The organism is Pseudomonas sp. FW305-28 (assembly GCF_017351395.1).
GTDB lineage: Bacteria > Pseudomonadota > Gammaproteobacteria > Pseudomonadales > Pseudomonadaceae > Aquipseudomonas > Aquipseudomonas fluorescens_AA.
Genome location: NZ_JACNDD010000014.1, coordinates 1 through 57,671 on the forward strand (window position 1 = coordinate 1; position 57,671 = coordinate 57,671).

The following is a 57,671-nucleotide window of genomic DNA, read 5'->3' on the forward strand; positions in this document are numbered from 1 at the left end:
CGGCGTCGGCCCGGTAGACGCCGTTGAGGATGTTCAGCAGCGAACTCTTGCCCGCGCCGTTCGGCCCGATCAGCGCGCAGATCTCGCCAAGCTTGACGCTGAACGAAAGGTCGGAAATCGCTTTCACGCCCTGGAACGACAGCGACACGTTGCGCACCTCCAGCAGTGCACTCATGCCGCTCGCTCCAGGTACTCCTGCAACCACGATTGGCGTGCAGGGCCTTGCAGCACCGCGTCTGCGGGCGCGCTCGGCACTTCGATCCGGCGCAGCCGCTGGAAGCCGAGCAGGTGCCGCACCCGCGCCTTGAGCCAGCGGCGCAGGCCACGCCGCGGATCGTCCAGGGTCCATTCGCACAGGCGTCGGCGCCAACTGCCTGGAAGTGGCAGGCGGGCTTCGATTTCCGCCGCCAGGGATTCGACTCGCACGGCGGACAGCAGCAAGGCTGTGGGGGCGATCTCGCGACGATCGCGACTGGCTGACTCGCGCGTTTCCGGAAACGCCAAGCCTTCACCACCCTCCAGCCAGCGACTGAACAAGTGGACCAGGCCATCGCGCCACTCGGTGCCTTCATCGACCCACACCACCGCGTCCTCGGCGACCTGGGCCCAGCCCTGGCGTTGCGCAGTCGGCGCCTCGGTGACAAACAGCACCGACAGCGACTGCACCTGCCACAGACCACGATTCGCTACGTTGACCTGGGCCGAATACAACCGCAGCGGCCACTCCTTGTCCAGGCCGCACTGCAGCCAGTGCGACACGCTTTCGCGGCGCTGGACAAAGGCGAACGCCGGACGGGTCAGGCGTAACTGACGTTGTAGATCCTCACCCCGGCTGTCGCGGTCGATCACCACGCTGTGCCCACCCAGTTGGCGTGCGGCCAGTGCCAGGATCAGCAAGCTCGGCTCGAAGGCACCACTGAGTGCCAGCCGCGCGCCAGGGGCAAAGCCTTGCTGGCGCAAGCCATCGCACACACGCTCGACCTCGCGCTGCACATCGATCCAACGCCAGGCCTTCCAGAGACCGAGGCGCCGATGGCGCAGGGCGATCTGCGTCGGTCGTTCCCTGGCCCAGCGTTGCAACGCCGCCAGGGCGCTGTCCGTGACTCGGTCGGGCAGTGGCGAATTGAGTTCGTAGACACTCATGCGCTTACTCCTCAGCGGCCAAGGCCGGTTCAGCGAGGTGGCTGCGCGGGGCGAGGCGCTTCAAGTCCCGATAGCCGGCGCCAGGGTGGTTAGCGGGCAGTCGCGGACCGTCGCCGAACAGCTTGTCGCGCAAGGTGCCGGGGCGGTATTCGGTCTTGTACGCACCGCGCTGTTGCAACTCGGGCACCAGCAGCTCAACCACATCGCGGAAGGTTTCATGGGCCAAGGCGTAGGCCAGGTTGAAACCGTCCACATCGGTGTCCTCGACCCAGGCCTGCAGCTCGTCGGCCACGGTTTGCGCACTGCCGACAATCAACGGGCCGAAGCCGCCGATACCGACCCAGTCGGCCAGCTCCTGGACGGTCCACTGCTTGTCCGGGTCAGCGGTAGAGAAGGTTTCCACGGCCGACTGGATGGCGTTGGTATGGATGTGCTTGAGCACCTGGTCGGGCCGGTACTGACCGAAATCGATACCGGTCCAACCGGAGATCAGCGCCAGCGCGCCCTCGTAGCTGCTGTAGGATTTCAGTTCCCGCCACTTGGCCTGGGCCTTGGCGTCGGTCTCGTCGACGATCACCGTCTGCAAGTTGAAGATCAGCACCTTGCGCGGATCGCGTCCGGCTTCGGCAGCACGCCGGCGTATATCGGCCACGGTCTTCTTCAGGATCACCTTGGACGGCGCGGCAACGAACACACATTCCGCGTGCCCGGCGGCGAAGTCCTTGCCACGACTCGATGCTCCCGCTTGATAGAGCACCGGCGTGCGCTGCGGCGACGGCTCGCAGAGGTGGATGCCCGGCACCTGGAAGTGCTTGCCCTGATGGCGGATCTCGTGGACCTTGCTCGGGTCGCTGAAGATGCCGCGCTCACGGTCGCGCACCACCGCGCCCTCCTCCCAACTGCCTTCGAACAACTTGTAGAGCACCTCCAGGTATTCGTCGGCGTAGTCGTAGCGCGCATCGTGATCGCTCAGGGCCTTCTGCCCGAGGTTGCGCGCCCCGCTGTCGAGGTAAGAGGTGACGATGTTCCAACCGATGCGCCCCTTGGTCAGGTGGTCCAGCGTGGACAGGCGACGGGCGAAGGGATAAGGGTGCTCGAAGGTCAACGAGGCGGTGAGGCCAAAGCCCAGGTGTTCGGTCACCAGGGCCATCGGCGTGATCAACGCCAAGGGATCGTTGACCGGCACCTGCGTCGCCTGGCGGATGGCCGCATCGCCATTGCCACCGAGCACATCGTAGATACCAATCACATCGGCGATGAAGATGCCGTCGAACTTGCCGCGCTCCAACAGCTTGGCCAGGTCGGTCCAGTAATCCAGGTCCTTGTACTGCCAGGCGCGATCCTTGGGATGCCTCCAGAGACCGGGCGACTGGTGACCGACACAGTTCATCTCAAAGGCATTCAATCGAATTTCACGTGGCATGGGAACTCCTGCTCGATAGATTCAGCACCCCTTCCGAGTGCTTCTCACTGCTCTATCAACACAATTCGTGCCAAGTAATAATTCTTTTATTTACAACAAGTTAGATGTGCATTCGATCAACAGGAATGCCTGCATGGTGACAACCGTGTTGATCAACTGTCCGGTGGCAGACAGTGCGCAGGTGATTCCTGTGACGAAACTCGAACCGCCAATATTTATCTTGACGCCTGAGATGATGATCATCATATTTGGCCAGAATATTATGACCATCATGTGAACCACCACGGGCCGCAGACTCAGGTTGAGGCACGCCCTCCACCCGCGCAGGAGATGACGTATGGAAGCCAGAACTTCATTGGCGATTACCGCTAGCCAACCGCACGCCTCCACACAACCATTGACCGGCAAAGTCGTGGCGCTGCTTGCAGGCCTGGCGGCGATCAGCATGCTCTCTACCAACATCATCCTCCCGGCGTTTGCGGCTATCGGTGAAGACTTGGGCGTGACCGCTCGCGAACTCGGCCTGACGCTGTCCAGTTTCTTCATCACCTTCGCCTTGGGCCAACTGGTGGTCGGGCCACTGGCCGACCGCTACGGGCGCCAGAAACTGGTATTGGGCGGCTTGTCGGTGTTCGTGGTCGGCACCGTCATTGCCGGCCTTGCCAGCACCCTCGATGTGCTGATCGCCGGGCGCGTCGTGCAGGCGCTGGGCGTGTGTGCGGCCTCGGTGCTGTCGCGCGCCATCGCGCGGGATCTGTTCGAAGGCGAGACGCTCGCCCGCGCCCTGTCGCTGACGATGATCGCCACTGCCGCGGCACCGGGGTTTTCGCCGTTGGCCGGCAGCGTACTGGCCGTCACGCTCGGCTGGCGTGCCATCTTTATCCTGGTGGGACTGGCCGCCGTGGTACTGGCGTTTTTCTACGTGCGCGACCTCGGAGAAACCCATCCCGCCGATCGCCGGGCGCCCCACTCGGCCAAGAGCGTAGTGCTCGCCTATCGCCGATTGGTACTGGATAAGCGCTTCATCCTTCCTGCCCTCTCAATGAGCCTGCTGATGAGCGGCCTGTTCGCCTCGTTCGCGGCGGCGCCCGCCATCCTGATGCAAGGTATCGGCCTGACGTCGGTGCAGACCGGCCTGTATTTCGCCTCTACGGTATTCGTCGTGTTCGCAGCCGGCATGGCGGCCCCGCGCCTGGCCCATCGTCATGGCACTCGAGTCATCACGCTCCTGGGCATCGCCTGCGCCATGATCGGCGGAGGCCTGCTTCTGGTAGGTCCGGCCGTGCCTGGGCTGTGGTGGTATGCCCTTTCGATGGTCACCTTCCTTTGGGGCATGGGTTTGGCTAACCCACTGGGCACGGCAATCACTATGGGCCCTTTCGGCAAAGAAGCCGGGATGGCCTCCGCACTGCTGGGTTTTCTCTCCATGGGCGCGGCTGCGCTGACCACCTGGCTGGCCTCGGTCTTGAGCTTCGCACCGGTCACGACGCTGGGTGGGATTCAGGCGACGGCCTGCCTGCTCGCGCTGGTGCTGTTTCTGTTGCGGGGCAAGCTTTGAGCAAACCGCTTTGCCGGCCAAGCATGATGGAGGGTTGCGCCGGTGAATCGCCAGTCAATACACCGGCCAGGTTTCGACAATCTTTCCCCCGCGCACGGCCAGCAAGTCGCCAAACTGCAGCAGCACGGACTCAGTCTGAGTCGGCCGTAAAAACACCTGGTCCTCCACGTTCAGCCCCACGGCCGGTGAGCCGTTGACCATTTCCTGGTTGGAACTGCGGCCATAGAGTTCGTTACTTTGCAGCCCCGAAGGGGACTCGAACTCAGCCATCCAGTTGCCGCCATAGATGAAGAAGGTTCCACGCTGATTCGGGTTCCACCAGGAGAACAATCGGGACTTGTCATCCAAAGCGGGAAAATTGACGGTGCCGGTGCTCTTCAACACCGGCGTTGCGATAAAGGCCGCCGGCACATGCTCGGCCAGCGATGGCAAGTCGTAATGCGTCGGCTTGAGAAACGCCGTCCCCACCGAGACCTCGCTGCTCAAGCGCTCCTGTTCATGTATGCGATAGCTGGGGCTGCCGGCGGTATTGAGCGTGAGCCCGTCGTGCCAAAGCGCCGGAAAATGCTCACGTACGTAGTTCACATGGCCGTTGTAAATGACCATCACCTGGTCGAACAACGCCTGGGACGAACCGAGGACCCGGGGCACGCCCATGCCGACAAACGGGTCATAACCCATGAAGCCTGAGAATTCGAGATGCTGAGGATGGGCACTGATCAGCCTCAGCATCTCGCCGAGCACCGCATGGTCAGCGACTCCGCCGCGATGCAGGCCGACATCCAGCTCGATATTGACCCGCATCCGGATGCCCAGCCCCTGCGCCAACACCAGGTAATCCATCAGCCGCTGCGGGGTGTCGAGCAGCCATTGCAATTGCCTGGAAGGGTCAAAGGTGCCCTTGTGGGTTTGGTAGAACAGCTCGGCCGAGCGCACCGGCAAAGGCTTGCCGAGCAAGAGGTCGGCCTCGGGAAAGGTCACTGCATCTTGATTGAGGAACGGCTGGTGAAACGACATCAGCCGCTGGCTATCGGTTCGTTTGGCGATATACGCCAACAACCCCGGTGACGGCAGGGACTTCTCCACCAGGCGCAAGTGCTTGCCGGCACGTTTGACCGATTGCATGACCACATCGATGTTGTGATCGAGCCCATCGAGGTCGATCAGCATCACCGGCCGCATCGGCCCATGGACCTTCAGTTCCTGATTCAGCGCGTGGAAGTACTCGGTGTAGGGACTGCCCCGGTCGCTCGGACGCAACAGCGCCCCCGCCCCGACCATCAATGCACCCACTCCTGCGGTGCCGAGCATAAAGGTTCTACGGTTCATCAGGACGCTCCTTCGCGCGCAGTCAGGTGCACGTTACGGCAACGCTACTCCAGCGTTGAGGTTATGGGAGGCCAGAAAGGGGGCTTTGGCGGCCATGCTTTGCCGATGTCCAGAAGACCTGCCCTACAGGGTGAGTGGCTGCAACTGGCTCGATCCGTCCATGGCCTGCTCTTAGCGCCAGTTTTTCCAAAATATCCTGATGACATATTCACGTCCGCGATGGCAAGCTTGCGACCGCAGCCCAGCCCCGTATGCAGCCGGGCAAGTCGTCCCTATCCGATGCCCGTTGCCATTCACCTCGGGCACTCATCACCTGTTATCCAACTGAACAAGGATGTCCTCATGAAAATCTCTCTTGGTGTCGTCGCCCTGGCTGGCTGCCTGGCCAGCGTCCCTGTCTTGGCTGCCGGCCCGAGCCACAGCGATCTGTTCAAGGCCCTGGCGCAGTGCCAGGCCAGTGCGCAACAGGTGAGCGAGTTCAACGGCCTGGTTGACGCGCAGCAAGTGTCGCTAGCCAAGGATGAAGCGCACACCCCGTGGGGCGGTGGCGCCTGGCAAGCTTCCCCGGCGCTGACGGTGCACGGCGTGTCATCGACCACTCTGGTGATGACCGACCGCTTCAGCTTCTTTCTCCAGGCCAAAAGCAGCAACCCGAAGGCCGACGCAGAGAAACTCGCCAACGCCCTGAAACTGGAAAAGACGCTGGATACCGACGGCTACGTGGATTACCAACGCAACCTCGACAACGGCGCGACCCTGCGCGTGGCCTCCACCGAAAACAAGGACAGCGATCTCTACGTGGGTTGCACCTATCAGCAGGACGCGTCCTGAGACCAGGCGACCTCGACAAAGCCTTCACCCAGTCGCAAGGCCGGGCCGTGCCCAACCCCATGTGGGAGCGAGCTTGCTCGCGATGAGGCCCGCCCTGCCGACATTTCATCGCCTGACCCACCGCCTTCGCGAGCAAGCTCGCTCCCACAGGGGATCTGTGACTATCCGAGCCCGGCCGACACGTCTTTCACCCGTGCCAACAAAACCTGCAGGGGATGAAGCACTGCGACACCCTCTTGCCGCTTCACCTGGCTGCGGCAAGAGTACCCATCGGCGACCACCCTGCCTGACCGGTTGAGTTTCTGCAGGAGCGGCTTCCAGGACTGCCCGTAGATCGTGTCGGACGTTCCAGCATTTCGCGTTTCATGCCCGTAGGTGCCCGACATCCCGCAACAGCCGCTGGCCTGCACTTGAAGCGTCAGGCCCATGCGCTGGAAAATCTTCTGCCATTGCCCGATGCTACCCGGCTCATTGGTCTTTTCCGTGCAATGGGGCAGGAAGTGGTAAGGCTCTCGCTCTTCCACTGCTGCATCTTCCGGCAGCGCATCCATCAGCCACTCCTGCGCGAGCAACACCTGGGGAGCGTTGCCGGCATCCAGTGTCTTGGCATATTCCTGTCGATAGACCAGGGTCATCGCCGGATCGAGCCCCACCAATGGCACTCGATACTGCTGGAGGCTGAGCAAGGTCTGGCCGTTGGAGCTGGCGGCCTTCTCGAACGCTTTCAGGAAACCCTGCACCTGAAGCGGTTTGCCGTTGGGCGCGTACGGGGCCAGGAAGACTCGGTAGCCCAGCCTCGAGATCAGCTCCACCCAATCAACGAGCAATGGCGTTTCAAAAAACCGGGTAAAAGCGTCCTGAACGAGGATGACACTTTTCTCACGCTGCTCAGCGCTAAGTGCTTCCAGGCGCTCCGGAGTTGCCAGCTCCACGTTCCAGCGCCGGCACACGGCGGCAAAATCCACCAGGCTGAGCAGCGGGCTATCGACCATCCCGGCGACTCGTTCGAGCCCCCAGCGGATCGGCCGGGCACTCATCACGAAGTTGTACAGCCGCGGCATCTTGGCGAGATACGGAACCGTGTATTCCAATGAGCCAATCAGGTAGTCCTTGAGGGGACGCAGGTAGCGACTGTGGTAAAGCTCAAGGAAACGCGAGCGGAACTCCGGCACATTCACTTTGACAGGGCATTGGCCCGCGCAGGATTTGCAAGCCAGGCAACCACTCATCGCCTCATAGACCTCATGGGAAAAGTCCGGCTGCCCCATCTTCCGGGCCAGGCTATTCACGGCCCGGCGCGCAACGCCCGGCGCCCCGCCAGCCCCTCGAACCCGCTCGCTGGCCGCCAGTACATCGACACCCTGCTCGCCCTGCAACCTCAGCCATTCCCGGATCAACGAGGCCCGCCCCTTGGGCGAGTGAATGCGATTGCGCGTCGCCTTCCAGGACGGGCACATGGCGTCGTCCGGGTCGAAGTTGTAGCACGCGCCATTGCCATTGCAATGAACCGCCGTGTCATAGCTTTGCCAGACACGTTCATCGATGGTGCGATCCAGGGCACCGCGCATTTGCACTTCATCGACGCGGGTCAATCGAGCGCCGGGCAGCGTGTTCGGGGTGGCGATCTTGCCGGGGTTGAGTTGGTTGAATGGATCGAAAGCCGCCTTGAGCGCTTGCAGCGCGGGGTACAGATCCCCGAAGTAATCGGGCACGTACTGCGACCTCAAGCCCTTGCCATGTTCGCCCCACAACAGTCCGCCGTACTGTTGCGTCAAGGCCGCGACCGCATCGGAAATCGGCCGGATCAAGGCGGCCTGGGTCGGGTCCTTCATGTCGAGGATCGGCCGCACATGCAAGACCCCGGCGTCGACGTGACCGAACATGCCGTACTGCAGGTCATGGCGATCGAGCAGCGCACGGAACGCCTGGATGAAGTCCGCCAGGTGTTCGGGTGGAACAGCGGTGTCTTCGACAAACGGCTGGGGCCTGGCCTCGCCCTTGACGTTACCCAACAACCCCACGGCGCGCTTGCGCATCGCATAGACACGCTTGAGCGCATCGGCGCCGATGGCCAGTGTGTGGCCCAAGCGGACCACAGAAGTATCGCGCTGCAGGTGCAGGACGAACTCATGAACCTGCTGCTGAACCGCCGCTTCGTCATCCCCACTGAACTCGATGAGATTGATCCCGAGCGTCGGCCTATCAGGGTCTTCAGGGAAATACTCGGCGACGCCGTGCCAGACAATGTCCTTCATCGCCAGCATCAGCACTTTCGAGTCCACGGTCTCGATCGACAACGGCTTCATTGCCATCAACGCCTTCGCGTCACGCAAGGCCTCCATGAACCCGGCGTAACGCACGTTTACCAGGATGGAGTATGTCGGGATAGGCAGGACGTTCAGTTTGGCTTCGACGATGAAGCCCAGGGACCCTTCGGAGCCGCAAAGAACGCTGTTCAGATTGAAGCGCCCATCGGGTTCACGCAAATGGGCCAAGTCATAACCGGTCAGGCAACGGTTGAGTTTCGGGAAGGTGTCCCTGATCAGCTCGGCGTGGGTATCGGCAATGTCCAACGCACACTGGTAGACCTCCCCCACCCGATCCTGGCGTTCGACCAGCGCCGATAACAGCGCGGCGTCGACGGCTGAACTGGTGAGACGAGCACCGCCCAGCAACACCGTCGAAAGTTCGAGCACGTGATCGCGCGTCTTGCCGTAGGTGCAGCTCCCCTGGCCACTCGCGTCCGTATTGATCATGCCGCCAATAGTCGCGCGGTTAGACGTCGAGAGCTCGGGGGCAAAGAACAAACCGTAGGGTTTGAGCGCTGCGTTCAACTGATCCTTGACCACACCGCTCTGTACCCTGGCCCAGCGTTCCTCGACGTTGATTTCCAGGATGTTGTTCAGATGGCGGGAAAGGTCGACCACCACACCATCGGTGAGCGATTGCCCGTTGGTGCCGGTGCCGCCACCGCGCGGCGTGAGCACGACCGCACGGTGCGCGGGTTCGGCGGCCAGGCGTGACAGGATCATAACGTCCTGTTCATCCAGGGGGAATACCGCCGCTTGAGGCAGGCGCTGGTAGATGGAATTGTCGGTGGCCAATACCGTCCGGTCGCCATGGTCGCGGGCAATCTCGCCTTGGAACCCCGCCACTTGGAGCGCATTCAGAAAAGCGTCATAGGTCGCTTTCTGGGGGTCAGGAGGCGATAACCGGGCAATCATGATGTATTCCTACAGGCTGAAAAGCTAATCTATGCATTCACATTACGTATGCTCAGTACAGGACGTATCGAGCAGCTGCATAAGGTTTTCATGATTCTTGCCTGCCTATACGGTCGGAGCAAACGTAATTCCTGCTGTTTTTGCATGAGCTTTATGAATGAACCCTAGACGACTGACGCCCTCGATGTCGCTGCTGGTTGCCTTTGAGGCCGCCGCACGCCATTGCAGCTTCACCAAGGCCGCGGAAGAGTTGGCACTGACCCAAAGCGCCGTCAGCCGACAGGTGCAGACCCTGGAGGCGCAACTTGAAATCGAACTCTTCCGCCGCGAAGGGCGAAAGATTGAACTGACCGCCGCCGGCGCGCTGTATCAGCACGAGCTGGCGGCCGCGTTGGGGCGTATTCGAAGCGCAACGTTGCAGGCCATCGCCTACAAGAGCGACAGCGGCCCATTGAACCTGGCCGTGCTGCCAACCCTCGGTTCCAAATGGCTGCTGCCGCGGATGCATGAATTCTATGCCAGGCACCCGGACCTGCTGGTGCACATACATTCGAGGATCATCCGCGAAGACGTTCAATCCTCCACCCACGACATGAATGCAATCATCTGCGCAGGCTCGGGGGAATGGCCTGGCTACATTGCACATCAGTTGCTCACGGAAAAACTGGTGGTGATCGCCAGCCCTACCGCATTGCCCGAGTACCGGGCAATGTCGCCGGCGAACGTTACCGAGCATGCCTTGTTGAACGTCGTATCAAGGCCGGGTGCCTGGTCGGACTGGTTCGATAAGCACAACGTCGACCACCGCAACATGCGATCCGGCCCGAGCTTCGAACTCACGGCCCACCTTATCCAAGCCGTGTCAGCGGGGATCGGGATTGGGCTGGTTCCACAAATCCTGGTCCAGGATGAACTGAAGAGCGGCGACCTGGTTGCGCTGTTTGAACCGATGGAAAGTGGACGCAGCTATTACCTTGTCTACGCGAGCCGATACCAACACCTGCCGGCGCTGAAGGCCTTCAGTGCCTGGCTTCTGTCGTTGCCGTTTCCTGACAACTGAGGCCTGGGAGGTCCTTCGCCGGACCGAGGGAACGTGAGCTCTGCACTGCGCAGACGATGTGGCTGACCGGAAACAGCCTCGTGGTCTGTGGGCCCCCGTCAAGCATGTTTTTGCGCGATACCTGCCAGCAGAAACACTGATTGGTTTCGAGGGCGGTCTTGGTCTTATCTTTTATTTCTAAAAAATTACGGTGAGTGCAGCCCGCCAAAAACCGTATTCGATGTGATCAACCCCGACCAGACGCGAGTGACCTCATGATTAAAATGCTAGCTGCCGTACGCCGGAAACCCGGCATGACTCATGCCGAGTTCTTGAGCTATATAGAACACCAGCATGGAGAAATCGCCCGGGGCAAACCTCTAGGTGTCAAACGATACGTGCAGAACCATGTCATCGACTCGGCGTTCGGGGTGGACTCCGATAGCGCCTACACACAAACATTCCACCGAGACTCCGTCACGGAATTATTTTTTGACGATATGTCAGGCTTGATCCACACCTTCAGCGATCCTTATACCCAACAAACCGTCGGACCCGATGCAAAAAACTTCGCCGACCTGTCCAAACAGGCCGCTCAGTTGATGGATGAAGTAGAGATCTCCAATACCGGTTCAGCCCCCCACACATGGAAAGCGATCGTCTTCCTGAAAAAGAACCCAACGGTGCAACTGGATACCTTCTTCACCGCTTGGGATTCAGCTCACGACGCTGTTGCCAATCGATACCCGGATTTCCAGAAAGCGCTGCGCAGGCACGTTCGCGCCAGATACCTGCCCGAGGGTGACCGAGTGACGTCTTATTTCGGGCCGGAGATAGCGGTATACGAAGGCACTTCCAGCCTGTGGTTTGAACATGAAGCCGATCTTTCTGTTTTTCGTCAGTATCAGCGATCGCTGTTCCAACAGCTTTCAGACGAGGGCGTCGTGCTGTCGTCTGAATCTTTTTTCGTCTATGTCAATGAAGTCGTCATCCTGGATTTGTGCCAATAGAGGTCAATGACCTCACTCCCTCTTCGAACTGGATGCTGAAGCGATTCAAGGTCGCTCTCTACACCTTCTTTTGCAGGGTGCATCCAGCCGAAGAGTCCCGATGACTCAGATAGGCTCGGCCAACGTCGCAGTGGACTCGCGCATGATCTGGGCATGCTCTTCCTTGTCACCCCCACTCTTTTCTATCTCGCACAGACGCGCGGAGTTCTCCACCACCAGTTGGCAGCGCGCCCAACGCCGCGCTTCGAACCGCGTCAGGGCAGCCTGTAGATCGCTATCGGCGAGCAGTTCTTCGGCCAGCACGATGGCGCTCTCGATGCCAATGCCAGCCCCGGACGCCAGATGTGGCGTGGTGGCATGCACCGTGTCTCCAATCAGCACGATGCGACCTTTATGCCACGGCAACGGCACCAACAAATTGGCCAGCGGACGATAGTCGATATTGGCGCCCGCCTCGTACAGTTGCGGCACCAGCCCTTGCAGGACCGGCGCGGGGAACTCACCCAGCAGACGCGCCATTTCACCTGGCCAACTGGCCGGATCGATCCACTCGGAAAATTCGCGGTTTTCCATGAGGAACATGTACATATGCGTTTCGGAGATGGGATTGACGCCGACCTTAGTGCGTCCCAGCCAATGCGTGGGGCGTACGATTTCCGGCGGACGCTTCAGCACCGCGCGCCAGACACTCTGGTGAATGGGCTTTGGCGAGGGCGCCTCCGGGAAAAACTCCTTGCGCATCCGCGAGTGCACGCCATCGGCAGCGATGACCAGGTCATAGCGCCCAGCGGTGCCGTCGGTGAAAGACACCTCAACGCCACTCTCGTGCTCGATGATGCTGTCGAACGTGATGCCGAGGCGCACATGAGTGCCCACCTCCCGCGTCTTGTCGGCAAAGATCCGAGCCAGCACCGGGCGCAGGATGCCGCCGCCACAGGGTATCGGCTTATCGCTGACCGGAGGTCGAAGCGCCAACTGCACGATCAGGTCGCCTGCCGGTGAAAACACATCGAAATTGGTCGACAGATACCCTTCCCCAGCCACCCGCTCAAGAATCCCGACCGTATCCAGCGCCCGCAACGTGGGCCCACTGAGCGTAATACCCGCCCCCAGGGGACACCACAGAGGGTCTATCTCCACCAGGTCCACTTCGACGCCCTGAGAGGCGAGCTGGATAGCTGCGGTCATACCGGAAAACCCGCCTCCGATCACCAGGACCTTACTGACTGCTGCAATCATCACGCTCTCCTAATTATTCTTATTTCAATCGGGCTGACATTGCATGGCGCACCGACAAGCTCTGCAGCGCTATCGACTCAATGCCGCAAACTCATGAAGTTCCGACTGAAAATGCCGGATCGACAACGAGACTATCGAATCGGCTATCAGCGCTGAAATCGCTTTCCACAATCAGAGGTATCGCAGGAGGTGATGGGTGTCGGAGGGAAGGCTTGTTCGATTGCTGAGTACCCACAGGGGCAGCGCATGTTCACGGTATCTGGACACAACACAAAAACCTGTGGGAGCGAGCTTGCTCGCGATGGCGGTGGGCAGTTTGCAGTGAGGTTGACTTGCCTCGCGCATATGAAGCGAACTGCGGTTCATATGAACCGCAGACGTGGGTTTACACGTTTTCCAAGCCATCCCAGCAGAGGTATTTCACCTCAAGGAACTCATCGATCCCAAGGTGAGATCCCTCTCGCCCAAGACCGCTCTGCTTGACCCCACCGAAGGGTGCGACCTCATTTGAAATCAAGCCACAGTTGATGCCCACCATGCCCGATTCGATGCGGGCGGCGTTGCGCCAGATACGGGCCGCGTCGCGGCTGAACAGATATGCAGCCAAGCCGAACTCGCTGTCGTTGGCCATCGCAATAGCTTCGTCGTCCCTGTCGAAACGCACCAGTGGCATGACCGGGCCGAAGATCTCTTCGCGGGCGACCCGCATCCCATGAGTCACATCGGCCAACAAGGTGGGTTGGAAGAAACACCCGCCCAGGGCATGGGGCTTGCCGCCGGACAGCAGTCGAGCGCCTTGCGCCAGTGCATCATCGACAAGCGCCTGGGATTTTCGTACCGCCGCGTCATCGATCAACGGCCCAACCTGTACACCCGGCTCCAGGCCATTGCCCACTTTCAGGCGTGCCATGCGCTCGACGATGCGCTCGGCCAATGCGTCATAGACCCCTGACTGCACCAGCACCCGATTCGCGCCGATACAGGACTGTCCACCATTGCGAAACTTGGCCAACATCACACCGTCAGCCGCCGCATCAAGATCAGCATCGTCGAAGACAATGAACGGGGCATTGCCGCCCAGTTCCATGGAGCATTTCTTGACCGTCTGTGCCGCTTGCGCCAGCAGCAGCCGGCCCACTTCCGTGGACCCGGTGAAGGTGAGTTTGCGCACCAGCGGGTTGGCCGTGAGTTCACCGGCAATGTCACGGGTGTCATTGCCGGTGATCACACTGAAAACACCGGCCGGCACACCCGCACGCAGGGCGAGTTCAGCCAGCGCCAGGGCGGTCAGGGGTGTCTGGCTGGCCGGTTTCACGACCATCGTGCAACCGGCCGCGAGCGCTGGAGCGGCCTTGCGCGTGATCATGGCTGCGGGGAAATTCCAGGGTGTTATCGCCGCGCAAACCCCGATGGGCTCGCGCAGTACCACAATGCGCTGTGTATCCTTTACGCCTGGAATCAGATCACCGCGCACCCGTGTGGCTTCCTCGCCAAACCAGCGTACGAAAGACGCCGCGTAATCGACTTCACCCCGCGCCTCCTCCAGTGGCTTGCCCTCCTCCAGGGTAATCAACGTGGCAATGTCCTCACGATGTTCAACCATCAACTCGTACCAACGGCGCAATACCTCGCCACGGCGTTTAGCCGTCAGGCGGCGCCACGGACCGAAGGCGTCATGCGCCGCGTCGATGGCGTGCCTAACCTCAGCTTCACCGCAGCGTGGCAACTCGGCCAACACCGTTTGATCCGCCGGATTACGCAGCGTGTACTGGCCGTGCGGCGTCTCGGTCAGCCACTCTCCAGCGATGTAGGCTCCGGTACGCCACAGCGTGGGATCCTTAAGTAAATGCTTCACTTTTCAATCCTCTCAATCAGCACGGGTGACGTCCGATCATGAAGGCGCTGTCAGGGTCAGCAGTCACCGGCAGCCCCGCCGCAACCAACCCTTGACGCAGGGACTTCATGAGGCGATCCGGCACGCGCATCGCCGGGGCTCGCAGTGGGCCACCGTTGAAGCCGGCGAGCCAATCCTGGTATTTCCACATCGTGCGGTTGAGTACCCCGGTGCCGCCGGCATAGCTTTGCGCGGCGGCGCCGTTGGCGCTGCGGGCCGGATTGACCTTCCAATACAGCTCCATCGCCTCCTCGAAGCGGCCCGTGCGGGCCAGTTCGAAAGCTTTCGGGTAGTAGTCGCTCATCCAGGCCGTGTTGCTGGTGCCGGAAAACTGCAGTTTCATCAGGCTCATCAGGGGGATCGCGTCAGCTTCAATCGGGCAACTGATCACCACCTGATCACGAAAGTGGTAGTACATCTCGCAAATGCCCGCCGGCAGCGGGAACCCTTGCTCCGACTTGATGGCCGCGATGTTCGGGCAATCGGCCAACAGCCGACGAACCAATTCCAACGACATCCCTGCCGGATGCACGCGCTCAAAGCCCCAGAGCGGAATCGGGAACAGCATGACGGCGAGGTCCGTCGCGTCGCAGAACGACTTGGTGTAGTCGTAGATTTCCTGCTCGCTGGTCGGCCAGAACTGCGGCGGATAGGAGAGCAGAACGATGTCTGCGCCGGCATTCTCGGCGAGCTTCACCGCCTCGATGTTCTCCGCCAGCGTGCCAAAAGCCGCATGGAAGAACAGGATCAGGTTTTTCCCCGACTCACGGGCCCAGGCCGTGAACTGGGCGTTTTCCTGGGCAGAGATCGCCAGTTCGCTGCACAGCAACGTGCTGCTGTAGCCCAGTCCTGCCGCCTGTTCGATGTCGTGGCGTATGCCCCGTTCATTGAGACGCTTCAGGTCGGCGCTAAAACTCGGGATGGTGACCGCCGAGCAGCCCACCAGGTATTCCCGCGTCCAGGCACGGGCATCCGCTTTCTTGTAAGTAGCCATGGTGATTTCCTTTGAACAGTGAGGGGTTATTTCGAGACAGGGACAATGCTGGCAGGCAACTCGATGCCGAGGCCCTGTTGCCTGGCGCGCTCGTACAGCGCTTGTGCGATGACGACATCCTGCAGCGCCGAGCCCACCGATTTGTAGAGGACGATGTCGTTGGCGTTCTGGCGCGGGTTGACACGACCCGCCACCAGGTCCGACAGCGCGACCAACTTGTCGGCGACATAAACGCCGGCACTGATCGCAGCAATGGCGTCACCCGTATCGTGAAGCACCTCTTGCGGCATATCCGCGACGATGCAGACGGCTCGCTCCATCGTGACCGGGTCAACCTCCCGTTGCTCAGGCAAGGTGGACCCCAGCGACACGACCGTAGCGCCCGGGCAAAGCCAGGCGCCTTGCAGTACCGGAGACTCGTCACGGCTGCGTGCGGCACAAATCACCACGTCACAATCCCGTACGGCCTCTTGCGCGCTGCTCACCGCTTGGATATCCAGCCCGGGCCTGAAACTTTCGGCAAACCGCTCGCGGCTCGCGGGTGTCGGACTGAAGACCCGGACATGGGCCACATCGCGCACGGACTTAAGGCAGTCCAACGCGCCACGGGCCTCAAATCCCGAGCCAATCACACCCACCCGCAGCGCGCGCTTGGGCGCCAGCAAATCGACCGCCAACGCAGCGGTTGCCGCGGTGCGCAACCCCGTCACCCGATTGCCATCGATCAAGGCGCTGAGCGCCATGGTTTGCTGGTTGAACAATGCGATCAGGTAGCTGGCGCAACGCGCCCGCATCGAGGCCGCGATCAACTTGCAGCCCATATGGCCGCCAGCCGGGGGTACAGCGGTCAAACTGCGCAGCCAGATGCCATCGCCCCGGGCCATGGAACGAGGCGGTACCATGGCATCCGATGCAGGGTGTGCGTACGCCTCGGCGAGCGCGGCAACGGCGGTGCTCCAGTCGGCGAGCGAGGCAACATCGGCGTCGCTGAGAAAAAGCGTCGGGGCAATGGCTTGGGACTCTTGGGGGTGATGCATAGCGCTAACCTCGCAATCGGGTATCAATCGGTGATTGACTGACACCCTACGAGGCCCATACCCCACCGAATACTGCCGGGGATCGAAAGCAGCTATCGCTCAAATCGATGGCATGGCCAGACTGCAGATCAGCCGGCGCACTTCACGGGAGGCACGGGTCAAGGGACGACGGGGCGACTCGACCAGCACGACAAAGCGCTCGAGAAGTGGCTCGACGATACGCGATGACATCAGCCGTTGATCCAGCGAGCCCGGTAGTACAGAAGCAATCGCATAACCGCCACCGGCCGCCACGACTTCGTACTGGAGTTGGACGGAGTCGGCTTCGACGGCTACGCACAACGCCACGCCATGCTCGGCGGCCAGATGATCGAGCCTGGCCCTCAGCAAATGCGGTCGCCCGGGCACGACCAATGGCAACCCCGACAGATTTTTCAGCGCAATATCTCGATTGCCGAACAGAGGATCGACGGCGGGCCCCACCAGATGCAGCGGTAGCCTGGCCAGCAAGTGGGCTTGCCCGATGCTGGCCTCGCTCTCGCGCAGCACCAGTGCCATATCCAGGCGACCATCGTGCAGTTGCTCTTCGAGTTGAGCGCTCGCGCCCTCGATCAGGTGCAACCTCACCCCCGGCATCTGGGCGCGCACCGCAGAAAAAAGCGTTCCCGCAAACCGACGCACCGCGGAGGGCAACATGCCTACGACCACCTCGCCCACCGGTTTGCCACGCAGGTTGCGAATGTCATCGGCAAGCCCTTCAGCGTCCGCGAGAAGGCCCGATATACACGGCAACAATTGCTCGCCAAATTCGGTCAGGACCACCCCGCGCCCCGTACGATGAAACAGGCGCTCGCCACATTGCGACTCGAGCACGGCAATATTGCGACTCACCATGGACTGCGGCATATCCAGCAGTACGGCCGCTTTGCTGAGGCTGCCAGCCGCCACGACACGTACGAACAAGGTCCAGCGAGGATCGATGATGGTGAGCGCCGTGGCAGGATGCTGCGTGGCCGTGGCTGGCACCTGGGAGTTCTGGTTATTCGTCATATCAGCAGCTCTTGGCGCGCCTGATGCAGATACTCGCGACTGTCGTGAAGGTGCAGGCGCATGGCAGCGCGCGCACATTCAGCGTCCTGATTGAAGATCGCCTGGTAAATCTGTTCGTGCTCGCTTTGCATGCGCTGTTCGTAGTGCGCAGGCTCATCGTGAAACAGTCGCGCACAATCCAGTCGGCTGCGCGGGATGATGACCACGCCCAGGTTGAGCAGTGTACTCGCGATGTAGTGGTTGCCTGTCGCCTGGGCAATGCTCAAATGGAACTGAAAATCCAACGCGGCCCGATCATTGACGCTGACCGCAGGCTGCCCGAGCTGATCGAGGAGCGCCCGCAACCCCGCCAACTGATCCGGGCTGCGTCGCAAGGCGGCGAGCCCGGCGGCTTCTACCTCAAGACCGATCCGAAACTCCATGATCGCCAGCGAATCTGTGATGATGCCGAGGGTCGTCGGGTCGATGAAGGCCCCCAGCGACAGGGTGCTACCGCGCACAAACGTCCCGATACCGTGGCGTGTCTCGACCATTCCAGCAGCCTGCAGACGCGACATGGCCTCGCGCACCACGGTTCTGCTGACCCCATGCTCAAGCATGAGGACCGATTCGGTGGGCAACTGTTCACCACCACGCAGTCGTCCCTCAAGAATGAGCCCTGACAGCAGCGCCTCGAGCCCCTGGGACAGGCTGCCGCGTTTTTTTCCACCGGCCGCCGGCACGTTCACACCTCGAAAATCGCGACGGCGCGGACAAAGCCGGCCGAAGCGTGCCTGATTTTGTAGGGGAAGCAGGACACCTGGAAACCATGGGCCGGCAGGCATTCCAGGTTGGCCAGTTTCTCCATCTGACCGTAGCCGATGTCGCGTCCGGCCTTGTGCCCTTCCCAGATGATCGAGGCGTCGCCCGTGGCGGCGAAGCGTTCGCGTGTGTACTTGAACGGCGCGTCCCAGCTCCAGGCATCGGTGCCGACCACGCGCACGCCGCGCTCGAGCATGTACAACGTAGCCTCGCGGCCGATACCAACCCCGGCATCCAGATACCCTGGCTGACCGAACAGCGCACCGGCGCGAGTGTTGACCAGGACAATGTCCAACGGCTGCAGCACGTGGTCGATGCGCGCCAGCTCGGCTTGCACTTCGGCGGCGCTGACCACATGGCCATCCGGCAAATGACGAAAGTCCAGCTTCACGCCGGGTTGCAGGCACCATTCCAACGGCAACTCGTCGATGCCAAACGCCGGCTTGCCACCGTCCGTGGTCGAGGCGTAGTGCCAAGGGGCATCCATATGCGTACCGCTGTGCGTCGTGATCTGCAGGCGCTCAGCCGCCCAGGATTCGTCGCCGGGCAGTTGCGCCTTGGACAGGCCGGGGAACATCGCGGCCATCTCCGGCCAGCCTTGCTGATGGTCCATGTAGTCGATTTTCGGCAGCAACGGCGGTGGGTCGGTGTAGGGGTTGTTGTCCAGGGTAACGGACAGGTCCACCAGGCGGCGTTTAGTTGATTGCATGATCAGTCACTCCAAGCGCCACCCGTCCACGCACACGACGCGCCGGGGCAGCAGCGTTCAAACTGTTTCGTATCAAGGCGGCAGCCGAGCCGTCATGGCGAAAGCCAAGGGCACGGGCCAGAGGGGTTTTCATTGCAGGAAAGTTGCCGAACAACGCTTGCAGCCCGGCATCCGGTGCGAAGCTGATCAGCGCGCGGCGCTCCTGGCCGTAGGCAGCGGCCAGGGCATCGATGACCTGGGCAATGGAGAGGTGCAACAACGGCAATTGCCAGACACGTGACTCGCCAAGTTCGGCGGCGGGCAGTTCGGCGGCCCGTAACAGGTTATCCACGCAACACCGCACGGACATCCACCAGGCCTGCGCCTGCGGCGAAACCGGGCAGCAATACGGCTGGCCTTCGGCGAAGGCGTGCAGCAGATCGCTCATGAACGCCGAACGCAGTCCATTGGGTTCACGTGGACGGGCGACAATGCCGGGCAGGCGCACGGCACGACCGTCCACCTCGCCTCGTCGGGCAAGGTCGTTGAGGGCCATTTCCACCATCGCCTTGTGCGCACCGTAGCTCAACTGCGGGCGTGGCACGGCACGCTCATCGATGCGCGCCGGCAGGTCGCCGCCGTACACCGCCACGCTGCTGGCATACACCAGCACCGGCGCACCAGGCTGCTGGCGCAACTGGTCAAGCAGCTCCAGGCTTGCCAGCAGGTTGACCTGATAGCCCAGTGAATAGTGCTGCTCGGCCGCTCCACCGGGGATGCTGACCAAGTGAAAAACCACATCGATGCCATCGGCCAGCGCGCGGCGCAGTAACGCGGCATCGGTCACACTGCCGCAATGCCGACGCAGGCGCTTATCGTCGGCAAACCCTGCCAACTCTTTATCCAGCAGTATCAACGCGCTGATCGACCGGCCTTGCAGTTCATTGGTTTGGAGCAATCGTTTCACCAGCGCCCGGCCGACAAAACCATTGGCCCCGGTAATCATCACGCGCATGGGAGGCCTCCGCGCACGACACGCTGGTCTATCGCCCCGAAAACCGACTGCCCTTGCAGGTCGAAGACTTCCATGCGCACGCGATCACCAAAGCGCATGAAGGGTGTCTGTGGCGCCCCTTGCTCGATCATCTCAACGGCACGACGTTCGGCGATGCAGGCCGCACCAACCGTGGGGTCGGCATTGGAAACCGTGCCAGAACCGATCACGCAGCCGGCCCGGAGTCGCCGGGTCATGGCCGCATGGGCGATCAACTGATGAAAGCCGAAATGCATGGCGCCGCCATGGGCATGACCAAACCACTGGCCATTCCATTCGACCCTCAGCGGCAGGTGCACACGCCCGTCGCGCCAGGCCTCGCCCAACTCGTCGGGGGTGATCGCCACCGGAGCAAAACTCGACGAGGATTTGGCCTGGATAAAACCGAAGCCGGTCTTCATTTCACGGGGGGCGAGCGCACGCAAGCTGACATCGTTGACTTGCACGATGAGCCGAATATGGTCGACAGCATCTTGCGCCGAGCAGCCCATGGGGACTTCATCGACCAACACCGCGAATTCACCTTCGAAATCGATACCGTGGCTTTCACTGGGTAGCACGATGTCGTCGTGGGCTCCCAGAAAATCATCGCCACAGCCTTGATACATCAGCGGCGTGTGTTCAACACCTTCGATCGGGTCCAGTGCGAACGCTTTCTGCATGCGCTCGCCATGACTGAGGAAAGACGAGGCGTCCAGCCACTGCCAGGCACGTGGCAAGGGTGCGGCGGCTTGCTGCGGATCAAAGGGGAAGGCACCGGTCAGCATGCCTTCGTTCAAGGCGTCATACCGCAAGCGCAAGGCCGCTTCGACGCTCGGCCAACGCTCGATGGCATCCTGCAGCGTCGCGGCAATATCGCTGGCCTCCACCGCCCAGGCCAGGTCGCGCGACACCACCAGCAGGCGACCGTCGCGGCTGGGATGCTTGAGGGTACTGAGCTTCATGACGGTTCTCCTTGCAGCTCGGGGGCGAAGCGGCCATCGAGCAGGACGAAGAGCATGCGGGCCATCTGCTCGGTGCGATTGCTCCAGGCGTGGTTGGTGCCTCGCTGCACGACGATGTCACCGCGCTTGAGATGCACTTCCTCGCCATCGAGCACCAACCACACCTCACCCTCCGTGACCACGCCGTAATCGAGCGTTTCGGTGCGGTGCATCAGCTTGTGTCTCGAATCCGCCTGTCCCGTGCCGGCATGGGCCTGGCCAATTTCGGCGAAGGCGGCCAAGGCGTCCTCGGCGCTGATTTGGTTCTGCATGCTGTCGGGCGGAATATCCACCACCCGGATCACACTGCCCAGCGGCGCCGGACTCAACTGGAGCGGCTTACGAGTGGGGTCGTCGCCGTTATCCAGCACGGCCGGGCTGGCGCCACTGTTCCAGATCTCATGGAAGACCGTGCCGGGTACGGACTTGAGCGGGAAGCTATTGGGCGTCGGTCCGCTGAGCGCGACCACCGCCTGGCCCTGGGCGTCGTGCCCGGTGACCACGCGTTTGAAACCAGGAAGTTGTTGCATGTTCGACTCCTCAATCAATTGGCGAAACACGGCAGCGGGTAAAGATGGATGCATGAAAAAACCTTAAAGATCGAGCACCAGCCGGGCGCTCCTGGCACGCGAGCAACACGGCGTGAACTGGTCGTTGCGGGCCCGTTCGGCATCGGTCAAGAACATGTCGCGATGCTCCGGCTCACCTTCCAGCACGCGCGTGATGCAGGTGCCACAGATGCCCTGCTCGCAGGACAAGGGAATATCGATACCCGCCTCCAGCAGCACCTGGGCAACGCTGAGCGCGGCCGGCACGTGGAAACACTGTCCCGTGCTAGCCAGTTGCACCTCGAAGCTGCCCGCCTCACCCGTCGGGACAGCGGCGGCGCTAAAGTACTCACGGTGCAATTGCGCCTCGGCCCAGCCCTGCTCGCGCGCCGTGCCGAGCACGTGCTCCATGAAGCCAGTAGGGCCACAGACGTACAGGTGGTGGTCACTCGCCGGCGCGGACAAGACCCGAGCACTGTCCAGACGCTGAGCATCCTCACCATCGTCCACATGAACGTGCACGCAATCGGCAAACGCCGAATGGCGGGTGTGCTCGATAAAGGCCATGCGCTGGGCCGAGCGACCGCAGTAGTGCAACTCGAAAGGCGCGCCGATCCGCGCCAGGCGCTCGGCCATGCAGAGGATCGGCGTGATGCCGATACCGCCCGCGAACAGCACGCTGTACTCCGCCCCATGCTCCAACGGGAACAGGTTGCGTGGCTCGCTGATCCGCAGCCGGGTGCCTTCGTGCACTTGCTCGTGCATGGCCTGCGAGCCGCCGCGAGACGCCGGGTCGAGCAACACGCCCAGCAGGTAGCGGTGGTGCTCTTGCGGGTGATTGCACAGTGAGTACTGGCGCACCAGGCCATTGGGCAGATGCACGTCGATATGCGAGCCGGCACTGAAAGCAGGCAGCGTGGAATCGTCGGCCGGGACCAGTTCGAAGCTGTAGATGCCTTCGGCTTCGCGATGCTTGCGGGTCACAACGACATCGATCATCACTGGGCACCCACTGAATGTTCAGCGGCAATCAGCCGATCGAGCACGCGCCGCGCGCGAATGGCTCCGGCATCTCCGATCAGCAAGACCGGTTTAAGGTCCCAGAAGCCCGCATCTCCCATCATCCGCTGCTGAGCCTCCAGCATTGGCAAATCTTCATCGGCAAAAGGCTGGCTGATCGCGGCCACCTGCTCATCAGCGAGTCTCTCGGCGAACTCGCCCATCGCCTTGGGAAAACAGACTGAGAACCAGTAGTGCGTCGTGGTTTCGGTCTCTGGGGTGAACAGATGGGGGATCGGCGTGGAAACGCCCTGCTCCCTGGGGCGCCCTGTCGCCACTGCACCGGAGAACAGCAACATATTCGCAGGGGCATCCCAACGCACGTCGATCCAACGATCCACCGGAGTGCCTTGGGGGATGTTCCAGGCCTTGTAGAGAAACTCAGGCATGATTTCCGCAACAGTTTGGCGATTGGACCAGACGGTGTCGCCGTCCTCCCGGACGCTCGTCAGCGCGCTCTTGACACCTTCGCCACCCAACGTAGCCGGGTGCAGAAACTCGATATGACTCAGGTCCATGATGTTGTCGGCTTCCAGCACGTAGTTGGCCTTGGCGTGCAGGTAGCGTTTGCCGACATACCAATTGTCATCGTCCATGCAACTGAAATCCGGGATCAGCGCCGCATCGGCCTGGGGCGTATCGCCCATCCAGATCCACAACAAGCTATGCCGTTCAACCAGGGGATAGGCCTTGACCTTGGCGGCCCGGGGAATAGCACCATCGCCGTGAGGGTTGTGCACGCAGGTGCCATGGCCATCAAACGTCAGGCCGTGGTACGGACACTGCACCGCATCGCCCTTGAGCACGCCCATGCCCAAGGGCGCAAAACGGTGTGGGCACCGATCGGCAATGGCTTGAGCGGTGCCTTGGGTATCACGGAAAAACACCACGGGCTCATTGAGCAGGGTTCGTTGGAACAGCGCACCGGCCTTGACCTCGACGCCCCAGGCGGCCGCATACCAGACGTTGCGTAGAAAACTCATCGCAATTCCTCTTTTCAAAACGACAGGTGGGTCACAGGCTGGCTTGTGTCCTTGCCCGCTCGGCTTCAATCAACCGACGCAGAACACGTCGGCAACGTACGGCGCCGGCATCGACTGGCAGCAACACAGGGTTAAGGCCGAGCAGATCAACTTCGCCAATCTGGCGCTGTTGAGCCTCGACCATGGGTTTGTCTTCACCGGCGAAAATACCGATCAACATGTCCTGGACGAAGGCATTCAACTGAGCATTGTCCTGCTCGAAACTGCGTGTATTGGCAAAGAAGTAATGGGTGTTCGTCGCGTCCTGCGGTGTCATCAGGTGCAGGTTCCATGTCACGGGCCCCTCTTCCCTGGGGCATCCTGGAGGCGTGGCGCCACTGCCCAGCAGCATCAGGCCGGGTGCGTGCCAGATGACTTCGGCCCAGACGTCTGCCCGGGTCGGGTCTTCAAGGTGAGCGCCGAAAGCCGGCGGGGGAACGTCATCGGGCGCCCACCAACTGATGCGCACGCGATCGTTGGGCAACTCCTCGATGGTGGCGCGCGTGCGTGACAACGCCCCGCCACCAAGCGTATCGGGGTGCAGGAAATCAACGTGGCTCAGGTCCATGATGTTGTCGGACAGCAACTCGTAGTGCGCACGGGTTGGTAAATACCCATGCCCCTGGGCGTGGGTTGGAGCCTGTTCGAGGAAGGAAAAATCAGGGATCAGCCCATCGTTGGCCTGGCTCGAATCGCCTGGCCAGACCCAGATCGCCCCATGGCGCTCGACGACCGCGAACGCGCGAACACAGGCAGCCTTGGGGACGGTGCCATCGCCATGGGGGTTGTGCGTACATTGGCCACTGCCATCGAAACGCAAGCCGTGGTACGGGCACTGCACGCTGTCGCCGACAATCTTGCCCATGTGCAGCGGGGCAAAACGGTGCGGACAACGATCGGCGAGTGCCTGGATCACACCCTGGCTATCGCGAAAGAACACGATGGGTTGCTCGACGATGGTTCTGCCAAGCATCCCACCTTGCGCCAGCTCGTCTGCCCATCCAGCGATGTACCAGGTGTCGAGCAAATAACTCATGATGTTCTCCTCATTGTTCTTATTTTGATGAAACGGCGAATGGGCAGGTCAGCGCTCAGGATCTGCGGCAACCGCTGTGGGAAAAGCAGACCCGCTGCCCCGCAAACGAATGCAGGCCAAGGCCACCAACAGTTGAACGCCCGCGACGATTCCCAGGGCGGCCGGCAAAGCGCTGATCACCCCACCCGTGATCGCCAGCACCACCAGCGGGCTGGCGAACTCACCGGCGAAGAACATCGCCGTGAAGCCGCCGGCGGCGCGGCCACGCTGCTGGAAGTCGACCTGGGCCATGATCCAGGTGAGCAGGGTCGGCATCATCAGGCCGATGCCCAGCCCGTTGATCAGGACGGCGATCACCACCAGCCCATGACTGCCGGCCACCGCCAGCAGCCCGCCACCGATACCGGCCGCGACAAAGGCCAGGAGCATCTGCCGGTGCGCCGGGACACCACGGAACAACCGGAAACCCAGAGCGCCGACCAGTACGCCGAACTGACTGGCGCCCATGGTCATGCCGATCTGCTGCGACCCTTCGACATGCAGCAGGTTGAGCAGATAGCCCACTTGTACCGGCACGATGAACAAGCTCAAGCCAGCCAGGAATGCCAGGGCATACAACGGTGCCAGGGGACGCCAGGGGAATGCCCGGCTCATCGTCGTCGCAGTGACGACCTGCCCACGCGGCTCCCACAGCAACCAAGCCATCAGCGGCAGGAACAGCAGCCCCAACCCATACAGGGCAAACGGGGTGCGCCAGCCGTGCTCGCCGAGCACGCCACCGACGGCAATGAAAATCGCCGCCGACAACGAGGTCGCAACCATCTGCAGGGCGAACATGCGTTCACGCCGCGCACCGCTGTAGTAGTCACCCATCATCGTGGTGCAGCAGGTCATGATCGCCGCCTCGGCCACACCGATGCCGGCGCGGCTGATCACGATGACCTGCAGCGACTCCAGCCAGAGCGGCAGCACGCCACAGACGGTGTAGAGCACCATCGCACCGATCAGCAACGGTTTGCGCCCCAGTCGGTCGGCGATGATCCCGGCCACGGGGGCCAACAACGCAATCATCAACGCCGGTAGCGTCAGGGCAATGGGCACCAGCACCGCCACACCCGGCGTGTCGGCGAAGTGCTCCTGCATACGCGGCAGGATGGGCGCCAGCAGCACCGCGCCAAGTACCGGCAGACAACTGCCGAGCAAGAGCAACAAGGATTGCGGCAGCCGCGCCTGACGTTCAACGCTCATCACGCACCTCCGCTGGTTGGGTCGCGCAGAACGCCATGCCGAAGGCGCTCAGGCCGGCGATAAGGTCAAGCCATAGAGACTGCTGGAACAGATACACACGAGGCATGGAAAAGTCCTTTCTTGTTGTTATGACGCGACGGAATTAGCAGCCGCCGTGGTCGTTTGATCGTGTCCCGACGGCAGGCGCAGTGAGTGCTTCGCGCAGGCCCCCTCCTCGGCTGCGGCAGGCATCAGCGGCAGGCTCGTCGAATGGTTGGGCTTAGCCTCGGCTTGCCCCGTGCTCACCCGTTTGCTCGGCAACAGGAAGTGAGCCAGGGCCGGCAACAGAACCAGCGCGCCGACCATGTTCCAGACGAACATGAAAGCCAGCAGCACGCCCATATCGGCCTGGAACTTGATCGGCGAAAACATCCAGGTGGCCACGCCGATCGCCAGGGTCACACCGGTCAGCATCACCACCTTGCCGGTGGACAGCAGTGCCCGGTAATACGCCTGCGACAGGCTTGTGCCCTGGCGCATATGACCGAGCAGGATGCTCATCACGTACAACGCGTAGTCGACGCCGATGCCCACGCCGAGGGCGATCACCGGCAGGGTCGCGACCTTGACGCCGATGTTCAGCCAGACCATCAGCGCCTCACAGAGGATCGACGTAAGCATCAGCGGGATCACCGCGCAAATCGTGGCGCGCCAGGAGCGGAAGGTGATCAGGCACAGCAGGATCACCGCGCCGTAGACCCAGAACAGCATTTCGCGGTTGGCCTGCTTGACGACAATGTTGGTCGCTGCCTCGATCCCGGCATTGCCAGCGGCCAGGAGGAACTGGACATCGTCGGTATTGTTCGCCGCGGCGAATTGCTCGACGTGATCGACCAGACGGCTCAGGGTTTGCGCCTTGTGGTCGGAGAGGTAGACGTACAGCGTCAGCAGGCTGCAGTCTTCGTTGTACAGGCCGCGCGGCGCGCCGGCGGTGACCATGTTGAGCATCGCCTGGTTGTTCTGCAGCTCATACCACTTCGGGCTGCCTTCGCTGAGGCCCACCAGCATGCGGCGGTTGAGCAACGCCAGGGAGTTGGTCGAATCGACACCCGGCAAGGTGCGCAACTGCCAGTCGAGGGCATCGACCTTGTTCAGGATGTCATAGCGCGAACAGGCGCTGGCGGGGGTCTTGATCATCACCGCGAACAGATCGCTGCTGGCGCCGTAATGCCGGGTGAGGAATGCATCATCCTGGTTGTAGCGCGAGTCGGCCCGCAGCTCGGGCGCACCCGCATCCAGATCCCCGACTTTCAATTGCAGGCTGACCACGAAGCCGAGCGTCGCCAGCGCCAGGCTCAGTGCGATGCACAACGCCGCCCAGCGGCGCTGAGTGAACAGATCCAGGAAACGCCAGAACCCATGGCGATGCTGGCCCGCTTGTTCGGCATGCTCGCTTTTTAGGCTCAGTCGCGCCGCGCGGCCGCTGACCCCAACGTAGGAAAGCAATATGGGTAGCAAGATCAAGTTGGTGAAGATCAGCACGGCCACGCCGATACTGGCGATCATCGCCAGGTCCTGGATCACCTGGATCTTGATGATCATCAGCACCGCGAAGCCGACCGCATCGCACAGCAGCGCGGTGAGACCGGCAAGGAACAGGCGACGGAAAGTGAAGCGCGCGGCGACCACCCGGTGCATGCCGCGCCCGATGTCCTGCATGATGCCGTTCATCTTCTGTGCGCCATGGCTCATGCCAATGGCAAACACCAGGAACGGCACCAACACCGAATAGGGGTCCAGTTGATAATTCAGGAGCGGCAGCAGGCCGAGCTGCCAGACCACCGCCACCAATGAGCAGAACACCACCAGCAAGGTGCTGCGTATGCAGCGGGTGTACCAATACAGCACAACCGTGGTGATCAGGATCGCCACGGCGAAGAAGATCAGGATCTGCTGCAGGCCGGCGATCAGGTCACCGACTTTCTTGGCGAAACCGGTGATGCGAATGTCGATGCCGTCGCTCTGGTATTGGCTGCGCAACGACTCCAGTTGTTGCGACAGCTGGGTGTAGTCCAATGGCCGGCCATCGGGGGTCCGCTGCAACAGCGGTACCTGGATGATGCTCGAGGTCTGGTCGAGCGCCACCAATTGGCCGATTTCGTTGGACAGCTGCACATTGCGCCGCAATGCTGCAAGGCTCGCGGCGCCGCCATCGTAGTTATCCGGAATGACCGGCCCACCCTCCAGGCCCGCCTCGGTCACCGCCACCCAGCGCGTGGCCGGTGTCCAGAGCGATTTCATGTATGCACGGTCGACACCGGGCAGCAGGTAGATCTTGTCGCTCAACGCCTGCAGGGTCTTGAGGTAGGTGCTGTCGTAGATATCGCCCCGCTTGTTGACCACCGCGATGCGCACTGCATTACCCAGCCCGCTCAGTTCCTTTTGGTGCTCAAGGTAGTTGGCGATATAGGGCTGATGGGTGGGGATCATTTTTTCGAAACTGGCATTGAGCTCGACACGACTGGATTGCCAACCCAGCACCAGCGTGGTCGCCAGGCACAGCAGCAACACCCACAAGCGATGGTTGAACAGGGCTCGCTCGAGCACCGAACCGGAACGCGGATCGAAGTCTTCGAACGCATTCGCAGGGGACTGGGAAAAATTACCAGGGGACGTCATAACCTCACTCCGAAGCGGCAGTGGCTGGCTGCGCAAGACGCTGCAGCCCGGTGAAACCGGCAACGATCAGGCTGCCATCGGCGGCCTCGATCACACTTGAAACAGGCTTGCCCAAGGGGTTGCGCAGTGGCAGAAGCGCCGCCCCGGTCTGCTCGCTGTTGCGAAACAACGTGCCGCCCTGATTGACCAGCAGCAGTTGGCCGTCGGCCAGGCGGGTGGCGTCGTTGAAAGAGATGGGTACGGGTACCGACAGACGCTGGAAACTGGCACCTGCGTCGTGGGAGATAAAGGCATTGCCCTTGAGACCTGCAACCACCAGCGCGCCATCCGCGCGATTCTGCAAGGTGAAGAAACTGCCTTCGTAGGGGCTGTCCAACTGGCTGAACGACGCCGCGTCGTCGTCCGAGCGCGCCAGGTAACCCTGCTCGCCAGCCAGGAACCAACGTGTGCCCTGGCGACTGATGGCGTACAAGTGCAAGCCGTTCGGGTTGGCGACATGCCCCATCAGCGACTGCCAGGTGGCGCCACCATCGGTGGTCAGCAGCGCCAAACCGTAGGCTCCGACGATCAACCCGCGGCGCGCATCGACGAATTCCAGCGCCAGGAACGGTTTGTCTGGACCATCGGCGACAAGACGCTCGGCATTTTGTACCCGTACCTGGGCGGCATCCAGGTCGGCAGCCGTGGCCTGGTCCGCCCTGGCGGCGTCCAGCTCCAGCTGTGCCACGCGCGCACCGTCGAGCTGCAGCGTCCAGTGTTCACCACCATCCAGCGTCGCCAGCACCACACCCGCGTGACCGACAGCCCACCCCTTTTGCGCATCCACGAAGCGCACCGCCGTCAGGCTGACCGAAACCGGTACCGAAGCCTGATGCCAGCTTTGCCCATTGTCGTCGGAGAACAGCACCAGGCCGCGCTCGCCCACGGCCACCAGACGCGTGCCGGCACGCGCCAGGTCGATCAATACGCCATTCTGCGCAGCCGGTACCCGCATGGCCGGGGTATTGAGCGGCACGCCCACCGCAACCGGCCCGGCCAGGCACACGCTCGCGGCGAAGGGCAAATACAGGGCCAAGAGCAAAGCGCCCGCCTGACTGATTCTGTTCATAACCTACCTCGGACAAACACTCGTACCCCAAGGACACGCCGACAGGCATGTCCTTGACTCTCAGCTCAGTTAACGCACGCCGCGCCCCGCCATCGCCGCCGGCGAGAACTCCGAGGCCTTGTAGCGATCAACCGCGTGATACTGTTCCGGCAAGCCGGCGTAGAGGTTCTGGATAAACCACGCGCCGGAGGTCAGGTCATAAAAACCGGCAGACAGTTGCACCAGGCCTGGCAGGTCGGGCAATACGGAAGGCAGCGACCAGAGGGTCTTGGCCAGTTGACCGCTGGCATCCCAACGGTCACCGAGCAGGGCCTGCCAAGTGTCCTCGTCGAGGTAGTAACGGCCCTTGGGCAACTGGTGGCGCTTGCCGGCGGCCAGCGTCGACTCGACCACCCAGACGCGGTGTAGCTCCCAGCGCACGTAATCCGGGTTCAGATGATGCTTGCCTAGCAGGTCCTGCGGCTGTGCAGCGTTCTGCGCCTTGTTGGTGTTGTAGGGGACGTACATCTCCTGCTTGCCCACCAGTTTCCAGTCGAACCGATCCGTGCGACCGCCCCATACGCTCAGCTCGTCGAAGGACATGACCCCGGCGGTGGACGGCGTCGGTGTATCGCAGCAGGCGTTTGGCAGCGTGCGGACCCGACGCTGGCCGCTCAGATAGACATGGGCCTGGGATTTGTCGCCATTGATGTTCTCGCGCCCCAGGATCTGCTCGCCGGCACGAATCGCCGGGCCAAGATTGACAAAGTGCACCAGCCAGTAGTCACCCGAGTAGTTTTCAGGACCGCCCTCCTCGAAGTAGTAGGGCATTTCCTGAGTCAACAGGCCGTCGCTCGTCATCACCTGGTTGCCGTCGGCCGTCATCAGATAGTGGCGAAAATGCGCCGCGACCGAGGTACCGCGCCAGTTCAGCAGGTGGTTCCAGATGGCTTCGGTACCGTTCTGGGGAATCGGAAACGGTATCCCGCCATAGGCACCGTCGGGGATCAGGCCGGCGCTGCTGTTGACCAGTTTGGCGCGGGTCGCATTCTTGAGCGTGTTGTCATAGACCCACTGCGGCGCGGCCGCCGTGCGCCGGGTCGGATAGACGTCGATGCGATAGGTCTCCGGGAAGCGCTTGAACAACTCCTTGGTGCCGTCACTGAGCTTGTCGGCGTACTTGGCCAGGTTCTGGCTGGTGATGCTGTACAAGGGTTTGTCCGCGGCAAACGGATCACCCCGCTTACCACCCGGGACGTAGCTCGGATCGACCTTGGTGTAGCCACCGTCCCAGGCCGGGATGCTGCCATCGGCATTGCCGGCTTTCTCGGCACCGAAGGGTGTCAGGGTCTTGCCCAGCGCGGCCGCTTGTTCAGCGCTGGCGGCCAAGGTCATCGGCGCGGCGGCGGCCAGCAGGGTTAAGCACAAGGCCTTTAGAGTGAACTGAATGGTCATGCGCAAATCCTCTTAGAACGTGGTCTTGACGGAGAAAGCCAGGTAATCCCGGTCCTTCAGCGACTGCTTGTAATTGAACTGGTTGGCGGCGTTGAGGCTGGTGTCCTCGGGACCGTAGAAGTGGGTGTAGGTCAGCCCCACGGTCACTTGGTCCAGGTAGGTGGCGGAGACGCCGATGTTCATGTCCCCTCCTCTGTCGGGGCCGAACCCGCTGATCACAGCCGACTTGCCCATGGGGAAATAGCTGATGCCCAGCGGCACGCTGATATCCACGCCCGGGAAGAACTGGCGATAGGTGGGCGTGTACACCAACTTCAAGCCCAGGCCGTCATCGGTGGCGTTAGGGTCCAGGGCGGCGCGGTTCCTGGTCACGGCGAGCAGGCGGTTCCAGGCGATTTCCCCTAACAGGCTGGCTTCATTGGCGACGAAGGAAGGGCCCAGCGATGCCAGGACGTTGAGGTTGACGTGGGCCGTACGGCCGACGGCATAGAGGGCGTCATCGTTGTTGTCCGCCTCGACGCCCGGCAGGACGGTCTGGGCGTTGGACACCAGCGGCATGTTCCAGCGCATCGATGCCTCGCCGGCAAAGCTGTACTCGTCCACGGAGGTCGCGAAACTGGCGCCCAGGACACGGATATCTTCCGGGTAGACCCAGGAATATTCGCCGACTTGCCCGGTACTGAAGTTCGGCCCGGTGGCATTCGGTTTCAAATACAACGTCGGCGTTTTCTCGTGATATTGCAGCGCGTAGAGGCCGTAATCCATCGTCCCGGTGTTGTACTTGAGCTGCAGGCCGCCCTGGCCGGAACTCCTGGCTTTCTTGTCCTTGCCATGGAAAAACGCGGCCGGGCTGTTGGCATTACCGCCAAGAAAATCCGGAAACGGCCCGCCAGTGATCAGCCGTTCATTGCCGTCGCCGATGGTATCGCTGGTGGAGAAGTAGCTGCCGGCGCCCGGCAAGCGAGTGGCTTCCCACTCCAACTGGTAGAAGGCCCCCAATGACACGTCATCGGTCAGTTGGTAGGCGGTCGAGAGCTGGTTGACCGGCCGGGTGATTTCCTTGAATTGGGTGTTGGGCACCGATTGCGCCTTGACCACGTCCACCGGCGCCATGGCCCCGGCAATGCCGTTGCCGCCGAAGAACAGGCTCTCGCCCCAGATCAGGCCATGGCGCCCCGCGCGAACCGACAAGGTACGGTCGGCCAGCTCACCGTTCCAGTAGACAAAGGCATCCAGCAGTTCACCGTCACCGCCGTGCAGCTGGCGGGTGTCGCTGGTGAATTCGTCGAAGCCCACCGAGCGCTGGTTGGCACTGGCCGCATCGTTGTTGTCGTTACGGTCCTGGTAGACGGTGTCGTACCAGGCCGCACCGCTGAGACGGGCCCCGAAGTTGTGAAAACCGATATCCAGTTCGGAAAGAATATCCAGGCGATTGGAGATCAGCCCCTTGCCGAAGTTGTGATCGCCGTCATTCTGGTTCAGCGCCGTCTGGCCCTCGCTGAGTTTGCTGCTGGGGTCCTTCAGGCGCCAGGCGGCGCTGTACTTCAGCGTGTTGTCCCAGCGCAAGCTGAGATCGGGATTGCCGGTATCGATCTGAAAAGCCTGGGCAGCCGAGGCGCCAAGCCCCAGGCTGGCCGCAAGGGTCAGGGTGAAGGGGACGCGCCGTGACGCAGCGATCTTGCGAGTAGCCATCGAAGTAACCCTCTTTATTGTTGTTGTATGTCAGCTCTTCTGGTGAAACAGCGCCCGCAGTCCAACCGGGCCAAGCCTGTACAGGCATGAAGCATCCATGGGAGAGCGAATTCAGTTTTTGCCGGTGCCTCAGATGGGCGCCGCCGTGACGTCGAGCATCCGCCTGACCAGGCCGATCCGGTCGAAGCTGCTGTCGTGGGCCATTTCCTTGTCACCGGCCAGCACCGAGCTGTCGCTGATGAATTTGCAGCGCTCATAACGGCGCGCCATAAAGCGTTCGAGCTGCTGTGCGACGCTGCCGCCGGCGACCAACTCTTCGCCAAGCACGACGGCATCCTCAATGGCCATGCCGGCGCCCTGGCCCAAGTGCGGTGTCGTGGCGTGCACCGCATCGCCAATCAACACGACACGGCCGCGGAACCAGGGCTCGCTGACGAACACCACTTCCAACGGCTTGTAGACGACCCGGTCGCTGTCGATTATTTGCTCGCGCAGTTCGCCGATCAGCCCGGTGAAACCACTCAGGCGCTGGCGCATCTGGGTCGCCAGCGTGGCGGCCTCCATCCTGGGGTTGGCAGGCTCATGGGAGGTCACGAACAGGTACATCTGGTCGCGGCCCAGCGGTACCAGCCCGGCATTGCCGGCGGCTCCCTGGAAGGTGGCCAGATGATCGATTCCGGCGGCGCGTGGAAAGTTGTAGCGCCACACCGCCTGGCCGGTGAAACGCGGCGAATACCGCTCGCCGAACAGCAAGCCGCGCATCTGGGAGTACAGCCCATCGGCGCCTACGACCAGGTCGTAGCGACCACGACGGGTATCGGTGAATAGCACATCAACGCCCTCGCCCACCTGCTCCAGCGATTCGACGCTCAGGCCCAGACGAACCGAGACGCCAAGGGCAGCCACGGTTTCGCTGAGGACTTGATGCAGGGCCAGGCGCGAGATGCCGACGTTGGCTGGATACTCGGGGCCCGCCAGGCGCTGGCCGGGAATTCGCGCCAGCTGTTCACCGGCGGTGGTATTGATGGTCACATCCTCGAACGCGTAGGCGGCATCCAGGTAGCCGTCCAGCACACCCAACTTGGCCATTTCACGGACGACATTACTCTGCTGGATGATGCCAACGCCGTAGACTGTCCACTGCGTCTTGAGCTCGACAAGATCGACTTCGATGCCCTGGCGACGCAGAGCGATTGCGGCGCATAGACCACCGATACCACCACCGACGATAAGCACCTTTTTCACTGCGTTCATGCTCGTCTCACTCTTATTCTTGTTATTCACGCAAGCGCTCCGCCGGAGCGATCCCAGGCTGCACTGCCGGCTGTTTCTGCACGCATTCGCTACCGCGTTGTGTTCACTTTCTCGGCAAAGCAGGCGTTTGACTAATCGCATGTAGGGATACGATGTATCAGCTACCGCGATACGTTAGCTAAGGTGCTCACGCCTCCAATTGACCGGCTTCGAGCACCAGCCAATCGGCCTCTGCATGCCATTGCAGCGCACTCAGGCTTTCCCCCAGGCACGGCCCGTAGACACACAGGCCACTGTCCGGAAGGAAGCGGGCACCATGGGCGTAACAGACGATCTGGCGGCCATCGACGCTGAGAAAACGATCCTTGCGATACTCCAGCCGCACCTCCAGGTGCGGGCAGCTGTTGCGATAAACCCGCACCTCGCCGCCATGGCGCAGGGCGAACACACTGTCCTTCCCCGTGCCCAGGGGATCGAACCCGCGTGCGTGCCCTTCGACCAACTCATCCAGGCGACAGAGAACATGAGCATCGTGACTCATGGACGACATCCGCACTCAGGCCTGCTTGGGCGGCGGGCCGCTCGGGAACCATTTTTCCCGGGAGGTGAACAGGAACAGCTGCGAGTTATCCGCCGACAACGGCGCCTGGCGCGCTTGCCAGGCGTCATCGTGCTTGTCCATGTCTGCGTCGTATTCGATGTGGCAGCCCAACGGACTGTTGAAGTACCAGAACCAGTTGGAGCCAAAGAGGTGCCGCCCCGGCCCCCAGAAGCTGGTCCAGCCTTGTTGCTCGAAGCGACGCCCGGCCAACAGCACCTCCGTGCCGCTGCCCATGTGAAAGGTGAAGTGCTCGCAACCCTTCATGTGCGGTGGCGTCTGGATCATGAACAGGCAGTGATGATCATCGGAACCGGCCGGGCGCATGAACGGACCGGCACCGACAAAGGTGTCGGTGGTCACGAAGCCCAGGCGCTTGTAAAAAGCTTCGGCCTTGGCCGCATCCGGCACGAAGTACACCACGTGGGACAGCGTCCGCGGCAAGGCCTGCATATCAGGGTTGATACCCGGCTGGTTGACCGGTCGCTGGGGGGCATGGCCGGGTGCATTGGTCAGGTCGGCTGGTGCGCTGTAGGGACGCCGCACACTGATCTGGAACCCAATGGCAAACCCCATATCGTCCACGCTGTGCACGGAGCCATCGGCACCGCGGGTCACCAGGCGGTCGTGCCCCAATTCATCGGCGATGGCCTCGAGATCAGCCACGCTTGCCACGCCATAAACGGTTTCACGAATCGAGGGGGCAGGCCCGATGGCTGCCGGCAGACGGGCGTCGTCAGCACGACGGATGATCACCGCCGTACCGTCGAGCGCTTCAAAACGTCCGCCCTCGCTGTCGACATCGACAGGATGCAGGCCATAGTCGCGCAGGCAATGGGTACAGGCTTGAATGTCGTCGACGCCAAAAATCAAGGCATCAAGGCCAATGATGTTCATTGAGTTACCACTCCATTGTAATTATTCAGCGCAGGCCGGCACCCCGCTTACGGGAGCCGTGCCAGGCGCAGCGCTGCCGAGGCTGGTCTTGGAGTCGATCAAGCGTCACGCCAACCGACTGTGGGCCGATACTGAAGGGGTACAAACCCACTGACTAATCGCTTGTCGGGATGCGACCTATCGGCAAATGCGATACCTGGCTGCACAGCGCAAAGGGTCTGGAAAATCGAACAGGCATCGTTCGATTCACCCACGCTCGGGACTTGACGCCGCGATAGGAAGGCCGGAAGGTATTTACAAAATAAATACAAGAATCGAGACCGCCATGCGCTTTAACCACCTGGATCTCAATCTCCTGGTGGCGCTGGATGTGCTACTGGAAGAGCAGAACATCACCCGCGCCGCCGAACGCCTGCACATGACCCAATCCGCCACCAGCGGCGTGCTGGGCAGGCTGCGCCTCTACTTCGAAGACGAACTGCTGGCACAGGTCGGGCGCAAGATGCAGCCCACGCCCTACGCCCGCGAACTGGCGGCACCCGTGCGCCAGGTGCTGCTGACGATCCAGTCCTCGATCACCGCCAAACCGGTGTTCGACCCCGCCACCAGCAAGCGTCATTTTCGCCTGATCACTTCGGACTATCTGATCAGCGTCCTGTTTGCCCGGGTGATCCAGAAGATCTCCCTGGAAGCCCCGCACATCACCTTCGAACTGCTCGGCCCCGGCGACACGTCCACCGAAATGCTGATGCGCGGCGAGGCCGACATGATGATCGTGCCTGAGCGCTATCTCATCGAAGGCCATCCATCGCAGCTGCTATTCGAAGAAGAGCACGTTTGCGTGGTGTGGGACGGCAACACCCAAGTGGGCGACAGCATCACCCTCGATCAATACATCGAGATGGGCCATGTCTCCGTGATTTTTGGCCGCAACCGGCAGTTGAGCGTCGAAGAATGGCTGATGAGCCAGTACGGTTTCACCCGTCGCATGGAAGTGGTGACCCACGACTTCAACACCCTCCCGCAGTTGATCGTCGGCACTCAACGCGTCGCCACCATGCTCCAGCGCATGGCCAGGCTCTACGCCAACTACCTGCCGCTGCGCATCCTGCAACCACCGGTGAAAATCCCGGTGATGCGTGAGTTCATGCTCTGGCACCGGACCATGGAGGGGGATCCGATGCACCGTTGGCTGCGGGCGAAAATCAGTCAGATCATCAACGAGCTGGAGCAGTAGTTGCTGCCGTAGCCTGGAGACGAGTCAGGTACGGAAGTGCCCGACGGCCGTCTTGAGCTCGCCGCCAACCCGTTGCAAGTCGTTCGTTGAGACTTGCAGTTGCAGGCTTTCCCTGGCGCTACCCTCCGCCACTTCGCGCACCCGCGTCATGCTCTGGCTGACTTGCTCGGCCACCACGCTCTGCTGCTCGGCGGCCGCGGCGATCTGCTGGTTCATCTGCTCGATGCGGGACACCGCCCGGGTGATCCGCGCCAGCGCCTGGGAAGCTTGCGCGGCAAGCACTACCGTTTCATCGCTTAGCGCATGACTGCCTTGCAAGCGCTCGGCGGCCTGTTGGGCCACACCGCTCAAACGAACGATCAACCCTTCGATTTCCGTGGTCGAACGCTGAGTGCGCCGTGCCAGGCCACGCACCTCATCGGCAACCACCGCGAAGCCACGCCCCTGCTCGCCCGCCCGCGCGGCCTCTATGGCGGCATTCAGCGCCAGCAGGTTGGTCTGCTCGGCCACCGCCTTGATGACATCGAGCACGCCGCCAATCGCCGCGCTCTCCACCAGCAGGTTGCGCATGGCTTGCGCGCAGCCACTCATTTCCCTGGCCAGATGGTCGATCTTGCCACCCGCCTGGCGCACCAACTCATCGCCCTCGCGCGCTTGTTGATCGGCATGCGCCACCGCTTCGCTGGCCTCACCCGCGTTGCGGGCGACCTCCTGCGCCGTGGCGGCCATCTGTTGCATCGCGGTGGCGGCCAACTCGGTTTCCTGGCGTTGGTGTTCGACACCGCGACTGTTGCTCAGGGTCACTTCAGCCAGGCTGCCGGCCATGCCGTTGAGCGAGCCGACACCAAGGTCGATACGCCCGACCAATCCACGCAGGCTGCCCAGCATGCTGCCCACGGTGCCCAACAGTTGGCCCAGCTCATCTCGACGACCACTGTCTGACGGCGGATCACTCAAGTCCCCCGCAGCCACGTGTTGGACCAACTGCACGGCCTGGCGCAGTGGCTGCACAATCAACTGGCGAATCAGCAGACTGGCACCCATGCCCAAGGCCAGTGCCAAAACAGTGATCAACCCCAAGTGGCGATCGGCATCGCGGTTATCGTCCAGCACCGCCTGCCTTTGCTGTTCATCGGCCTCGGCCAGCAACCTGCTCACCTGGTCGGTCTGTGCGTTCATCGCCGCGCTGCTTTGCGCGCTTTGCTTGCGGCTGTCGACGAACTCGACGAAGGCCTTGCGATAGTCGCCCAAGGCCCTGCTCGCCTCCTGCAGCGACTCACTTTGCTGCTCGCCAAGATCCAGCGCCTGCATGGCGGCGAGCAGGTCACTCATGCTCATTTCCCAGTCGCTGCGGTAACGCTCCTCACCATCGAGCGAGTAGTACAGCTCGCTGTCACGCAGCTTGGCGAGCTTGTCCCGCAACGCGACCGTCTGTTCGAGCAACACCATCTGCTCGCTGCTCGGTGGCGCCCCCTGCCCCAACCGAGTGTTAAGCGCATCCAGTTGGTCGAGAAACAGCAGGGTAAAACTGTCACCAGCGGTCTGCGCCAGTGCCTGCATGCGCAATCGCGCTTCGCGAGCCCGGCGCAACGAATCGGCATAGCCGAGGAACTGCTCCAGATAGGCGCTGACGGCCGTGCGTACGCTGGCGCGCGCTGCGCTGTTGGCCGGATCATCATCGAGTTGTTGATTCAGTTTGCCGATCGTCTCGCGGACCTGGTCCAGGCGCTGCGGAGCGAGATCCAGGGCAAATGCCTTCTCGGCGATACGCGCACGCAGGATCAGTGCCTGGATCGATGACTCCTGACGCGATTGCTCACCGCGCTGCTGCAGCACACCCAGGGAGCGAAAAGCCGTGAGCGCTACCCCCAGAGTCACCAGCAGCACCAGGCCGAACCCCAGCGACAGCTTGGCCCCCACCGACAGATTCGCGAGCACGCGATTCAGTACGAACATGCCCGACTCCTCGCACGGTCGTGGAAAAACAGCCTGCCCTTGGCGCCCGGGCTGATCGTTGTGCCGCAATGGGACTCACTCATCTGCCAATACCTTGTTCTTGTTGTTTTGTACGCCCGAGGCGCCAACCAACGGCGCGGTGCAGCGCCAACTCTAGTGAGTCGTCCCCCAATGACACCAATCGCATCCTGCGTTATGAGCAATCGCAAAGTACGATGGTAGGTATCCGGATTCGCGGCTTGATCGGAGAGGAAAAACCTCCTGGGTCGACGGCGCACATACGCTCTATCTCCGTTCGCAATACCTCCCATCCCGACTCGCGATTGGCCAAACAATGGTCCTCCCCTTAGCCTGCTTCGAACCGCCAGGGCTGGCGATCTCCGCCCGGAACTGGCCGCCTGCCTTTGCTTGCACAAGGACAATCACCATCATGTTTCGCTACTTCCCGACCAACTACGTGTGGAATCTTTCCGTCGACCTGGCCATTGAAATGGGCGCCCGCATCGGCGAAATCGAGGAAATGTGCGCGCCGCTGCAAGAGGCCGCCAAGCAACCGGACGCCGCCGGCAGCAAAGCCTTTCGTGAGACCTGGGCGAACATGGCCGACAAGCTGTGCGGCCTGGCAGAAGAAGACGAAGGCAAGGGCCGAATGTTGTCTGCCGGTGAAAAATACAACCGCGCCGCCACCTACTACCTGAGCTGCGAACGCCTGCAGGCCCATGGTGCCCCTGGCCGTACGCAGCTGTACCAACGCTTTCTGCACACCTTCCAACGCGGCATCGAGCTGGCACGAGAAAACTGCGAGCGCGTTGAAATCCCTTACGAAGGCAAACACATATCCGGTCTGCTGGTCCGTGCCGAAGGCGTCAGCGGCCCAGCGCCGATTCTGGTGCAGGTCAATGGACTGGATTCCACCAAAGAAATGAAATACCGCGTCGGCCTGCCCGCCTGGCTGGCCAAACGTGGCGTGTCGTCATTGATCATCGACCAGCCCGGCACGGGCGAGGCGCTGCGCCTGCATCACCTGACGGCGCGTTTTGACAGCGAGCACTGGGCCAGTCGTGTGGTGGATTGGCTGGAGACCCGCGACGATGTCGACGCCAAACGCATTGGCCTGGAAGGTGTGTCGCTTGGCGGCTATTACTGTCCGCGCGCGGTCGCCTTCGAGCCACGCTTCGCGTGCGGTGTGGTGTGGGGCGCCAACCACGACTGGCGCGATGTACAGAAACGCCGCCTGGAGAAAGAAGGCAGCTTCCCGGTGCCGCATTACTGGTCGCACGTGGCTTGGGTCTGGGGCGCCAAGGACACCGACGAGTTCATGGCCATTGCCGAGAATGTCCATCTGGACGGTATTCTGGATCGCATCAAGGTGCCTTTCCTGGTCACCCACGGTGAAAAGGATTCGCAGATTCCACTGAAATGGGCACACCGCACCTACGAGCAGTTGGTCAACAGTCCGAAGCGCGAGCTGAAAGTCTTCACCGAACGTGAGGGTGGCGTGCAGCATTCGAGTTTCGACAACAGTATCAATGCCGGCCAGTACATCGCCGACTGGGTGGCTGAAGTGCTCGGCGGTCGCACTGCATGACAGGGGTGAAATCCAGGCTCCGGTACGCGGCCAGGGCTTGAACCTTCGGGGCGACGGCACGATTGGGCGATGGGTGTCTACTCACCCATCCCCCAGCATCTGCCACAACGACGCCCCCACTCCGGTAATGCTCTCCCCGGCAATCAACCCCGCCGCCGCGGTAATGGCGAAGCGTTCGGTGAGGCTCGGCCAGCGACAGCTCACCAGCCACGTCAGCACCGCACCGAGCGCCATCATCAAGGACACGGAGGCCGGCAGGACGAAGGCCAGGCCCAGGGCCGCCGTGCTCGGCAGGTAGCGGGCCCGATGCGCTGGCAGCAGGCTGTCGAGGATCCCCAACAACAAACCCACCAGGCCGCCGATGAAAATCGCCCAGCGAATGCTCGCTGACAATGAATCCAGGCCCAGGGTCAGGGTTTGCGCCACGGCCTTCCAGGTGGCGACCGCCGGGGCCGGCCACTCTTCGGTGAGCAGCATGGTTTGCGGATCCGGGATCAGGGCCAGATAGGCCAGCACGCCGACGATGCTACCGATGAAAATACCCAGGGTCTGGGCGATCAATTGCTTGCGCGGCGTGGCGCCAATCGCCCGGCCGACCTTGAAGTCGTTCATCAAGTCGGTGCACTGCCCGGCCGAACCACCGGCGGTGTTGGCGCTCATCAGGTTGATCGGCACCTGGCCCGGGGCGACGATGCCGAAACTCAGTTGGGACAATTGCCCGATGGCCCCGATTGGCGGAATACCCGTGGCGCCGACCACCCGGGCCGCCACCGCCGCCAGGCAGATCGCCAGGGGAATGGTCAACAAGGCCATCCACGGGTTGATACCGAACAACAGCACTTGCAGGCTGACCACCAGGAGGATCGACAGTGCGAAACCGGCGGCAGGCCCAGGCTTGGGTATCGTCCAGATCGCCCCGCCGCCCGCCTTGGTGGACCGGTGCAATGCCCACAAGCGAATCGCCAGTGAGGCCAGGGTCGAACAGACCATCAGGCTCACCCCCGGCCACAGTAACCACTCCACCAGCGCCGCGAACTGCGGGCCGCTGCTGCCGTGCGGCAACTGCACCAGGCCCTGGTCCGACAGCCACGGCGCCAACCCGCCCCACGCCAGCACAGCACCGAGCAGCAGGGTCAGGCCCACGCGAATACCGATGATCCCGCCGAACCCCACCAATAGCAGCGAAGGGTCCGCGGTAAAGGTCAGGCGCTCCAGTTGAGCACTCGGAGACCAGCGCGGGATGGCCCACATGAAGGTGTCGACCGCCTTGACCAGCCCGGACAGCAACGCGGCGCCGAGCAGCACCTTCAAACGCGTCGCGGCCTCGTGGCCGTGGTTGTAGATGTGCAGCAGCGTTTCCAGGGTCGCCATGCCTTCGGGAAATTTCAGCGCCTTGTCATTGAGCAGTGAGGGTCGCAGGTACCAGGCGATCCAGATCCCCAGGAAACTCACCGAAAAAACCCAGGCCACCATGGGAATGGCATCCAACTGCTGGCCGGTCAGCAGGGTGTAGGCCGGGATGGGCGCGACCAGCCCACCGGAAATGATCGACGCCGCGGCAGAAGCCACCGTCTGGTTGATGTTGCTTTCGTGCAGGGTCCAGGGCAGTCGCCCCACTGATCGACTGGCCAAGCCTTGCCAGATGCCATAACCGATCAGCAAGGCAATGATCGACATGTTGAACGACCAACCGATCTTCAACCCGGCGTAGACATTGGAAGGTGTCAGCAGGATACCGAGGACGATCCCCGTGCTGACCGCGCGCGGGCTGAGCTCGCGTTCGACTGTGGCGTTCAAGGGGAATGTGGATGAGGTCGGGTGCATGCGAAGTCCTTATCGGCACTGGGGCCACCGTCAGATTCAGACTGCCCCCCTGTGGGAGCGAGCTTGCTCGCGATGACGGTGGATCAGTAACAGGGATAGAGACTGACGCTCCGTCATCGCGAGCAAGCTCGCTCCCACAGGGTCATGTAAAGCGGCAACTCAATAAGTGAACGCAGTATTGGCGCAAGGTTCACACGATGGAGGGAAAACCTGGCAAGCGTACTCGCCAGAATCGTCAATCCATGGGCAGGAAGTGAGGCATGTCGCGAGCGCTGCCAAGGGCCAGGCGGCGCATCGCAACCAGGCAGCGTTCGACTTATGGCTGGCCCTCGCAATTGACCATCCAGGCGATTCCAAAACGGTCCTCGAACATGGCGAAGCGTTCCGCCCAGAAGGTCTTGTCCAAGGGCATCTGCACGTGACCGTCCTCACTCAAGCGTTCGAACAGCCGCTCGGCCTCCTTCACGCTGTCGACATTGAGGGAAATCGATACGCCTTGTGGTTTGCTATACGGCTGGCCCGGTGGGCAGTCGGACGCCATCAGGCTGAAATGGCCCACGGTCAGGCAGGCGTGCATGATCAGGCTGGCGTCCTTGGGCATGCCGACGTCCTCGGGCGCCTCGGCATAGGACATGGAAAACAGATCGCCGCCAAGCACGTCCTTGTAAAATGCAAAGGCTTCCTTGCAGCGGCCGTTGAAGGTCAGGTACGGGATGATTCTCATGCTGGGTTCTCCTGTCGTCGGTTTCACGATTGACCGGCCATCTGCGCCCGCAAGCGCTCCTCCTGCTCGCGCAACTCGGGGGTAAAGGACTCGCCGAACTCCTCGAGTTCGAAGATCTGGCGGATTTCGATTTCGCTGTCGCTGACCATCGGATTCGGGCAACGCTTGACCCAATCGATGGCCTCCTGCAATGACTGGACCTTGAAGATCCAGAAGCCGGCGATCAGCTCCTTGGTCTCAGCAAAGGGCCCATCGACGACAGTCCGGTTCTTGCCGGAAAACTGCACACGCACGCCTTCGGCACTGGGATGCAGGCCTTCACCGGCGAGCATCACCCCGGCCTTGACCAACTCTTCGTTGTAGGCGCCCATGGCGGCCAGCAGTTCTTCGCTGGGCATTTCTCCGGCTTCCGATTCCGGACTGGCCTTGACGATCACCATAAATCGCATGCTCGTATCTCCTGAGAATGGCCACCCTTGTGGCGGCTCTACGGGCTAATCGAATGGCAATGGTCCAAATCGACAGGTCGACGAGATTATTTTTCGACGGAGCGTTGGCAGCCTGGAAGCCCCAGGCCCCCCTGCCGTGAAACCATGTGCAACGCTCAGGGATTCCATTGGAATCGATAGATCTCTCGATAACCATTGCTTGGGTCGTACAGCAGCTTCGTCCCGCCGTCCAAAGCGATATTGTCGGCATTGACCAAGTGAACCGGTGCCACGAAGCCGCTCACCGGCTGGCCCGCCATCAGTCGATTCAATTCATCGATCACTTGCCAGCCATGCACATTGAGCGGTTCGGCCACGGTGACGGTCTGGTAGTTTTTTTCCTGTATGCGCAAGAACGCCGAAGCGCTACCGTCACCGGCAGACAACAGACTGATGCCGTCGCGGGGTATCGCGGCGCTGGCCAAGGTGGCAACCGCATAGTCGAAATAGATGTCGTTGATGGCCAGTGTGTGGGTCCAACGCTTGCCATGGCGCTGAAGCAGTTCCGTGGTGATCGCCGGCATCTTCTCGCGACTTTCGGAGATCGCGACATCGCGCATCTCCAGCAACGAGCATTCCCGACAGGCCCGAATGACGCTTTCCATGGCCTTGGCTTTCGCCATGGCGATGCTGTACCTGGAGTCGGTCAGGATCACCACCCCGGCCTTTCCGTTCGACTGCGCCACCGCCGCCATGGCCGTGATGCGAGCCACTTCCAGCGGGTCGGTCGTGACGTTCATGGCCATCGGTGTGCCAACAATCGGTCCGGGGCGCTCCCCGGCGTGCCAGCCCACCACCGGCACGCCCTTGTCGGCGAAGACAGCCAGCGCCTCCTTGTTTTCAAGGGCATCGGCGCCACACAGAATGAGCCCATCGGGGTTCGCCGCCAGGGCGTCGGCAAAGGCCTTTGCACGCCCGGCCGAGGATCCAGCGCCATCGAATACCCTCAGCGTCCAGCCCATCGCCTTGGCGGCCTCGCGGGCGCCCTGGGCCACGCCGACAATGCCGCCGTTGCGCATATCTTCCGCGACAATGGCGATGCTCTTGCCGCGCTGGGCGGGCGGACCGGACTCGGGGCCGCTCCAGGGAACGGCACCGAGGGTGGCCCTGGCCACCATTTCCTGCGCTTGAGCCACCGTCACCGTCGTGTCCGTCGCGGCGGGCAGGTCCTGGGCATACCCAGGCGTTGCCGTGAAAAGACAGAGCATCGTCATTGAAACTATCCGGAGCAACCGGGACCTGGTCAAACAGCTTCGATCACCGCGTGAGATGCCGGGCCTGGAGCCTATGGCGCGATCATAATGTGACATGGCGTCTCTTTTTTTATGGATGCAGCGTTTACGTTCAGTGTCCGCAAGGATAGTCGGCTCTGCTGTCATCGGCCCGAAAGGGAAATAGCAAGTTTGTAACATCCTTTCTGCCCCGGCCCCCTGATCGGTTCCGGATCGCTGAAAACCCACCCTTGTCGCGCCCGGCCTGGATCTGGACAAGCAATCGTGCTCGACATCCATTGTTCGACGCACCACGAAGTGAGGAACCTGTCGCGCGCATAGTCTGTGAGCCACCCTGGAGGAGATGGCGATGACACACACCCGTTTTTTTGGCAAAACCGTACTGGCCTGCACGTTCATCCTGGCGATGATCGGTTGGGGAATCGGCTTCTATGGCCCGCCGATTTACATGCAGGCGGTCATTGAGCGCACGGGTTGGCCAATCGCCCAAGTCTCGGCTGCCGTGACCTTGCACTTTCTCAGCGGCACGATGGTCATCGCCAACCTGCCACGCCTTTATGCACGCTTCGGCATCCCCGCCATCACCTTGCTTGGCAGCATCGTCCTGGGCATCGGCGTGAACCTCTGGGCGCAGGCCAACCAGCCCTGGGTGCTGTATGCCGGCGCCGTCTGCTCGGGTATCGGCTGGGTGACATTGGGGGCCGCGGCCGTTAACACCCTCATCGCGCCGTGGTACGTCAAGGAAAGACCCAAGGCCTTGGGCAAGGCCTATAACGGCGCCAGCCTGGGAGGCGTGATCTTTTCGCCGCTGTGGGTGTGGCTGATCGAGCGTTTCGGCTTTGCCCCGGCGGCGGCGCTGATCAGCGTCATCGCGGTGCTGCTCATAGGCGCTTTCGCCTTCCTGGTTTTCAACAAAACCCCACAAAGCCAGGGACAACATCCCGACAATGCAGCCCCGCCGGCCCCCGTGCCAATCAGCGCCAGCCCCGCGCAGTGGACCGTCATGCAGACGCTCAGGTCGGCCAGTTTCCGCACCCTGGCAGCCGGCATGTCCTTGGGGCTGTTCGCCCAGATCGGCTTGATCGCGCACCTGTACTCGATCCTGGTGGGACGCATGGGGGCCCATGACGCCTCATTCGCCATGGGGCTGGCCACCGCCAGTGCGATAGGCGGGCGATACGTCGCCGCACGCTTGATGACCCAAGGTATGAATCGCCGACAGCTGGCTTGCCTCGGTTATACCGTCCAGATGCTGGGCACGCTGATGCTTCTGGGCCTGGACCTTCACCCGACAGTGGCCTGGATAGCCGTGGTGCTGATCGGTTCGGGCATTGGCAATGCCACCTCCTTGCCGCCGCTGATAGCACAGGCGGAGTTCAGCCGTGAACACACCGCCAGGGTGATCGCCCTGATGGTTGCGATCAGCCAGGCCACCTACGCCTTCGCCCCGGCCTTTTTTGGCCTGTTGCGCGCCGCCTTCACCGATCCGAATCACGCCATCGTCGCTGTCGTGACAGCAGCCGTCATCGTGCAGGTGCTGGCCATTTTGTCGTTCTATCGGGGCGTCTCCGTTCGCCCCTTCAAGAAAACCGTTTTCTGACTCCACTTAGCCAGGCAATGGGTTGATCGGGCGGCAAACTGACCGCCCGTTTCACCGTCAGCGTTGCGCCACCCGCTACGAACGAAACGCATCGACCTTGAGCCCAAATCGACTCATTTTGTTGTACAGCCCGCCACGTGACACATTCAACCGTTGAGCGGCCAGGCGGATATTTCCGCGCGTGTCCTTGAGGGCGGCGATGATGGCATTCATCTCATGGGTGCCCAGGTCCGGAGCCGTCCGCGGCTCAGGCACACCTACCCACGGCGATGGCCGTCCTCGCTGCCTGATTTCCAGCGCAAGATCGCTCGGTTCGATCAGTTCGGTCAGCGCCAGGTTGGTCGCTCGCTCAATGACGTTTTCCAGCTCACGGACATTGCCCGGCCAGTGATAGCCGCCAAGCATCTCCAACGCCCCTGGTGAAAGGTCCTGCATCGTCTTGCGTAGCGACCGGGCACACCGCGCAAGAAAATGCCGCGCCAGCAACGGCACATCTTCGCGGCGCATCCGCAGCGGCGGCACCGTCAGGTTCAGCACGTTGAGCCGGTAGTAAAGGTCCTCACGAAAGGCGCCCTCGGCCACCGCCTGGCTCAGGTTGCGATGGGTGGCGGCGATGATGCGAACGTTGACCCGCAGCGATTTCTTCGCCCCCACCCGTGTCACCTCGCCTTCCTGCAGGACACGCAGCAAGCTGACCTGCGCATCGAAGGACATGTCACCGATTTCGTCGAGGAAGATCGTCCCGCCATCGGCCAATTCGAACTTGCCTGCCGACCCACCGCGAGCCGATCCGGTGAAGGCGCCTTCGACATGACCGAACAGTTCGCTCTGCACCAGGTCACGGGGAATGGCCCCGCAATTGACCGCCACGAAAGGCCCGCCACTACGGTCGCTGGCATTATGGATGGCCTGGGCGAACAGTTCCTTGCCCGTGCCGCTCTCACCGAGGATCAGCGTGGTGGAATCACTGCGACTGGCAATCCGGGCCAGGTGCAGTGCATCCTGAATCGCCTGTGAGCGGCCCAGGATGGTTTCGAAGGTGTAGCTGGCCTGGGTGCCAATGATCCGCCGGGTGATTTCACGGATGCGTCGGTTCTCGCGCAACGAAACAATCCGTCCACCTTGCTCCAGCGGGCAGACCGACACCAGGCAGGCCAGATGGCTGCGGTCGTGCAGTTCAAAGGTGCAATCCAGGTCCCGTACCCCTTCCCCGCCCCCGAACAGGACCGCATCGGTCAATTCGCTCTTGCCCAGGCTCTTGAACGGACTGCCGAGCAGGTCATGCCCCACGCGGAACAATTGTCGGGCGTAATGGTTGAGCGCCTTGATGCAGCCGCGCTCATCCAATACCACCAACCCCTCGTTGAGCACTTCAAGGACGGTTTGTTGCTCCTCGAGCAAGGCTTGCAGTGTCATCTGCCTGGAGACGGCCTCGGCCGCGGCCTGGACGGTGCCCAGCGTATGGAAATGAAACCAGCCCGGCTCCGCCGTCAAGGTCAACATACCCAGCGTCCGGCCCTGGGCATCGCGGATTGGCGCGGCGGCACAATGCATGCGGCGCTGGCGCAGGCCAAGCCCGAAGTTCTCCTCGGCCAGCACATACACCAAACGGTCTTCGACGATCGCCAGACCGGTGCAATTGGTGCCCTGTATCGATTCCAGCAGTCGACTGCCTCTGGGGGTGAGGTCCAGGCCACAGAAGTACAACGTCGTGCCTTCGGCATCGGTCAGGTTGATATGGCCCCTGGGGTTATAAGCGAGCAAACCGCGCATGACTTGCGCCGCCGCGGCGATCAGCAGCCGGTTGGCGGCCAGTGTCGCGGTCAGGTCGGCAGGCGCGACAAAACGGTACTCGCCGTCTTCCGGATCGAGGCCGGCATTGACGCTGCGCAACCAGGACGCCCAAATCACCCGGCGGATCCCGGCAGGAGGATCAACCTCCCCCCGCAAGCACGCTCGCCAGGCCTCATCCAGCGCCGTGCTGGGTCCTTCGTTCAACGACGCAGGGCCCAGGGTGGTGAGGTAATCGCGGTCTTCGGCGCTCAATGCTGCAGGTTGCTGATCCATTGTCCGGCCACATGTTCATATTTTCGACATGTCAGTATAGACATGTCATTCAAATGAACAGTCATTCAAATTAAAACCGTTAAATATCAACAATATAGCTATTGGCACAGCGCTTGCTCCCTGGATGAACAGACGAGGACATTCTTATCGCCGAGTCGTAAAAACAATAAAGGGAGTCATGTTCATGAGCACATCCAAGATCCTCCGCCTGGGCCTTATCGGCGCTGGTCGCATGGGCAGTTTTCACGGCCTGACCGCCGCCCGGCACATCCCCGGCGCGTGCCTCGCCGCCATCGCCGATCCTACCCCTGGCCAGGCCGCACGACTGGCAGCAGAACTGGACGTGCAGAAGGTCTATGCCGATCCACAGCAATTGCTGGATGACCCGGACATCGACGCCGTGCTGATTGCCGCCCCGGCACGCAGCCATGCCGAACTGGTGATCAGTGCGGCCCGGGCCGGCAAAGGGGTGTTCTGTGAAAAACCGATGGCCATCACCCTGGACGAAGCTGACCGCGCCATCGCCGCCGCTGCCGATGCACGAGTGACGCTCCAAGTCGGCTTCAACCGCCGTTTTGCCAGAAGTTTCCGCACCGCTCACCTGGACGTCGTTGCCGGCCGGATCGGTACGCCACAACTGCTGCGCTCGCTGACCCGCGACCCGGCGCTGAACAACCCGGCCGCGTCGCCGCAATGGGTGATCTTCCTGGAAACCCTGATCCATGACTTCGATACCCTGCGCTACCTGAATCCGGGTGCCGAGGCGGTTGAGGTCTTTGTGATGGCCGATGCCCTGATCGCCCCCGCCTACAAGGACAAAGGTTTTCTCGACACCGCGGTGGTCACCATCCGTTTCGACAATGGTGCCATCGCCACGGCCGAGGCCAACTTCCAGGCCGTGTATGGCTACGATGTCCGCGGCGAAGTGTTCGGCAGCGCTGGCATGCTGACCATGGGCAACGTCAACGACTCTGACTTGCTGCGGTATCTGGCCAATGGGGTCCAGGCCGACACCCAGCGCATGGACACCGACTTGCTGCGGGATGCCTATGTGGCCGAGCTCAACCACTTCGCCAACTGCGTGCGCAGTGGAGAAAAACCCTTGGCCAGCGGTGAAGACGCGCGGGCGGCACTGGCCATCGCCCGCGCCTGTATCGAGTCCTTCCAACAGGGCAAGACGGTGCGTGTGCAAGGAGCGCTTTCATGAGCTTCATACCGTTCAAACTGGCGATCAGCGCCGAGATGGTTTTCATCGACCTGCCCTTCATCGAACGGGTCAAACGCATCCATGCGTTGGGCTTCAGCGTCGAGATATGGAACTGGGCGAGCAAAGACATCCAAGCCCTCGCCGCGACCGGCGCGGACTTCACCTCCATGACCGGCTACCTCTCGGGCAACCTGACCGATCCCGAGGCGATCCGGCAGCTGCTCGACAGCGCCCAGGAGTCCTTGGCCGTCGCCGCTCAATTGGGTTGCCCGAGCCTGAACCTGCACGGCACCGGCCTGGACGCCCAGGGCTTGCCGGTCAAACCCGTGGCCCAGGCCACCGGCCGCATGTGGTTGAGCGCCTGCAAGACGCTGGAAAAAATCGCCCGCCTGGGCGAAGACGCAGGTCGGGTATTCCTGCTGGAAAACCTCAATACCGAAGTCGACCACCCCGGCACGCCGTTCGCCCGCGCTGACGATACCCTGGCGCTGATCGAAGCCGTGGGCAGCCCCCACCTGAAGATGAACCTGGACCTCTATCACGCGCAGATCGGCGAAGGAAACCTGATCGAACTGATCCAGCGCGCCGGCAACGCCATCGGCGAAATCCAGGTCGCCGACGTCCCGGGGCGCATGGAGCCCGGCACCGGTGAAATCCACTATCCCGCCATTGCCAGGGCCCTGTTCGGCATGGGATACAGCGGTGTCGTCGGCCTCGAAGGTTGGGCCAGCGGTGACAGCGAGGTCGCGCTTGAGCGTTTCCGGCAGGCCTTCACGCTTGATGGATAAAGCCGCGCCGAATTCAAAACGTGCGGCAGATTTTCATCTCTTGGTGACGTACAACCCATAACAACAAAAGGAAAACCATCATGCGTCGTTGCACACTGCTTTTCGCCACCCTGCTGTTGCTGTTCAGCCAATGGGCCGCCGCCGAATACCGCATCGGCGTCAGCATCGCCAGGGTCGACGACAACTTCATGACCTATGTGCGTAACGGCCTGGACGAGGCCGCGAAAAAGGAAAACGTGCACATCCAGTTCGAGGACGCCCAAGGCGATGTGGTGCGCCAACTCAACCAGGTCCAAGGCTTTATCAACCAGAAAGTGGATGCGGTCATTGTCCTGCCGGTAGACACCTCCGCCACGGCCAACATCACCCGCGCCGCGGTCGAAGCGAAGACGCCACTGGTCTACGTCAACCGTCACCCGGACGAGCGCACCTTGCCCAAAGGCGTCGTTACGGTGGCGTCCAATGACATTGAGGCCGGCCAACTGCAGATGCGCTACCTGGCCGAAAAGCTCGGAGGCAAGGGCAATCTGGCGATCATCATGGGCGACCTGGCGCAAAACGCCACCCACGACCGCACCGAAGGCGTCAAACAGGTGCTCAAGGACTATCCCGGGATCAAGATCGTCGAGCAGCAAAGTGCCGAGTGGCAGCGTAACAAAGGGATGGACCTGACCAGCAACTGGTTGCTGGCCGGCAGTCGGTTTGACGCCATCGTCGCCAACAACGACGAGATGGCCATCGGTGCGGCCATGGCCTTGCAGCAGGCCGGCAAAGCCAAGGGCGAGGTCGCCATCGTCGGCATCGACGGCCTGCCCGACGGCCTGGCGGCGATCAAGCGCGGGATGCTGGTCGCCTCGGTGTTCCAGGACCCCAAGGCCCAGGCGACCAGCGCGGTACAGGCAGCACTCAAGATGATCAAGGGAGAGCCGGTGGAAACGGACGTCTGGGTGCCCTTTCAGTTGATCAAGCCTGAGCAATTGGCGGTGTTTGAGCAACATTACAAATAGCCTCAGGCGTTAAACAATAACGCCGCTGTCCCTCCAGGGATCAGCGGCGCTTGTCGTTGTATGAACCGATTGCAACAGCTGCGGGATGAACCTCTTGTTGTGCGCATCAAAGCCGCTGAACGCGACGATAAAAGCCAGGCATCTCAGAAAGAACCAATGAAGAAGCCGACTGAGAAAAACGCCCAATGCTCGACTAGAAGTTCAGCGTATAACGAACAATGAGGCGGTTTTCGTTTGCGCTGTCGGCGTAGGTCGAGCGATTGGTCGAGTTTCTCCACTGCACGGCGACACCTTTCGCCGGGCCGCCTTGCACAACGTAAGTAAGGTCAGTCACACGCTCCCACTCTTTCCCCTCTTCGTCTTCCGCTCTCAACGCAGCCGCCTGGCGTGTCGTCAGCACCGTTGGGTCAACATCTTGGCCGCTCACATACTTGAGGCCGAGGGTAAGTCCGGGAACGCCAACGGCTACGAAGTCGAAGTCATAGCGCGCGAACCAGATACGTTCATTGGGCGCTGTAAATGTGCTCGCGAGCGACTCAGCGAACAGATAGGTGTCCGTTCCATTAACAAAGGCGAACGGGGTGTCGCCCCATGCTTTCTGATACCCACCGCCTAAGGTATGACCTTGAAGGCTGTAAGCGAAGTAGCTACTCAGTGTCCGATTGTCCACCTCCCCTAAGTTCTTATCTCCGGCTTCTTTCGCATCGAACAGGCGAATGTCTGCGATAACGCTACCGCGAGTGATGGGTTGGTTCAGCTTCATGCCAAAGAAGTTCGACCGATATAGATCCTCAAGCTGTGCGGCATGCGCACTGAGCGTCAGCGTGGGTAGAGCCTTATAGTCGAACGCAAGATAGTTGAAGTGATCGGCTTCAATAGCCCGATAGCCAAATGTGGTTAGAGACTCGAAGTCTGTGGAGTTACGCTGCCTGACGGCATTGACTCTTATCGCCGTAATGGAGAGTGGATCCAGGTCATTGGATACCAGCATGCCGCCGCGAAACACTTGCGGCAGCAGCCTGCTGTTGTTGCTCCATAGCAGGGGCATCAGCGGGCTGAGCCCGCCTATTTTCATTTCACTTCGCCCCATACGCGCTTTCGCGGTCAAGGTCATCTTTGCGTATTCGTCTTCGACGTTCCGCTGGGAATCGTAGGCGAGGAGTCCAGAACCCGTTCGATCCGAACTCGAGTCCAGCTTCACACCTAGAAGGCCTTGGGCATCGATACCGAAGCCAACCCGGCCTTCAGTGAAGCCTGACTGCAGATTAAGAATGAAACCTTGAGCCCATTCATCCCGCTTCGATTGAGTTGCCCCGTCGTTTCGGTAATCGCGGTTGTAGTAAAAATTACGGAGTTCCAGACTTCCTTTTGCATCCTTTACGATATCGGCGTATGCGACGGATGCAGGGGAAGCAATAGCTAAAACCAACCACAGTTTATTGTTTTTGTTCGACATTGTGGGCGCCCTTTGTTTTTGTAGTGTGCATGAGTGCTCACTGCTTGATGGGTGGCAGCGTGTGAGTTGGATGCGAAACGCTCGATGACGATGCGGTGGAAATATCAACGATTGAGCCCTACCGCCTTGGGCGAAATGAACTCGGCTCAACCACTCGATGCTAAACGCACAATTGCATCGCGACTGCCGGCTTGTTCTCGCAGAAGAAACTTCTGGATTTTCCCGGTCGCGGTCTTGGGCAACTCCATGAAGATCACTCTGCGAGGACATTTGAAGCGGGCAAGGCGCGCTTGGCAGAACGCGATCATGTCGGCTTCGGTAGGCCGCTCAGCCCCGCCTTTGAGTTCGATAAACGCGCACGGAACCTCGCCCCATATGTCATCAGGCTGCGCGACGACGGCCGCATGCAAAACAGCCGGGTGACAGTGGATGGCCTCTTCAATTTCGACGGACGAGATATTCTCTCCTCCGGAAATGATGACGTCCTTGCAGCGGTCGGTGATTTGTATATAACCGTTAGGGTGTACCACTGCGACATCACCGGTGTGGAACCAGCCACCTTCAAAGGCTTTGCGCGTCGCGTTTTCGTTTTTCAGATAACCCATCATCACGGTGTTGCCTTTGAGCAGCAGTTCTCCGGTGGTGTGGCCGTCTTTTGGAACCGGCTGCAGGGTGTCAGCATCAGCCACCATCAGGCCCTCAAATCCAGCCGCGCGAGCGCCCTGGCGTACGCGCAAGGCGCCTTGGTCACTTTGCGCGAGCGCATTCCAACCGTCCTGCCAGACACAACTGATCGGTGTGCCGGATACTTCGGTAATGCCGTACACGTGGTCAACGTCGAAGCCTAAGGAAACGACGGCATCAAGCACGGTTGCCGGAGGCGGAGAGCCCGCCGTCAGCACGCGAACCGGCGTTTCAAGCGGGGGACGATCGGCTGAGTTGGCGATCATGGCCATCACAATAGGTGCCGCGCAGAAGTGATCGACACCCTGGGTATCTATCGCATCGAACACCGCTTCTGCCGAGACCTTTCTCAAACACACGTGGGTGCCAGCAGCGGCAGTGATAGCCCAGGTAAAACACCAGCCGTTGGCGTGGAACATAGGCAATGTCCACAGGTACCGTGGCGCCCGGGAAAGGGGCCAGTTGGTCATCTGCAGCATGCTCATGAGATAGGTACCGCGATGGCTGGCCACGACCCCCTTCGGATCGCCTGTGGTGCCGGACGTGTAATTGAGTGCGATGGGCTGCCACTCATCACTGGGCCACACGCCTTGGAAATCCGGGCTGCCGCGGCCGATAAAGGTTTCGTAGTCGACATCGCCAATGCTGCTGCCCAGGGGCGCCAAGTGATCATTGATGTCGATGACTACGGGTGGGTGCTCGAGGCGTTCAAGGGCGGCAACGGCGAGCGCCGCAAATTCGCGATCCACCAACAAAAGCTTGCATTCCCCATGACGCAGGATGAATGCCACGCCTTCCGCATCGAGGCGGTAGTTGACGGTATTGAGCACCGCGCCACAAAGCGGCACGCCAAAATGGGCCTCGAGCATGGCTGGGGTGTTGGGGGACAGGATCGAAACCGTGTCCCCTGCCCCCATGCCCTCGTTGGAAAGCGCACTGGCGAGCCGATAGCAGCGTTCGCGCGTTTGGCGCCACGTTCTGCGCAGGTCACCATGTACCACGGCGACCCGGTCCGGGTGGACAAGGGCCGCGCGATCCAGAAATCCGAGGGGCGTCAGGGGCAGATAGTTGGCCTTGGATTGCTCCAACCCATTCTCGTAGGCACCAGGCTTCATGGTGTTGACTCCTTATTATTGTGATGAAACGTAGTGAACGCGCTCACTGGCTCACGATCAGTCACCAACGTATTTTCAATGCTGTTTTCGTCGGCGTAGCCAAGGCTCATTCCGCATACCAGCATCTGTTCGGCGGGAATCTCGAGCGCGTTGGAAATAACCTCGTGGTACTTCAAAAAGGCTGCCTGTGGGCAGGTATGCAACCCTCTTCCTCGCGCCGCCACCATCACCGCCTGCAAAAACATGCCGTAGTCCAGCAGGCTCCCCTCCTTGAGCACCCGGTCAATGGTGAACAGCAAACCGACAGGCGCATCGAAGAAACGGTAGTTGCGTCCGTGCTGAGCGTGCATGCGCTGCTTGTCACCCTTGGCGATGCCCAGCAGGCCATAAAGGTCCCAACCCACTTTCCTGCGCCGGTCCACGTACGGCGATGTCCATTCTCGTGGGTAGTACTCATAAGCGTCTTCAAGGTCACCGCTGAGCGACGGATCGTTGTCCAGCTCAGCGATAGCCCGTGAAACCTGAGCCTTGGCGGCACCGGTGATTACGTGGACACGCCAAGGCTGCATATTCACGCCTGTCGCGCAAAAACGGGCGACATCCAGGATCGCCTCGATTTCTTCCCGTGGTACAGGCGTGGGCAGATACGCCCGAATGCTGCGTCGTGAAGCGATCGCCCAATCAATCGTCTGGCTAAGTAGCTCAGCTGGTACTGGCGGCTGGGATAAGCGGTTCATTTTCATGCCTTATGGCTTACAGATTCGGGTACAGGGGATACGCAACGCTTCAGGGAGTGAGGGCCGCTGCCTTTCGAACGTGTGTAGAGTCAGCGCGCGACTGATTGATCAGGGTGACCGCGGCCGCGCCAATCAGGCCAGCCAGGCTGATGGCCATGAAGTTTTTCTCGAGCGGCAGGTTCAATGACACCAGCCAGCCGATAAGAACAGGGGCAACGATGGCGCCGATTCGACCGACCCCCGACGCAAAGCCCACGCCAGTCGAACGAATCGTTGAGGGGTAGAAATCACCCGCATAGGCATAGGCCAGCAACTGGGTACCCAAGGTGGACGCCCCGACAACGAATACCACCGGAAACAATAGCGTCGTTGAGCGCGTATAGCCCAAGACAGTCAGCGCAATGGCGCCCACGATGTAGAAACCGACCAGCACGTGCTTGATGTTGAGCTTGTCGCTCAGCCAGCCACCACCAATAGCACCCACGATGGCGCCCACGTTGAACACGATCACAAAATTCAACGCCGAGCCCAGGCTGAAACCAGCCATCGCCATCAGCTTGGTCAGCCACGAGTTAAGGGCGTAGACCATAAACAAGCCAGTCATGAACGCCGCCCAGATCATCACCGTGCTGAAACCCCGGCCCTCCTTGAACAGGTGCCGAACGGGTGCCTGCTGTTTATCCAGGACCGCAGCGTTGCCCACCATCACGGTGTTCTCGTCGATCTGGAGCGTCGGGTCTATTTTGCGTGCGATAGCCCGCAGTTCCTCCTGACGGCCGGTTTTGAGCAGATAACCGATGGACTCTGGCATGGTCTTCAGGATCAGGGGGATCAGCAGTACAGGCAGCAGTGCTACATAAAACACCCACTGCCAGCCGTAGCTCTCAATGAGCTGCTTGCCAGTGAGCGCCACCAGAATACCGCCTACGGAGTAGCCCGCGAAAACCAGGGTCACCAGGCGCGTGCGAAGTTTGAGCGGGGAAAACTCCCCCATCTGCGCTGTACAAATGGGCAGTACACCGCCAATACCAAGGCCGGCGACAAAGCGAGAGATGCTGAAACTGATAGGGTCGCTGGTCAGCCCTGCCGCGGCGGTAAAAATGCTGAACAGCGCTACGCAGATGGCGATCATTTTCGGCCGGCCAATACGGTCCGCCAGCGTGCCAAGAAAAATTGCGCCAAGCATCGTTCCAAAGAGTGCAGCACCGGCCATGACGCCGGCGCTGGTCGGATCGATGTTCATGTCTTTCATGATTGCCGGAAGAGCAGCGCCGACGACGGCGAGGTCATAGCCATCGATGATCAGAATGAGCACACACCAAAAAAGTATGAGCCCATGGAAGCGGTTGAACGTTGAGTCCACCGCAAGTGCATAAACATTTACCGGCTGCATAGTGTGTCTCCTTCGATCTTGTTTTTGTTGGTGAAGTGCACATGTCCCTGCGTCACGAGGCGCATGGTCGTGGTTGCGGTCGGGGAGAAGACACACCGGTTCGACAATCGGCGGCTTGCTTGATCGACGCGCACCCAGGGTTTACCTGGTTCGCATCGTAGGAGTTGGGTTGGCTGTGGCCTATGCCCTACGGCATCGTTTTGCGTGACCGTTTTGGACAGTCGTGGCCGCCTGACACGTCGGGGCGGTGCTGGCGTGGAAGAACCGAGGGTTCAGGTCGGGAAACGAGTTGCAGTTTTCAAGGAAACTCTTGCGCGCGAACACATGCAGGGCTGTTCAGCCCTCGCTCGAGTCGTCGGCGTTAGATCGACGATAGGCGCCTGGGCTGACGCCAGTCCATTTCTTGAAGGCCCGGTGAAAGGCGCTGCTTTCCTGGAAGCCTGTGAGCGCCGCCACCTCCATGACCGTCATGTCTGGCTGACAGAGCAGGTTGATTGCCATATCCCGCCGCAAGTTGTCCTTCAGGCGCTGGTAACTGATGCCTTCGGCCTGCAGCCTTCGCTGAAGGGTCGAATAGGACATGCCAAGAACCTTCGCCAGCTTGTCGAGCTCTGGCCATTGTTCCGGGTCAAGCCCCCTTAATCTCATTCGGACCTGGACGCTGATACTGTCTTCGTTGCGATATTTGACTAACAGGCTGGCAGGCGACTCCTTCAT

48 protein-coding genes and 1 pseudogene (1 of these 49 running past the window's edge) are annotated in these 57,671 nt (G+C 61.4%); 11 read left to right on the top strand and 38 right to left on the bottom strand.

Translation table 11 applies throughout. The features are described from left to right. The 3 genes from J4E53_RS05370 to J4E53_RS05380 form a co-directional block, all read right to left on the bottom strand. Positions 1-175, bottom strand: a 175-nt coding sequence (locus J4E53_RS05370) for an ATP-binding cassette domain-containing protein (RefSeq protein WP_207268114.1), incomplete at its 3' end; no start/stop codon positions are given. Then, on the bottom strand, positions 172-1,143 hold the full coding sequence (locus J4E53_RS05375) for an AMP-binding protein (RefSeq protein ID WP_103308154.1): 972 nt from the start codon (positions 1,141-1,143) through the stop codon (positions 172-174). The genes J4E53_RS05375 and J4E53_RS05370, both read right to left, overlap by 4 nt. Before the next feature lie 4 nt (positions 1,144-1,147). Further along, positions 1,148-2,566: an LLM class flavin-dependent oxidoreductase gene (locus J4E53_RS05380; RefSeq protein ID WP_060742784.1), complete on the bottom strand. Its 1,419-nt coding sequence runs from the start codon at positions 2,564-2,566 to the stop codon at positions 1,148-1,150. A 133-nt stretch (positions 2,567-2,699) separates the two neighbouring features. Between J4E53_RS05380 and J4E53_RS05385 the strand changes: the two genes are divergently transcribed. Both J4E53_RS05385 and J4E53_RS05390 read left to right on the top strand, forming a co-directional pair. After that, the gene (locus J4E53_RS05385; RefSeq protein ID WP_158249649.1) at positions 2,700-2,843 is read left to right on the top strand and encodes a hypothetical protein; all 144 of its coding nucleotides are present in this window, start codon (positions 2,700-2,702) and stop codon (positions 2,841-2,843) included. Between the two features lie 60 nt (positions 2,844-2,903). Continuing rightward, positions 2,904-4,124 (top strand): multidrug effflux MFS transporter, encoded by a 1,221-nt coding sequence (locus tag J4E53_RS05390; protein ID WP_103308153.1) that lies wholly within the window; start codon positions 2,904-2,906, stop codon positions 4,122-4,124. Positions 4,125-4,178: 54 nt separating this feature from the next. Here J4E53_RS05390 and J4E53_RS05395 read toward each other — a convergent pair whose 3' ends face one another. Further along, positions 4,179-5,384 carry a DSD1 family PLP-dependent enzyme gene (locus tag J4E53_RS05395; RefSeq protein WP_177431682.1) on the bottom strand — a complete coding sequence of 402 codons (1,206 nt, stop codon included), beginning with the start codon at positions 5,382-5,384 and terminating at the stop codon, positions 4,179-4,181. A gap of 411 nt (positions 5,385-5,795) precedes the next feature. Here J4E53_RS05395 and J4E53_RS05400 point away from each other — a divergent pair, with 411 nt between their 5' ends. Further along, complete coding sequence (locus J4E53_RS05400; RefSeq protein WP_103308151.1) at positions 5,796-6,284, top strand: hypothetical protein; 489 nt, start codon at positions 5,796-5,798, stop codon at positions 6,282-6,284. Between the two features lie 161 nt (positions 6,285-6,445). Here the strand turns inward: J4E53_RS05400 and J4E53_RS05405 are convergent, their stop codons facing one another. Next, positions 6,446-9,508: an FAD-binding and (Fe-S)-binding domain-containing protein gene (locus J4E53_RS05405; protein ID WP_103308150.1), complete on the bottom strand. Its 3,063-nt coding sequence runs from the start codon at positions 9,506-9,508 to the stop codon at positions 6,446-6,448. 157 nt (positions 9,509-9,665) lie between these two features. Here J4E53_RS05405 and J4E53_RS05410 point away from each other — a divergent pair, with 157 nt between their 5' ends. Both J4E53_RS05410 and J4E53_RS05415 read left to right on the top strand, forming a co-directional pair. Next, a complete protein-coding gene (locus tag J4E53_RS05410) occupies positions 9,666-10,568 on the top strand; it encodes a LysR substrate-binding domain-containing protein (RefSeq protein WP_103308149.1) in 903 nt (300 codons plus the stop codon). Between the two features lie 293 nt (positions 10,569-10,861). Beyond that, positions 10,862-11,557, top strand: coding sequence for an EthD domain-containing protein (locus tag J4E53_RS05415; protein ID WP_256587137.1), 696 nt, complete (start codon positions 10,862-10,864; stop codon positions 11,555-11,557). Between the two features lie 105 nt (positions 11,558-11,662). Here J4E53_RS05415 and J4E53_RS05420 read toward each other — a convergent pair whose 3' ends face one another. The 21 genes from J4E53_RS05420 to J4E53_RS05520 form a co-directional block, all read right to left on the bottom strand. Then, positions 11,663-12,796: an FAD-dependent oxidoreductase gene (locus J4E53_RS05420; RefSeq protein ID WP_103308147.1), complete on the bottom strand. Its 1,134-nt coding sequence runs from the start codon at positions 12,794-12,796 to the stop codon at positions 11,663-11,665. Positions 12,797-13,181: 385 nt separating this feature from the next. Continuing rightward, positions 13,182-14,651: an NAD-dependent succinate-semialdehyde dehydrogenase gene (locus tag J4E53_RS05425; protein ID WP_103308146.1), complete on the bottom strand. Its 1,470-nt coding sequence runs from the start codon at positions 14,649-14,651 to the stop codon at positions 13,182-13,184. Positions 14,652-14,667: 16 nt separating this feature from the next. After that, positions 14,668-15,684 (bottom strand): dihydrodipicolinate synthase family protein, encoded by a 1,017-nt coding sequence (locus J4E53_RS05430; RefSeq protein ID WP_103308145.1) that lies wholly within the window; start codon positions 15,682-15,684, stop codon positions 14,668-14,670. Between the two features lie 26 nt (positions 15,685-15,710). After that, positions 15,711-16,721 (bottom strand): ornithine cyclodeaminase family protein, encoded by a 1,011-nt coding sequence (locus J4E53_RS05435; RefSeq protein WP_103308144.1) that lies wholly within the window; start codon positions 16,719-16,721, stop codon positions 15,711-15,713. Between the two features lie 99 nt (positions 16,722-16,820). Next, the gene (locus tag J4E53_RS05440; RefSeq protein ID WP_103308143.1) at positions 16,821-17,771 is read right to left on the bottom strand and encodes a LysR family transcriptional regulator; all 951 of its coding nucleotides are present in this window, start codon (positions 17,769-17,771) and stop codon (positions 16,821-16,823) included. Continuing rightward, on the bottom strand, positions 17,768-18,499 hold the full coding sequence (locus J4E53_RS05445; protein WP_207268113.1) for a FadR/GntR family transcriptional regulator: 732 nt from the start codon (positions 18,497-18,499) through the stop codon (positions 17,768-17,770). Before J4E53_RS05445 ends, J4E53_RS05440 begins: the two co-directional genes overlap by 4 nt. Next, the gene (locus tag J4E53_RS05450) at positions 18,496-19,281 is read right to left on the bottom strand and encodes a cyclase family protein (protein ID WP_177431680.1); all 786 of its coding nucleotides are present in this window, start codon (positions 19,279-19,281) and stop codon (positions 18,496-18,498) included. Before J4E53_RS05450 ends, J4E53_RS05445 begins: the two co-directional genes overlap by 4 nt. Next, a complete protein-coding gene (locus tag J4E53_RS05455; RefSeq protein WP_060742796.1) occupies positions 19,268-20,275 on the bottom strand; it encodes an NAD-dependent epimerase/dehydratase family protein in 1,008 nt (335 codons plus the stop codon). The genes J4E53_RS05450 and J4E53_RS05455 overlap by 14 nt, the downstream gene beginning before the upstream one ends. Further along, the gene (locus tag J4E53_RS05460) at positions 20,266-21,258 is read right to left on the bottom strand and encodes a fumarylacetoacetate hydrolase family protein (protein ID WP_103308140.1); all 993 of its coding nucleotides are present in this window, start codon (positions 21,256-21,258) and stop codon (positions 20,266-20,268) included. The genes J4E53_RS05455 and J4E53_RS05460 overlap by 10 nt, the downstream gene beginning before the upstream one ends. Beyond that, on the bottom strand, positions 21,255-21,827 hold the full coding sequence (locus tag J4E53_RS05465) for a cupin domain-containing protein (protein ID WP_060742798.1): 573 nt from the start codon (positions 21,825-21,827) through the stop codon (positions 21,255-21,257). Before J4E53_RS05465 ends, J4E53_RS05460 begins: the two co-directional genes overlap by 4 nt. 63 nt (positions 21,828-21,890) lie before the next feature. Next, positions 21,891-22,844, bottom strand: coding sequence for a PDR/VanB family oxidoreductase (locus J4E53_RS05470; protein ID WP_103308139.1), 954 nt, complete (start codon positions 22,842-22,844; stop codon positions 21,891-21,893). Then, on the bottom strand, positions 22,844-23,887 hold the full coding sequence (locus J4E53_RS05475) for an aromatic ring-hydroxylating dioxygenase subunit alpha (protein ID WP_103308138.1): 1,044 nt from the start codon (positions 23,885-23,887) through the stop codon (positions 22,844-22,846). Before J4E53_RS05475 ends, J4E53_RS05470 begins: the two co-directional genes overlap by 1 nt. A gap of 31 nt (positions 23,888-23,918) precedes the next feature. After that, positions 23,919-24,962: an aromatic ring-hydroxylating dioxygenase subunit alpha gene (locus J4E53_RS05480; RefSeq protein ID WP_103308137.1), complete on the bottom strand. Its 1,044-nt coding sequence runs from the start codon at positions 24,960-24,962 to the stop codon at positions 23,919-23,921. Between the two features lie 48 nt (positions 24,963-25,010). Then, the gene (locus J4E53_RS05485) at positions 25,011-26,210 is read right to left on the bottom strand and encodes an MFS transporter (RefSeq protein ID WP_103308136.1); all 1,200 of its coding nucleotides are present in this window, start codon (positions 26,208-26,210) and stop codon (positions 25,011-25,013) included. A 126-nt stretch (positions 26,211-26,336) separates the two neighbouring features. Beyond that, positions 26,337-28,868, bottom strand: a complete 2,532-nt coding sequence (locus J4E53_RS05490; protein ID WP_060742803.1) for an RND family transporter — start codon at positions 28,866-28,868, stop codon at positions 26,337-26,339. A 4-nt stretch (positions 28,869-28,872) separates the two neighbouring features. Continuing rightward, positions 28,873-29,976 carry a YCF48-related protein gene (locus tag J4E53_RS05495; protein WP_103308135.1) on the bottom strand — a complete coding sequence of 368 codons (1,104 nt, stop codon included), beginning with the start codon at positions 29,974-29,976 and terminating at the stop codon, positions 28,873-28,875. Between the two features lie 69 nt (positions 29,977-30,045). After that, entirely contained in the window at positions 30,046-31,410 is a 1,365-nt protein-coding gene (locus tag J4E53_RS05500) for a DUF1329 domain-containing protein (RefSeq protein WP_060742805.1), read from the bottom strand. A 12-nt stretch (positions 31,411-31,422) separates the two neighbouring features. Next, positions 31,423-33,102 carry a DUF1302 domain-containing protein gene (locus J4E53_RS05505; protein WP_060742806.1) on the bottom strand — a complete coding sequence of 560 codons (1,680 nt, stop codon included), beginning with the start codon at positions 33,100-33,102 and terminating at the stop codon, positions 31,423-31,425. Positions 33,103-33,231: 129 nt separating this feature from the next. Then, positions 33,232-34,356: an FAD-dependent oxidoreductase gene (locus J4E53_RS05510; protein WP_103308134.1), complete on the bottom strand. Its 1,125-nt coding sequence runs from the start codon at positions 34,354-34,356 to the stop codon at positions 33,232-33,234. Positions 34,357-34,543: 187 nt separating this feature from the next. Then, on the bottom strand, positions 34,544-34,897 hold the full coding sequence (locus tag J4E53_RS05515; protein ID WP_103308162.1) for a Rieske 2Fe-2S domain-containing protein: 354 nt from the start codon (positions 34,895-34,897) through the stop codon (positions 34,544-34,546). 15 nt (positions 34,898-34,912) lie between these two features. Beyond that, positions 34,913-35,851 carry a VOC family protein gene (locus J4E53_RS05520; protein ID WP_060742808.1) on the bottom strand — a complete coding sequence of 313 codons (939 nt, stop codon included), beginning with the start codon at positions 35,849-35,851 and terminating at the stop codon, positions 34,913-34,915. Positions 35,852-36,176: 325 nt separating this feature from the next. Between J4E53_RS05520 and J4E53_RS05525 the strand changes: the two genes are divergently transcribed. Further along, complete coding sequence (locus J4E53_RS05525) at positions 36,177-37,088, top strand: LysR family transcriptional regulator (protein ID WP_053178948.1); 912 nt, start codon at positions 36,177-36,179, stop codon at positions 37,086-37,088. 24 nt (positions 37,089-37,112) lie between these two features. Here J4E53_RS05525 and J4E53_RS31005 read toward each other — a convergent pair whose 3' ends face one another. Together J4E53_RS31005 and J4E53_RS31010 are read right to left on the bottom strand one after the other, a co-directional pair. Then, on the bottom strand, positions 37,113-37,976 hold the full coding sequence (locus J4E53_RS31005; protein WP_409077844.1) for a methyl-accepting chemotaxis protein: 864 nt from the start codon (positions 37,974-37,976) through the stop codon (positions 37,113-37,115). Further along, positions 37,971-39,044 (bottom strand): annotated as a pseudogene (locus J4E53_RS31010) (HAMP domain-containing protein); the annotation flags it as partial. The gene J4E53_RS31005 and the pseudogene J4E53_RS31010, both read right to left, overlap by 6 nt. 430 nt (positions 39,045-39,474) lie before the next feature. Here J4E53_RS31010 and J4E53_RS05535 point away from each other — a divergent pair. Beyond that, the gene (locus J4E53_RS05535; protein WP_060742810.1) at positions 39,475-40,632 is read left to right on the top strand and encodes a S9 family peptidase; all 1,158 of its coding nucleotides are present in this window, start codon (positions 39,475-39,477) and stop codon (positions 40,630-40,632) included. An 81-nt stretch (positions 40,633-40,713) separates the two neighbouring features. Here the strand turns inward: J4E53_RS05535 and J4E53_RS05540 are convergent, their stop codons facing one another. From J4E53_RS05540 to J4E53_RS05555, 4 genes are all read right to left on the bottom strand, one after another. Then, positions 40,714-42,456 carry an OPT family oligopeptide transporter gene (locus J4E53_RS05540; RefSeq protein ID WP_103308132.1) on the bottom strand — a complete coding sequence of 581 codons (1,743 nt, stop codon included), beginning with the start codon at positions 42,454-42,456 and terminating at the stop codon, positions 40,714-40,716. A gap of 316 nt (positions 42,457-42,772) precedes the next feature. Further along, the gene (locus tag J4E53_RS05545; protein WP_103308131.1) at positions 42,773-43,180 is read right to left on the bottom strand and encodes a VOC family protein; all 408 of its coding nucleotides are present in this window, start codon (positions 43,178-43,180) and stop codon (positions 42,773-42,775) included. Between the two features lie 23 nt (positions 43,181-43,203). Then, complete coding sequence (locus J4E53_RS05550) at positions 43,204-43,629, bottom strand: YciI family protein (RefSeq protein ID WP_092165420.1); 426 nt, start codon at positions 43,627-43,629, stop codon at positions 43,204-43,206. A 155-nt stretch (positions 43,630-43,784) separates the two neighbouring features. After that, positions 43,785-44,804 carry a substrate-binding domain-containing protein gene (locus J4E53_RS05555; protein ID WP_103308161.1) on the bottom strand — a complete coding sequence of 340 codons (1,020 nt, stop codon included), beginning with the start codon at positions 44,802-44,804 and terminating at the stop codon, positions 43,785-43,787. Between the two features lie 445 nt (positions 44,805-45,249). Between J4E53_RS05555 and J4E53_RS05560 the strand changes: the two genes are divergently transcribed. Then, positions 45,250-46,500, top strand: coding sequence for an MFS transporter (locus J4E53_RS05560; protein ID WP_060742814.1), 1,251 nt, complete (start codon positions 45,250-45,252; stop codon positions 46,498-46,500). Between the two features lie 75 nt (positions 46,501-46,575). Here the strand turns inward: J4E53_RS05560 and J4E53_RS05565 are convergent, their stop codons facing one another. Further along, the gene (locus tag J4E53_RS05565) at positions 46,576-48,567 is read right to left on the bottom strand and encodes a sigma-54-dependent Fis family transcriptional regulator (protein ID WP_103308130.1); all 1,992 of its coding nucleotides are present in this window, start codon (positions 48,565-48,567) and stop codon (positions 46,576-46,578) included. A gap of 184 nt (positions 48,568-48,751) precedes the next feature. On the opposite strand from J4E53_RS05565, the gene J4E53_RS05570 reads away from it, so the two are divergent. The 3 genes from J4E53_RS05570 to J4E53_RS05580 all read left to right on the top strand — a co-directional run bounded on the left by J4E53_RS05570 (position 48,752) and on the right by J4E53_RS05580 (position 51,569). Then, positions 48,752-49,774, top strand: coding sequence for a Gfo/Idh/MocA family oxidoreductase (locus J4E53_RS05570; RefSeq protein WP_103308129.1), 1,023 nt, complete (start codon positions 48,752-48,754; stop codon positions 49,772-49,774). After that, the gene (locus J4E53_RS05575; protein ID WP_103308128.1) at positions 49,771-50,562 is read left to right on the top strand and encodes a TIM barrel protein; all 792 of its coding nucleotides are present in this window, start codon (positions 49,771-49,773) and stop codon (positions 50,560-50,562) included. Before J4E53_RS05570 ends, J4E53_RS05575 begins: the two co-directional genes overlap by 4 nt. Before the next feature lie 80 nt (positions 50,563-50,642). Next, on the top strand, positions 50,643-51,569 hold the full coding sequence (locus tag J4E53_RS05580; protein ID WP_103308127.1) for a sugar ABC transporter substrate-binding protein: 927 nt from the start codon (positions 50,643-50,645) through the stop codon (positions 51,567-51,569). 193 nt (positions 51,570-51,762) lie between these two features. Here J4E53_RS05580 and J4E53_RS05585 read toward each other — a convergent pair whose 3' ends face one another. From J4E53_RS05585 to J4E53_RS05605, 5 genes are all read right to left on the bottom strand, one after another. Further along, positions 51,763-53,025 (bottom strand): OprD family porin, encoded by a 1,263-nt coding sequence (locus tag J4E53_RS05585; protein ID WP_060742819.1) that lies wholly within the window; start codon positions 53,023-53,025, stop codon positions 51,763-51,765. Positions 53,026-53,171: 146 nt separating this feature from the next. Beyond that, positions 53,172-54,824 (bottom strand): AMP-binding protein, encoded by a 1,653-nt coding sequence (locus tag J4E53_RS05590; RefSeq protein ID WP_060742820.1) that lies wholly within the window; start codon positions 54,822-54,824, stop codon positions 53,172-53,174. After that, the gene (locus J4E53_RS05595) at positions 54,821-55,561 is read right to left on the bottom strand and encodes a nitroreductase (RefSeq protein WP_060742821.1); all 741 of its coding nucleotides are present in this window, start codon (positions 55,559-55,561) and stop codon (positions 54,821-54,823) included. Before J4E53_RS05595 ends, J4E53_RS05590 begins: the two co-directional genes overlap by 4 nt. A gap of 49 nt (positions 55,562-55,610) precedes the next feature. Then, positions 55,611-56,954, bottom strand: coding sequence for an MFS transporter (locus J4E53_RS05600; protein ID WP_060742822.1), 1,344 nt, complete (start codon positions 56,952-56,954; stop codon positions 55,611-55,613). 336 nt (positions 56,955-57,290) lie between these two features. After that, positions 57,291-57,671, bottom strand: the 3' portion of a protein-coding gene (locus J4E53_RS05605) for an AraC family transcriptional regulator (protein ID WP_103308126.1). 645 nt of this gene lie beyond the right edge of the window; 381 of the gene's 1,026 nt are visible here — the last part of the coding sequence; the start codon falls outside the window, past its right edge; the stop codon is at positions 57,291-57,293.

Excerpts from the sequence above, each read along its gene's own strand:
- J4E53_RS05470 (WP_103308139.1), bottom strand. The coding sequence starts at position 22,844 with ATGATCGATGTCGTTGTGACCCGCAAGCATCGCGAAGCCGAAGGCATC.
- J4E53_RS05455 (WP_060742796.1), bottom strand. The coding sequence starts at position 20,275 with ATGCGCGTGATGATTACCGGGGCCAATGGTTTTGTCGGCCGGGCGCTG.
- J4E53_RS05375 (WP_103308154.1), bottom strand. The coding sequence starts at position 1,143 with ATGAGTGTCTACGAACTCAATTCGCCACTGCCCGACCGAGTCACGGAC.
- J4E53_RS05595 (WP_060742821.1), bottom strand. The coding sequence starts at position 55,561 with ATGAACCGCTTATCCCAGCCGCCAGTACCAGCTGAGCTACTTAGCCAG.
- J4E53_RS05590 (WP_060742820.1), bottom strand. The coding sequence starts at position 54,824 with ATGAAGCCTGGTGCCTACGAGAATGGGTTGGAGCAATCCAAGGCCAAC.
- J4E53_RS05460 (WP_103308140.1), bottom strand. The coding sequence starts at position 21,258 with ATGAAGCTCAGTACCCTCAAGCATCCCAGCCGCGACGGTCGCCTGCTG.
- J4E53_RS05560 (WP_060742814.1), top strand. The coding sequence starts at position 45,250 with ATGACACACACCCGTTTTTTTGGCAAAACCGTACTGGCCTGCACGTTC.
- J4E53_RS05410 (WP_103308149.1), top strand. The coding sequence starts at position 9,666 with ATGAACCCTAGACGACTGACGCCCTCGATGTCGCTGCTGGTTGCCTTT.
- J4E53_RS05575 (WP_103308128.1), top strand. The coding sequence starts at position 49,771 with ATGAGCTTCATACCGTTCAAACTGGCGATCAGCGCCGAGATGGTTTTC.
- J4E53_RS05390 (WP_103308153.1), top strand. The coding sequence starts at position 2,904 with ATGGAAGCCAGAACTTCATTGGCGATTACCGCTAGCCAACCGCACGCC.
- J4E53_RS05465 (WP_060742798.1), bottom strand. The coding sequence starts at position 21,827 with ATGCAACAACTTCCTGGTTTCAAACGCGTGGTCACCGGGCACGACGCC.
- J4E53_RS05415 (WP_256587137.1), top strand. The coding sequence starts at position 10,862 with ATGACTCATGCCGAGTTCTTGAGCTATATAGAACACCAGCATGGAGAA.
- J4E53_RS05490 (WP_060742803.1), bottom strand. The coding sequence starts at position 28,868 with ATGACGTCCCCTGGTAATTTTTCCCAGTCCCCTGCGAATGCGTTCGAA.
- J4E53_RS05525 (WP_053178948.1), top strand. The coding sequence starts at position 36,177 with ATGCGCTTTAACCACCTGGATCTCAATCTCCTGGTGGCGCTGGATGTG.
- J4E53_RS05500 (WP_060742805.1), bottom strand. The coding sequence starts at position 31,410 with ATGACCATTCAGTTCACTCTAAAGGCCTTGTGCTTAACCCTGCTGGCC.
- J4E53_RS05380 (WP_060742784.1), bottom strand. The coding sequence starts at position 2,566 with ATGCCACGTGAAATTCGATTGAATGCCTTTGAGATGAACTGTGTCGGT.
- J4E53_RS05475 (WP_103308138.1), bottom strand. The coding sequence starts at position 23,887 with ATGAGTTTTCTACGCAACGTCTGGTATGCGGCCGCCTGGGGCGTCGAG.
- J4E53_RS05565 (WP_103308130.1), bottom strand. The coding sequence starts at position 48,567 with ATGGATCAGCAACCTGCAGCATTGAGCGCCGAAGACCGCGATTACCTC.
- J4E53_RS05485 (WP_103308136.1), bottom strand. The coding sequence starts at position 26,210 with ATGAGCGTTGAACGTCAGGCGCGGCTGCCGCAATCCTTGTTGCTCTTG.
- J4E53_RS05505 (WP_060742806.1), bottom strand. The coding sequence starts at position 33,102 with ATGGCTACTCGCAAGATCGCTGCGTCACGGCGCGTCCCCTTCACCCTG.
- J4E53_RS05480 (WP_103308137.1), bottom strand. The coding sequence starts at position 24,962 with ATGAGTTATTTGCTCGACACCTGGTACATCGCTGGATGGGCAGACGAG.
- J4E53_RS05570 (WP_103308129.1), top strand. The coding sequence starts at position 48,752 with ATGAGCACATCCAAGATCCTCCGCCTGGGCCTTATCGGCGCTGGTCGC.
- J4E53_RS05540 (WP_103308132.1), bottom strand. The coding sequence starts at position 42,456 with ATGCACCCGACCTCATCCACATTCCCCTTGAACGCCACAGTCGAACGC.
- J4E53_RS05600 (WP_060742822.1), bottom strand. The coding sequence starts at position 56,954 with ATGCAGCCGGTAAATGTTTATGCACTTGCGGTGGACTCAACGTTCAAC.
- J4E53_RS31005 (WP_409077844.1), bottom strand. The coding sequence starts at position 37,976 with ATGCTGGGCAGCCTGCGTGGATTGGTCGGGCGTATCGACCTTGGTGTC.
- J4E53_RS05580 (WP_103308127.1), top strand. The coding sequence starts at position 50,643 with ATGCGTCGTTGCACACTGCTTTTCGCCACCCTGCTGTTGCTGTTCAGC.
- J4E53_RS05520 (WP_060742808.1), bottom strand. The coding sequence starts at position 35,851 with ATGAACATCATTGGCCTTGATGCCTTGATTTTTGGCGTCGACGACATT.
- J4E53_RS05585 (WP_060742819.1), bottom strand. The coding sequence starts at position 53,025 with ATGTCGAACAAAAACAATAAACTGTGGTTGGTTTTAGCTATTGCTTCC.
- J4E53_RS05400 (WP_103308151.1), top strand. The coding sequence starts at position 5,796 with ATGAAAATCTCTCTTGGTGTCGTCGCCCTGGCTGGCTGCCTGGCCAGC.
- J4E53_RS05535 (WP_060742810.1), top strand. The coding sequence starts at position 39,475 with ATGTTTCGCTACTTCCCGACCAACTACGTGTGGAATCTTTCCGTCGAC.
- J4E53_RS05545 (WP_103308131.1), bottom strand. The coding sequence starts at position 43,180 with ATGAGAATCATCCCGTACCTGACCTTCAACGGCCGCTGCAAGGAAGCC.
- J4E53_RS05495 (WP_103308135.1), bottom strand. The coding sequence starts at position 29,976 with ATGAACAGAATCAGTCAGGCGGGCGCTTTGCTCTTGGCCCTGTATTTG.
- J4E53_RS05510 (WP_103308134.1), bottom strand. The coding sequence starts at position 34,356 with ATGAACGCAGTGAAAAAGGTGCTTATCGTCGGTGGTGGTATCGGTGGT.
- J4E53_RS05405 (WP_103308150.1), bottom strand. The coding sequence starts at position 9,508 with ATGATTGCCCGGTTATCGCCTCCTGACCCCCAGAAAGCGACCTATGAC.
- J4E53_RS05420 (WP_103308147.1), bottom strand. The coding sequence starts at position 12,796 with ATGATTGCAGCAGTCAGTAAGGTCCTGGTGATCGGAGGCGGGTTTTCC.
- J4E53_RS05430 (WP_103308145.1), bottom strand. The coding sequence starts at position 15,684 with ATGGCTACTTACAAGAAAGCGGATGCCCGTGCCTGGACGCGGGAATAC.
- J4E53_RS05515 (WP_103308162.1), bottom strand. The coding sequence starts at position 34,897 with ATGAGTCACGATGCTCATGTTCTCTGTCGCCTGGATGAGTTGGTCGAA.
- J4E53_RS05435 (WP_103308144.1), bottom strand. The coding sequence starts at position 16,721 with ATGCATCACCCCCAAGAGTCCCAAGCCATTGCCCCGACGCTTTTTCTC.
- J4E53_RS05450 (WP_177431680.1), bottom strand. The coding sequence starts at position 19,281 with ATGCAATCAACTAAACGCCGCCTGGTGGACCTGTCCGTTACCCTGGAC.
- J4E53_RS05385 (WP_158249649.1), top strand. The coding sequence starts at position 2,700 with ATGGTGACAACCGTGTTGATCAACTGTCCGGTGGCAGACAGTGCGCAG.
- J4E53_RS05440 (WP_103308143.1), bottom strand. The coding sequence starts at position 17,771 with ATGACGAATAACCAGAACTCCCAGGTGCCAGCCACGGCCACGCAGCAT.
- J4E53_RS05550 (WP_092165420.1), bottom strand. The coding sequence starts at position 43,629 with ATGCGATTTATGGTGATCGTCAAGGCCAGTCCGGAATCGGAAGCCGGA.